A 55,273-nucleotide genomic window follows, 5' to 3' on the forward strand; every position below is an offset into this window, starting at 1 on the left:
GATCGCTTGCGCGTGTTCGTAAAAGGTTTTGCCGGCGTCGGTGGCGATCACGCCTTGTGCCGAACGATGCAGCAGCTGCGCTTCCAGCTCTTCTTCCAGCTGGCGGATCTGCTGTGTCAGCGCCGGCTGGGCGATGTGCAGCACGCGCGCTGCGCGCGAGAGCGATCCGTGATCGACGATGGCGACGAAATATCTGAGTTGGCGCAATTCCATGCAGCTTGTTTCGCAGTCTTAAGTTGTTATTTACATTTACAGAAAATCGTTTTACAAACCGGGCCGGCTGTTGAACATCCGGCTGCGCGCATTTTCGATATGCCCGCGCATGGCGCGCCGCGCGCCCTCGGCGTCTTGCCGCTTGATCAGTTCGAAGATGTTGCGATGCTCGTCCATGGCGTCCTGGGTGCGCTTCCAGGGCTGGATGTGCATCAGGTGGCGCAGCATGTTGACGGCGTGGCTGACGTCGTATTCCAGCGTCTTGAGCACCTGCACGAAGCGCAGGTTGGCAGTGGCCGTGGCGATCGCTTCGTGGAAGGCGAAATCGAAATGGTGGGCGATGCCGCCGACGGCATTCGCTTCTTCAAAGCCGGTCAGCAGCTCGTCCATGCGCGCCAGGTCGGCCGTACTGCGGCGCAGGGCCGCCATGTAGGCGCACTCCGGCTCGATCACCATGCGCAGCTCAAGCCCGTTCATGATGTGGCCGATGCGCTCGGACGGCTCCGCATTGGCGGGCTTGCCGGCCAGCTCGGGCTTGTCCATGACGTAGGTGCCGGAACCGCGCCGCGACTCTACCAGTTGATCTTCGCGCAGACGATCCAGCGCCTGGCGCACGATGGGGCGCGACACGTCGAACAGGGTCGCCAGGTCGTTCTCGGAAGGCAGGCGGCTGCCGACAGTGATCTTGCCTTCGACGATGGCGTGAAAGAGATTTTCGTAGACCCGTTCGGCGAAACGCTCCTGACGCACCGGTCCCAATCCGGCGGCGGCCAGCGCCAGCGCATCGGTGGACAGTTGGGCGGCCCGCGTCAACGGCAACGCGGAAGCCCGGATGCTGACAATTTTTGCGTCCGGATTGCGGTCTTGCTGGTCGCCTGGCGATTTCGGCATGGCGCGTCTCCTGTCGGATTTTATGATTACTGCGCATGGTAGCCGATTTCCAGCCGGTCCATAAGTAGGCCTTATGCCCCGGCAAAGCCGACTACGCACCGGCCAAGTAGTAATATAAGTTGACATCTTTTGATCTGCAACATACATTGAAAGCCAAGCGAGACGGTGGCGGGCTTTCCGACCATCGTCCATAAAACAAAAACGACAGGAGACAAACGGTCCGGCCCGATGGCTGCGACGGTGATATCTTCTGCCGTCCATTGTTTATCGAAGCCAACCATGAATCAGCCGCACAATCTGCACAATCTGAATCAGCAGTCCTATCTGCAGCAGTTTTCTCTGAACGGAAAGATTGCCCTCGTCACCGGCGCCGCACGCGATATCGGGCTGGAAATTGCACGCGCACTGGCAGGCAGCGGCGCGCACGTGATCCTCAACGGCCGCAATGCCGAGACGCTGGCCGGCGCGGTGCAAAGCCTGACTGCGCAAGGACTGTCCGCCGCCGCCCTCGCCTTCGACGTGACCGACAAAACCGCCGTCAAGGCGGCCTTTGCGCAGATCGCTGCCCAACACGGCCGCCTCGACATCCTCGTCAACAATGCCGGCGTGCGCAATCGCAAGCCCCTGCTGGAATTCAGCGACGACGAGATCCACGCCATGCTGGAAACCAACCTGGTCGCCGGCTACACGCTGTCGCGCGAGGCGGCGCGCCTGATGGTGCCCAACAAGAGCGGCCGCCTGATCACCGTCACCTCGATTGCGGGCCAGATCGCGCGCTCGGGCGACGCCGTCTACACCGGCGCCAAGGCGGGACTGACCGGCATGATGCGCGCCCTCGCCGCCGAATACGGCCCGCTGGGCATCACCAGCAACGCGATTGCGCCCGGCGGCGTGGCGACCGAAGCCAACGCCGCCTCGATCGCCGATCCCAAGATCAACGCCCACTTCGCCACGCGCACGCCGCTGGGCCGCTGGGCGCAGCCGGCTGAAATTGCCGGCGCCGCTGTGTTTCTCGCTTCCAACGCCGCCTCCTACGTCAACGGCCATGTTCTGTACGTAGACGGCGGCATGTCGATCGCCATGTAGTTATGTCTTCAGTTATGCCTTCACAGAGAGGATCTTCCGAATCATGAAACAGCACTTCATCAACAACCGCTGGACCGCGCCGTCTTCCGGCGAAAGCATTCCCGTCACCGATCCGTCCGACGGCCAGGTGTTCGAATCGCTGGCGCGCGGCAACGCCGCCGACATCGACGCCGCCGTGCAAGCCGCGCGCAAGGCCTACGACAACGTCTGGAGTCGCACCAGCGCCGCCGACCGCAGCCGCCTGATGATGAAGTTGTCGCAAAAACTGGCTGAGCATCAGGAAGAACTGGCGCAACTTGAAGCCCGCGACTGCGGCAAACCCTTCAAGCAGGCGCGCGCCGACGCAGCGGCCATCGTGCGTTATTTCGAGTTCTATGCCGGCGCGGCCGACAAGCTGCACGGCGAGACCATCCCGTATCAGACCGGCTATACCGTCCTCACCCTGCGCGAACCGCATGGCGTCACCGCCCACATCGTGCCGTGGAATTATCCGATGCAGATCTTCGGCCGCTGCGTCGGCGGCGCGCTGGCAGCGGGCAACACCTGCGTGGTCAAGCCGGCGGAAGACGCCTGCCTGTCGCTGCTGCGCGTGGCCGAGCTGGCCGCCGAAGTCGGTTTCCCCGAAGGCGTGCTCAACATCGTCACAGGCTACGGCCATGAAGCGGGCGACCTGCTGGTCAAGCATCGCGACGTCGACCACGTGTCCTTCACCGGTTCGCCCAATGTCGGCAAGATCGTGGTGCGCGCCGCCGCCGAACATCACACACCGGTCACGCTGGAACTGGGCGGCAAGTCGCCGCAGGTGGTGTTCGCCGACGCCGATTTCGACGCCATGCTGCCGGTGATCGTCAACGCCATCGTGCAGAATTCCGGGCAGACCTGCTCAGCCGGCAGCCGCCTGCTGGTGCAGCGCAGCGCTTATGAACAAGTGCTGGAACGCGTCGGCGCCGCCTTCGGCAAATTGCGTGTCGGTTCGGCCGCCATGGACCTCGACTGCGGTCCGCTGATTCGCAAGACGCAGCAGGAACGCGTGGCCGGTTTCCTGCGCGAAGCGGCCGACAGCAAGATCCCGGTCGTGGCCCAAGGACGCATCGCCGACGGCGCGCCGGCAGGTGGTTTTTATCAGGCGCCGACCCTGTTGCGCGACGTGCCGTTTCAGCATCGCCTGGCGCAGGAAGAAGTGTTCGGCCCGGTGCTGGCGGCCATGCCGTTTGAAGACGAAGCCGACGCCATCCGCCTTGCCAACGGTACCGATTTCGGCCTGGTCGCCAGCGTCTGGACGCGCGACGGCGGACGCCAGATGCGCCTGGCGCGGGCGATCCGCAGCGGACAGGTTTTCATCAACAACTATGGCGCAGGCGGCGGCGTGGAGTTGCCCTTCGGCGGCGTCAAGGCCAGCGGTCACGGCCGTGAAAAAGGTTTCGAGGCGCTGTATGGCTTCACCGTCCTGAAGACCATCGCCATCAAGCACGATTGAAATAAAACTGAGCATCACCTACAACACAACAAGGAGAAGACATGCGATTGAAAGACAAAGTAGCCATCGTGACCGGCGCAGGTTCGGGATTCGGTGAAGGCATCGCCAAGAGCTATGCGCGCGAAGGCGCGCGCGTACTGGTGGCGGACATCAATGAAGCCGCCGGCAAGCGGGTCACGGACGAGATCGTTGCCGCAGGCGGCCAGGCGCGCTTCATCAAGTCGGACGTCTCCAAAAGCGCCGACATGGCGGCCATGCTGGCAGCCGCGCTGGATGCTTTCGGCGGCTTGCATATCGTCGTCAATAACGCCGGCACCACGCACCGCAACCGCCCTATGCTGGAAGTGGAAGAAGACGAGTTCGAGCGCATTTATGCCATCAACGTCAAGAGCATCTTCCTCAGCGCCAAGACCTTCGTGCCCTACTTCCGCAAGGTCGGCGGCGGCGCCTTCATCAACATCGCCTCGACCGCCGGCATCCGTCCGCGTCCGGGCCTGACCTGGTACAACGGCAGCAAGGGCGCGGTCATCACCACCAGCAAGTCGATGGCGGCCGAACTCGGCCCGGACAACATCCGCGTCAACTGCGTCAATCCGGTGATTTCTGCGACCGGCTTGCTGACGGAATTCATGGGCGTGCCCGACACCCCGGAAAACCGCAAGAAATTTACCGCCACGATTCCGCTGGGCCGTTTCTCGACGCCGGACGACATCGCCAACGCCTGCCTGTATCTGGGTTCGGACGAGGCATCGTTCATTACCGGCACTTGCCTGGAAGTGGATGGCGGTCGCTGCGTGTAAGCTGACGATACGCCGGCGAGCGGGAAATAATCGCGCTGACAGGACGCCTGTAAGGGTTTTGTCAGCGTTGGGCCGCTTTACGTTAAATCGGCAAAAATTGTGTCTATAATCACGCTGCAATAAAAAAACAAGAACCACAGTAATCAGTACTTAACGAAAGCACGGCCCGAAGAGACTGGCTTTTTATAACAACAAGACTGATCCATTTTTAATACGTATGGAGTGAGACATGTCGTATACCCCAGCACAAGGCATTGCCGCGTCGCCCGGCAACAATGTATCGTTTGAAGAAGCGACCTTTTCCAAGGTCACGTGGCGTCTGCTTCCCCTGCTGTTCCTCTGCTATGTCGCGTCCTACCTGGACCGCGTCAACGTCGGGTTCGCCAAGCTGCAAATGCTGCAGGACCTGAAATTCAGCGAAACCATCTACGGTCTCGGCGCCGGTATTTTCTTCATCGGCTATTTCATTTTCGAAGTCCCCAGCAACATCATCCTGCACAAGGTCGGCGCGCGGCTCTGGATCGCCCGCATCATGATCACCTGGGGCATCATTTCCGGCGCGATGATTTTCGTGACGACGCCTGAAATGTTCTATGTCATGCGTTTCTTGCTGGGTGTGGCCGAAGCCGGCTTCTTCCCCGGCGTGATCTTGTATCTGACTTACTGGTATCCGTCGCATCGCCGCGGCAAGATCACCGCGCTGTTCATGACCGGTATCGCGATTTCGGGCGTGATCGGCGGTCCGCTGTCGGGCTGGATCATGCATGCCTTCCCGGGCGTGCACGGACTGACCGGCTGGCAATGGATGTTCATCCTGGAAGCGATTCCTTCGCTGGTGCTGGGCGTGGTCGTGATCTTCTACCTGAAGGACCGCATCCGCGACGCCAACTGGCTGAGCGAAGAAGAAAAGCGCCTGCTGGAATCGCAAATCGCACAGGAACAAGCCGACAAGACCGAAGTGTCGCTGGGCCAGATGTTCGCCGACGGCAAGGTCTGGCTGAGCGCAATCATCTATTTCTGCTTCGTGATGGGCTTGTACGGCGTGAGCTTCTGGCTGCCGACCATCATCAAGACCACCGGCGTCTCGGATCCGCTCAACATCGGCTTGCTGACGGCGATTCCTTATGCCATCGCCGCCATTGCGATGATCATGATCGGCCGCAGCGCCGACCAGCAGCGCGAGCGTCGCTGGCACGTTGCGATCCCGGCCTTCCTGGGTTGCGTCGGCCTGCTGTTCAGCACGGTGTATGACCACAACACGCTGCTGGCGATGGCTTCGCTGACGCTGGCTGCGGTCGGCATCCTGACCACGCTGCCGCTGTTCTGGAGCCTGCCTACGGCGTTCCTGAGCGGCACTGCGGCGGCTGCCGGCATCGCGCTGATCAACTCGCTGGGCAATCTGGCCGGTTTCGTCAGCCCGTATCTGGTCGGCTGGCTGAAAGACGCCACCCAAAGCACCAACATGGGCATGTATGTGCTGGCAGGATCGCTGCTGCTTGGGGGACTGCTGACGCTGGCGGTGCCGGCCAAGCTGGTGAACAAGTAGTACGCGAAAGTAATACGCGAAACAGCACCAAAAGCAATACAGCAAAAAACGGCGGACTCCTTATCGGATCCGCCGTTTTTTCATCCTTGCAAGCGCGCTACCGCAGCGCCGGAATCGCCCCCAGCCAGAAGCGCAACTGCGCCGAACGGATTTCTCCCTGATCGCCGAAGTATTTACCCTGCCATTCATCGGGCTTGACGCTCAGCATGGTGTCGGCTGCCTTCTGCCCTTTTTCCTGCACCATCCAGCGCCATGAAAAGTGATCGTAGATATCGAGCACGTGGGTCGCGTAAGCCTGCGCCAGCGCTTGCTGCCCTTTGAAGATGGCGAGATTGTCGTCGTTGTCGTAAGACGCCTTGTAGCCGAGGTTATGGCTGCCGGTGACGACGACGCAGTTGTCGGAAAACGGATCGATGACCACGATCTTGTCGTGCGTGACGGCAAAGCCGGCGGAGAGGATTTCCTTCTGCCAGCCGGCGGGCACGACCGACGTCAGCGCCTTGGCCGAGATCACGCGCGGATCCTGTTTGCCCGGCGCATCACCCTTCTTGCGCTTGGGTGGCTCCACGCCTTGCAACTCATAGAGGAAGCCGGCCGCTGATGACGGATTGGTGACACAGCCGCGCACGAAGAGATCCTTGTTGGCCTTCTGCGCTTGCGCCACCCAATTGACGATGCTGGGCGTGCCCGGATAGAACGCCAGGAACAGCACGGCATGCTGCGCACCGGCGATCAATGCGGCGACTTCGTCAATGTCGGACGGACGCGCTTCGTTGCTCCGCGAGCGTCCGCGCGCTTTGGGCGTATTGGGAGAGAACCAGCTGGTCACGGTTGAGCTATCGGCTTGTTTGATCACTTTCGACCTGGCGTCCCAGGCGCGCAGCTTTGCGCCCTGCAAGGCCTTGGCGTCGTCGCCGGCGGCTTCAGTATCGGCTGCGAGCTGGTTCCAGTAGTCGAGATAGCGTTTTGCCAGCGCCGCATCGTCGGAGACGATGGTGTTGTTGGTTTGCGTGCACAGGCCGGTCGAGGTCCAGTTGGTCGAGCCGAACAATACCGCCTGCGGCTTGCCCTTGGCATCCACGTAGACCAGGAACTTGTTATGCGCAATGTGATTGGACGCCACCATGCGATCGATGAGAACGCCGGCCGTCTTGCGCAGGCGCTTGCGCGAGGCGTCGTTGCCGTCGGTGATGCCGCTGGCGCTTTGCTGGTCGCCTGCTTTGGGATTGGAAAGGATAAGGTGCAGCTTCTTGCCGGCTTTTTCCAGCGCGCCGATCAACTCGTCGTCGCCCAGTTCGTACAAGGCGGCATAGAGCGTGCCGCCCTTGCCTGCTCGCGCCACGAAATCCAGCAAGGCCGCGATCATGTCGCCGGCCAGGCTCTTGCGCATGGCGTTGCCGGGTTGCGCCACCATGTTCAGCAGGCTTTCCTTGTCGGGATGGCCATCCATGGCGCGCGAGACGCGTTGCGTCGAGATCAGGCCGCGATTGAAGTAGGCCTGCAAATCCGGCGCGATCTGCGGGCCCAGCGTGACTTCATTGGAAACGGCAAAGCCGACCCGCATCGGCGTGAGGTTTCCCGGCGTGCCTTCCAGCGGCACGATCTTGTAGCGGAAGCTGCGATTTCCTTTGCCGGCGATCAGACGGGCATAGGGATCTTTCCAGTAGAACTTCTGTATCGGAAATTGGGCGGTGGTCTGTGCAGGCACACGTTTGGTACCGGGAAACACGGCCATCGAAGGCAGCGCCGTTTCCTTGCCTTTGGCATCGATCCGGTACACCGCAAAACCCATGCATCCGGGCAGCTTGCGGCCATAACTCCATGCAATCACGACAACGTCGTTGTCGGCAAACGCTACAGCATTTTGCATACACACCTCCTATCCGAATGCCATCCGATCATCAGAAACCTGCGACGCACTGCCCTGCACTCATTCCTGCATAGCAAAGTAGCGCCGCCATATGACCGGACAATGACGGGAAAAGATTGGCCTGCTCAGGGCCGGATGTGTATTAAACGAAAAACCCGGGAGGATTTCGACTTGCAGCAAAACAAATAACGATGGATCGCATGCCCCGATCAGCGCGCCAGACGCCGCCAGACCTGTTCAAGCGCAGCCTCCAGGTTGGCGCCGTCGCCCTGCACCAGCCCGACGCCGTATTCCTTTCTGGTGACTGCTCCATCGAACAAGTCCACGCCCCAGACGACATCGTTTGCCGACGTCGACGGCAGCTTGTCCGGAAAACGCCAGACCGCATTGGCCAACCCGATGAGCTCGGCGACGTCGTCATCGCTCAAGGGCACGGTGCGGCTTTGCACTACCGCGAGCTTGTGCGTCTCGGTATTGAGCTGGGTGATGAAGCGCGTCATCTTGCGCTGGTCGATATCGACCGCTTCCCAATAACCGGCCGGCGTCGAAAAACTGCCGTTGGACAGGACCACGCCCCGGCGCGGAATCATCTCGGGCGGTATGCTGATCTTGCAATCGGTGCAGATTTTTTCCTTGACCGGCGCGTAGGCGGGCAAAGCGGATGTTGCTGCCTGCTGCGTGTTCTCAGTTGCGCGAGTGTTCGTCGCCATGCAAATCGCCGCCAATGCGATCGCCATGCTTGCCATGGCTGCGCGACGCAGTTGCTTGTTCGCTTTCATGTATTCCTTGTCGTGATTTGATCCTCTCAAGCAGAAAGGATGACGCTGTCAAAGACCGATGTACGTCGGATTGCGTCGCCGGAGGAAAACGCTGATGTTTTCGCGATGTTTTTATGACGTCGCAGCGGGAATCGACGATCGTGAATTCTCGTCCTCGCCTCAATGAAAAGAAACGCTGCGTGTCATCAGTTTACAGAATATTAATCCATTCGGGGTCGGCGTTGAGGCCCGCACCGGCGTCATAGCGGACTTGATACTTCCAGTAAGGACGAGTGTCATTATTCAGCGTTCTTGCCGGTAAACGACTATCTTTCCAAGGCAGATTATCCGCGGTTGCACCACCGGCAGGTATCTGTGCAGGATCCGGCGTGAAGAACGATGCCTTCATCTGCAAACCCGTAGCATACTGTGCCGCCAATCCATTGGCCATTGTACGCAGCATACCGCCTGCACCCGTGATGCCAGCTGGCAAAGCTTCTCCAGTTTGAACTGCGCCGGGCCTGTGATTAGCGTAGTGGTCGTTCAGTGTTGCCACCATGTTCGTGTAGAGGTTAGCACCCGTCATCCCAAATAAAGGAATAACTTCGTACCAAAGCGCGACATGTGCATCCAAGGTATCTTCGTCGGTACTTATCGCCTGAGCGTGAGCCGGCACGCCATTATTGTTAGCTAACGTAACACCGGTCAGCAATGACGCTGGAAACGTTGGAGGGTTGCCAACGACATAAGGCGTTCCCGCATTCGCGTGTCCGGCCCCGGCAATACCGATATTGTCTCCCCCTATGAGTAACGCGTCGAGGCTTCCCCCTGCCGATGTAAAGAAATTCGTGTGTAAACTATCTCCCAGAAAATTTTCCATATGTGATGCATGCCTGTTATTGAACCCGGGTGGGCCGAGCACTATGTTATTGGCATTGTTATTGGCATCTGAGGCAAGTGCGTGATGAATCAAATGCATGCGGGTGTAATTGTGCCCATTCTCGCCAATTCTCGGGTGAACATCTATTCTTGTGTTGACCCCGCCCCCAACACCACCTACAAGCGTGTAATTGTTCGGATCCAGAGTCGCCCATCCAAGCGTATCTGCGGGGTCTGAATCGGCATCATAACTACACTCCGTTGCTATCTCGGCTTGATTGGGATGGAAAGCCGTGACGCCCGTATTGGTCAGACTTCCCGCCACATACCGCGCAAAGTTGCCATTTGGCGCCACCTTTGCAAGTTGTACGATACGATTGCCAGCCGAATAAGCGGAGGCTGTTTGGGTGTTATCCGCCTTCCTTTGTAAGGCACCTTCCGCGACGCCCGCTTTGGCCCCCATGATATCGGCCTCAGACTCCAGTCCGACATCATCATTCACGGACATCCCATCCCTCATCTGCATGGTCGGCTGCACTCGCCCCTGCGCCTGCTGCACCACATGCCATGCCTCATGCGGTAAATGCCGCTCCTGCCCCGGTGCGACATGGATGTCGCTGCCCTGCGCATAGGCATGTGCATTCAGTTGCGCCGGTTGCGGCGAGTTGTAATGCACTTTTACACCGTCCAGCGATATGCCGGACAGCGATTCGATGCCGGATTTGAGATTGTCGGGCAAACCCGTCTGATTGGGCCGGGTTTCGGGCTGTGTTTCCAGTTGCACCGGCATCGCCGAGGAAGATTTTCCTTGCAACGTTTTTTCTTCGTCCTCTTCGAGACGCTGCACCACCTCGAATTTTCCTTGCAGCGGCGGCTCTTCGTCCTTCGTTTTCTGCTGAACGGCAGCGTTCGAGAACCCACCCCTGATGCTGTCCATCTCCGCTTTTTGCTGTATCGCCTGAGGGCCGTCATTAGCCAATTCGATCAATTTTTCCTGCTCCCCCGCTATCGGACGATTATCGGAAAAATCCGGTTGCGCCTTCGCTTGCCGGACGGGTGACGGCGGGATTCGATCACCGGCGGCAAACACTGATGTTCTCATGATGGTTTCACCTCGTCTGGGTTAACAATTGATCAACAAAAATATTGCAAAACGCCGGCACCGACAAATATAGCACCAACCCGGCACAGCGCTTACGGCTGCTCATCCCGTTGTTATCGGAATCATGTGACCGCACGCCAGCCAGCGCAGAAATGAATCGCAACAACACCATCCAAGAAGAATCCACACAGCCGCGATAATCAATGCCGTCCTGCCGTTGCTGCCAATTATCGTTGTCGAAACAGCGCGATCCCGTAGGATCGTCGCTTCTCTGTCAAAATGGCGCTTTCAGCCGTCATGCACACCGCCCCTTCATGAATTCTCCAGCCTCCCCACCCGTCGTCGACACCAGCGCCAACGAGACAGCAGCACTGCTGCCGTTCGGCAATGCCTTTGCAGAGCTGCCGCCGGCGTTCTATACGCACTTGCAGCCGACGCCTTTGCGCGCGCCGTATCTGGTCGGCGTCAGTACCGAGGCGGCAGCCTTGATCGGCCTCGACCCGGCGATGGCGAACAGCAGCAGCTTTGTCGACGTCTTCACCGGCAACGCCATTGCGCGCGACTCCAAACCGCTGGCGGCAGTGTATTCCGGTCACCAGTTCGGCGTCTGGGCCGGCCAGCTCGGCGACGGTCGTGCGATTCTGCTCGGCGATCTGCCGGCGCGTGACGGCGGCCGGATGGAATTGCAACTCAAAGGCGCCGGCCAGACGCCTTATTCGCGCATGGGCGACGGCCGCGCCGTGCTGCGTTCGTCGATCCGCGAATTCCTGTGTTCCGAGGCGATGGCCGGCCTGGGCATTCCGACCACGCGCGCGCTGTGCGTGACCGGCTCGGACCAGCAAGTCCGGCGCGAGACCATGGAAACTACTGCGGTGGTCACGCGCATGTCGCCCAGTTTCATCCGTTTCGGTTCGTTTGAGCATTGGTATTACAACAAGCGCCACGACGAACTGAAACTGCTGGCGGACAACGTCATCGCCCATTTCTATCCGGAATTTCTCGGCGCCGACAATCCCTATCGCGAACTGCTGGCCGAAGTGACGCGCCGCACCGCACACCTGATGGCGCACTGGCAGGCGGTCGGCTTCATGCACGGCGTGATGAACACCGACAACATGTCCATCCTCGGCCTGACGCTGGATTACGGCCCCTTCGGCTTCATGGAAGCCTTCGACGCCCGCCACATCTGCAATCACACCGACCAGCAAGGCCGCTATTCATATCAGATGCAGCCGCGCATCGGCCAGTGGAACTGCTTTGCGCTGGGACAGGCGCTGCTGCCGCTGATCGGCAGCGTGGAAGACACCGAAGCCGCCTTGTCGCAATACGAAGCGCAATTCGCTGCGAAAAACGACGCCCTGCTGCACGCCAAGCTGGGACTGGCGACGCATCAGCCGGACGACGACAAACTGTTCGAGGCAATGTTTGCCATCCTGCAAGCCGGCCATGTCGATTTCACGCTGTTCTTCCGCCGCCTGAGCGACCTGCAAGCGGCCGGCAGCGCCGGTGACGAAGCCTTGCGCGACTTGTTTATCGAAAGACCCGCTTTCGATGCCTGGGCCGGGCAATACCGCGCCCGCCTGCAGCAGGAAAACAGCCAGGATGCGCCAAGGAAACTTGCAATGGACGCAAGCAACCCCAAATACGTGCTACGGAATTACCTGGCGCAAGTCGCCATCGACAAAGCGCAGAACAAGGACTTCTCCGAAATCGCCAAACTGCAGCAGATCCTGCGCCGGCCTTTCGACGAGCAGCCTGAGCATGACAAGTACGCCGACCTGCCGCCGGACTGGGCCAGCCATCTGGAAGTGAGCTGCTCTTCGTAACCGTAAGCAAGGTCGGCAACGACGGCATCGTCAGCGTAAGATCCGGCGGCGCGGCGCGACTAATCGCCATGACGGATCTGCGCTGCCGGTCTGTATCCGACAATTTTTTACATTCTTCTTTCCACTCTTACCACGGAGCATCAGCATGACTGCCAAAGTCCGAAAAACCGACGCCGAATGGCGCGCCCAACTGGATGCGATGGAATATCAGGTGACCCGCCATGCGGCGACCGAGCGCGCCTTCACGGGTAAATTCTGGGATCATCACGAAGCCGGCATCTATACCTGCGTCTGCTGCAACACCCCGCTGTTTGCATCGGACACGAAATTTGACTCCGGCTGCGGCTGGCCCAGCTATTTCAAAGCGCTGGATCCGGCCAATGTCCGCGAGATCGTGGACAAAAGTTATGGCATGATTCGTACCGAAATCGTCTGCAACGTCTGCGATGCGCACCTGGGTCACGTATTTCCCGACGGTCCGCCGCCGACAGGCCTGCGATACTGCATCAATTCCGCGTCGTTGCGGTTTGATCCGGCGACCCGATAACCTGATTGCTTCAGCTCATCCGTGCAATCTTTTAAGAAGACTTAACTCATGAAGTTTTTGTTCGACCTCTTTCCCGTCATCCTCTTTTTCGGCGTTTTCAAGTGGGGTGAAGGTCATGCCGACGCCGCCCAGGGCCTGGTGTCGCAATATCTGTCGGGCTTCATGTCCGGCGGCGCCGTGACGGCCGCCCTGGCGCCGATCCTGCTGGCGACGGCGGTCGCCATCGTCGCTTCGCTGGCGCAGATCGGCTATCTGCTGGCGCGCCGCAAGAAGGTCGACGGCATGCTGTGGGTGTCGCTGGCCATCATCGTGGTGTTCGGCGGCGCGACCATCTATTTCCGCGACGACACCTTCATCAAGTGGAAACCGACCATCCTCTACTGGTGCTTCGCTGCCGCCCTGATCATCAGCCAGGTTTTCGTCAAGAAGAACCTGATCCGCGTGATGATGGAAAAACAAGTTTCCCTGCCTGAACCGGTGTGGGGCAAGCTCAATGTGGCGTGGTCGATTTTCTTCGTGGTGATGGGCTTGCTCAATCTCTATGTGGCCTTCAACTACGCCATCGACACTTGGGTCAACTTCAAGATGTTCGGCACCATGGGGCTGATGTTCGCCTTCATCATTGCGCAGAGCCTGTTCCTGTCGAAATACATGAAAGACGCGGAATGAACCAGCGCCACGACCTCATCCGCGAGCGCCTGCTTGCAACTTTCTCACCGAGCGAGTGTCAGGTCGAAGACGAGTCCGCCCTGCACGCCGGCCATGCAGGCGCAGCGTCGGGCGGAGGCCACTATCGCGTCCGCCTGATTTCAAGCGCTTTTGAGGGTAAAAATCGTTTAATTCGCCATCGGCTGGTGTATGATTGCCTGGCTGATATGATGCACAAGGATATACACGCACTGGCGATCACCGCCATCGCACCATCTGAAATAGCGAACTAACAAGACTATCCCCCCTCTATATCTCTCATTACCTCGATTTATTACCTCCATTTTTTAGGATTCAATAATGACATTCAAACCTGCTCGTTTGCTGGTACTGCTGTTTGCAACCGCCGCTTTGCCAGTCATGGCGCAAAATCTGGCCGTCGTTAACGGCAAGGCAATTCCATCCTCGCGCGCCGATGCAATGGTCAAGCAAATGACAGCACAAGGTCAGCCTGACAGCCCGCAACTGCGCGGCGCCGTGAAGGAAGAGCTGATCAATCGCGAAATCCTGATGCAAGAGGCCGACAAGCAAGGTCTGAGCAACAACCCTGACGTCAAGAACCAGCTGGAACTGGCCCGCCAGGGCATCGTTATCCGCGCGCTGATCGGCGACTACCTGAAGAAGCATCCGATTGCAGACGCCGACATCAAGGCTGAGTACGACAAGTTCAAGGCGCAAGCCGGCGACAAGGAATACCACGCTCGCCACATCCTGGTCGACAAGGAAGAAGACGCGAAGGCGATCATCGCCAAGCTGAAGGCCGGCACCAAGTTTGAAGATCTGGCCAAGCAATCGAAGGACACCGGTTCCGCAGCCAACGGCGGCGATCTGGATTGGGCTACGCCTGCTTCGTTCGTGAAGCCGTTCTCCGACGCCATGGTTGCACTGAAGAAGGGTGAAATCACTGAAACACCGGTGAAGACCCAATTCGGTTACCACGTGATCAAGCTGGAAGATACCCGTCCGGCCAAGGTCCCGACTCTGGACGAAGTGAAGCCGCAAATCGCGGAAGCGCTGCAACAGAAGAAGCTGCAAGCCTATCAGGAAGAACTGCGCAAGAAGGCCAAGGTTCAGTAAGCTGGAAGTACAAGCCGAACTACCCGGCGGAATGTAATTTAAGCATCCCGCCAGCTGAAAAAACGCCCATCACCGACATCGGTTTTGGGCGTTTTTTTAATTTAAACGATCGTTTTTTTGTTTTGTACAAAAACACCTCATCGATGCGTAAAAATATAAAAAATTAACGCCTGCCTGCGCGAAATATACATCCCGGTCAATATTAATGACCAAATAATTTACGCATTTACCGAAAAACTACAAATAGCACGTTCGTCAGTTAATTCCTTTTTCACTCGAAAAATCTCCTGATATTCTCTCGCCTAACCCGAAACGGGTGACGCCGCATCCAAGCGAAAAATACAAAAGCACATGCGGCGATGAAGGTGCGGAAACAGACGCTACACAATAGCAATCACGTCTTCGCACGGACCATAAAAAACAGCAAGTTCAGGAGAAATGCATGAAAAAAACTTCTTTGGCACTCGTCATCGCCAGCCTCGCCAGCAGCAGCGCCTTCGCTCAGTCCAACGTCACCATCTACGGTATCGTCGACACCAGCATCCACTATCTCAGCAACGCCAATGCCCAAGGCAACAGCAACGTCCGCGTGGATAACGGCGCCATTGCCAACAGCCGTATCGGCTTCAAGGGTACCGAAGATCTGGGCGGCGGTCTGAAAGCCATGTTCCAACTGGAAAACGGCTTCAGCAGCGATAACGGCGCAATGTTGCAAGGCGGCGCACTGTTCGGTCGCCAATCGTGGGTTGGCCTGCAAGGCGGTTTCGGCAAGATCCGTGTGGGTAAACAAAACACGCCGCTGTTCGACCTGCTGGCCGACCACTTCGACCCACTGACCGTCGGCAACTACGCGAGCAACTCCTGGCTGCCGGCCGCCGCTACCTTGATTCGTACTCCTAACATGGTTCGCTATGACAACGACTTCGGTCCTGTGTCGGCAGCGGTCAGCTGGGCCTTTGGTGAGCAGGCCGGTTCGGTGCGCACGGGTAGCCAGTTCAGCAGCTCCCTGCGCTATACCGCAGGCGCCTTCGCGATCGGCGGCGGCTACCAGCAAACTGTGAGCGCCACCAACTCCAGCTACAAGGACACCGTCTGGAATCTGTCAGCTTCCTATGACTTCGGCCCGGCCAAAGTATTCGGCGGCTGGTTCAACATCAAGGACAGAACCGGCACAACCGGCGCCTATATGGCCGCCGACAGCGATACCACTGGCTGGACCACTGCAAGCACCGTCACAGCAACTGCTGGCAACCAGCGTAAGGACAACGGCTTCTTCCTAGGCTCCAGCTACAAGGCCACCAACGCCCTGACCCTGACCGGCGCGTTCTACTACGACAAGAGCAAGAACGTGTCTTACACCACGTTGGGCAATGTCGGCGACGGCAAGCGTTACGCCGTGGTCGGCTGGGCGGACTATGCACTGTCCAAGCGTACCCAGTTGTACACTACGATCGACTACAACAAGGCCAGAGACGCAGCCGTGTATGAGCTGACTAACTCTGCATCGGGCAAAAACAGCCAGACCACCCTTGGTGTCGGCATTCGCCACATTTTCTAAGCCTCGCTTTCTGGCTGAGAAAAACCGGCTGCAGGTTTCATCCACTGCAACCGGCGAATTGAAAAACGCAGATGCCTGAACGGATCTGCGTTTTTTCTTTTGGCAACGAGATGAAAAATACGGTGTAAATACACAATTTTGCATCCGTCTCTCGATTTTCCTTCTGCTTTCCTACCGTTTGTAACACGCGCGAAACCAGCTGCATTTCACTGAGTCACAGCCTCTCTTCATGACTTCGAAAATGCATCAATGAATCCCAACAACTGGTCTCCGATAGAATTGTTCGCCGTCGGTACATGCCTGTGCCTGCTGCTCTTTTCTGTCGCCTTCTCTACCTGGCAAGCTTTTCGCAGCAAGACCAAAAGCTGGCTCTGGCGGTTCTACTCGACCCTGATGTGGGTCGGCATGCTCATCGCGCTGTACAGCGATAAACTTACGTCCTCGCGTGCGCCCGGGATGCCTCCGGAATTTGCCCTCGGCGCCTGGATCCTGATCGCAGGAATCTTTGCCGCGATTGCGCATAGCGCGCTTATCCTGGTGCGCCGCGTGCGCCAGCGCCAGACCTTGCAAATCGGCTAAGCCGGAAAGCGCCGGTTCACTACACGCAATAAAAAAGGCACTCCGCAGAGTGCCTTTTCATTCTTGCCGGCGACAACATGTTGCGCGATGTTTTATCCGATTATCCGACCCATTTGCGCGCGTTGCGGAACATGCGCATCCACGGCGAATCCTCACCCCACGCATCCGGATGCCACGACTGCGTCACCGTGCGGAACACGCGCTCGGCATGCGGCATCAGGACGTTGAAGCGGCCGTCCGGCGTCGTCACCGAAGTGATGCCTTGCGGCGAGCCGTTTGGATTGTACGGATAGGATTCCGTCACTGCGCCCTTATTGTCGACGAAGCGCATCGCCACCAGCGCCTGGTTGACGTCGCCGGTCAGTGAGAAGTCGGCGAAGCCTTCACCGTGCGCGACGGCGATCGGCGTCTGCGTGCCGGCCATGCCTTGCAGGAAGATCGATGGCGAATCCTGCACTTCGACCATGGCGAAACGCGCTTCGAATTGCTCCGACTTGTTGCGCGTGAACTTCGGCCAGGCTTCAGCGCCCGGAATGATGGACTTCAGGTTGCTCATCATCTGGCAACCGTTGCAGATACCCAGCGAGAAGGTGTCCTGACGCTGGAAGAACTGCGAGAACTGCTCTGCCAGCTGGGCGTTGAACAGAATCGTCTTGGCCCAGCCCTCGCCTGCACCCAGCACGTCGCCGTAGGAGAAGCCGCCGACCGCGATCAGCCCGGTAAAGTCGCTCAACTTGGCGCGACCGGCGATCAGGTCGCTCATGTGCACGTCGACCGACTCAAAACCGGACTTGTGCATGACATAGGCGGTTTCGATATGCGAATTGACGCCCTGCTCGCGCAGAATTGCCACGCGCGGACGCGCGCCGGTGTTGATGAATGGCGCGGCGATGTCTTCTTGCGGATCGAAAGTCAGCTTCGGCGTCATGCCGGGATCGGCGACGTCCAGCAGACGCTCGTATTCGGCATCGGCACAGCCCGGATTGTCGCGCAGGCGCGCGATGCGCCAGCTGGTTTCGCTCCACAGGCGGTGCAGCGCGCTGCGCGGCTGGCTGTAGATGTTCTTGGCGTCGCGCATGAACTCGATCACATCGCGGTTGTTCGGCTTGCCGATGATGTGGCTGCAGGCGCCCAGGTTGTAGCTGCGCAGCACGTTCATGACTTCCGACTTCTGATCGGCACGCACCTGGATGACCGCACCCAGCTCTTCGTTGAACAAGGCGCGCAAGGTCATTTCATTGCGGCGCTCGCCGACTTGCGACGCCCAGTTCTTGGAATCGCCCCAGTCGGACGCGTGTTCGCCTTCCATGGTCAGGATGTCGAGATTGATCGACAAACCGCTGCGGCCGGCAAACGCCATTTCCGCCAGCGTGGCGAACAGGCCGCCGTCCGAACGGTCATGGTAAGCCAGCAGTTGGCCTTCCTTGTTCAGTTGCTGGATCGCTGCGAAGAAGCCCTTGAGGTCTTCCGCACTGTCGACGTCCGGCGTTTCATTGCCGATCTGCTGCATGACCTGGGTCAGCGCGGATGCGCCCATGCGGTTCTTGCCGCGGCCGAGGTCGATGGCGATCAATACGGTGTCGCCCAGGTCGGTACGAATCTGCGGCGTCAGCGTGCGGCGCACGTCCTGCACCGGCGCAAACGACGACACGATCAGCGACACCGGCGACATCACCGACTTGGCGGCGCCGTCGTCTTTCCAGGTTGTCCGCATCGACAGCGAATCCTTGCCGACCGGGATGGAAACGCCCAGCGCCGGGCACAACTCCATGCCGATCGCCTTGACGGTGTCGAACAGCGCGGCATCCTGGCCAGGCTGGCCGCAGGCCGCCATCCAGTTGGCCGACAGCTTGATGTCGGAAATCTTTTCAATCGCCGCGGCGGCGATGTTGGTGATCGCTTCGCCGACGGCCATACGGCCTGAAGCAGCGGCATCGATCACCGCCAGCGGCGTACGCTCGCCCATGGCCATCGCTTCGCCCAGATAGCCTTCCAGGCTCATGGCGGTGACCGCGCAGTCGGCAACCGGCACCTGCCACGGACCGACCATCTGGTCGCGCACGGTCATCGCGCCGACGCTGCGGTCGCCGATGGTGATCAGGAAGGATTTGTCGGCCACGGTCGGCAGACGCAGCACGCGATGCGACACCTCCACCAGATCCATGCCGGTCAGGTCCACCGGCGGCAATTCGACCGCAAGATGCTTGACGTCGCGATGCATCTTCGGCGGCTTGCCCAGCAAGACGTCCATCGGCATGTCGACCGGATTGTTGTTTTGCTCGGGATCGACCAGCTTCAGCTGGCGCTCTTCGGTTGCGGTGCCGACCACGGCGAACAGGCAGCGCTCGCGTTCGCACAGGTAGCGGAACAGCGGCAGCTGCTCCGGCGCAATCGCCAGCACGTAGCGCTCCTGCGATTCATTGCTCCAGATTTCCTTCGGCGCCAGGCCGCTCTCTTCCAGCGGGATCTTGCGCAGGTCGAAAATCGCACCGCGCTTGGCGTCGTTGGTGATTTCCGGGAAGGCGTTCGAGAGGCCGCCGGCGCCGACGTCGTGAATCGACAAAATCGGATTGTCGTCGCCCATGGTCCAGCAGGCGTTGATGACTTCCTGTGCGCGACGTTCCATTTCCGGATTGCCGCGTTGCACGGAGTCGAAATCCAGGTCGGCGGTATTGGCGCCGGTCGCCATCGACGACGCGGCGCTGCCGCCCATGCCGATGCGCATGCCCGGGCCGCCCAGCTGGATCAGCAAGCTGCCGACCGGCAGGTCGTTTTTCTTGGTGTGCTTGGCGTTGATGTTGCCGATGCCGCCGGCGATCATGATGGGCTTGTGGTAGCCCTGCACGTTGCCGCCGACGTTTTGTTCGTAGGTGCGGAAATAGCCGCCCAGATTCGGACGCCCGAATTCGTTGTTGAACGCCGCGCCGCCGAGCGGGCCGTCGATCATGATCTGCAAGGGCGAAGCGATGCGGTCAGGCTTGCCGTAGATGCCGGCTTGCGCCAGCGCATCGCGCTGCGCCGGCGCTTGCGCGACGTCGCGCGCGTTTTCCCACGGCTGCACGGCGTGCGTGACCATCAGGTTGGAGACCGTGAAGCCGGTCAGGCCTGCCTTCGGCTTGGCGCCGCGGCCGGTCGCGCCTTCATCGCGGATTTCGCCGCCGGCGCCGGTGGACGCACCCGGGAATGGCGAGATCGCGGTCGGATGATTGTGCGTCTCCACCTTCATCAGGATGTGGGTCAGTTCGTCCGATGCTTCATAGACGTTGCCCTTGGCGGCGCCGCGCTGGTAGAAGCGCGAAATGTTGGCGCCTTCGATCACCGAAGAGTTGTCGCTGTACGCGACCACGGTGCCTTCAGGATGCAGCTCGTGGGTGTTGCGGATCATGCCGAACAGCGACTTGGTTTGCTTCTCGCCGTCGATGGTCCAGTCGGCGTTGAAAATCTTGTGGCGGCAGTGTTCGCTGTTGGCCTGCGCGAACATCATCAGTTCGACGTCGGTCGGATTGCGCTGGGCGCGGGTAAAGGCGTCGACCAGATAATCGATCTCATCATCGGACAGGGCCAGGCCGAGTTCCGTGTTGGCGTTTTCCAGCGCAGCCTTGCCGCCGGTCAGCAGGTCGACGAATTCCAGCGGCTTGGCTTGCAATTCGCTGAACAGTCCGGCCGCTTCCTGCGGCGTGCGCAGGACCATGTCGGTCATGCGGTCGTGCAGCAGCGCGGCGACCGCCATCAGGCTGGCTTCGTTGAGTTTCTTGGCGCCGCCCAGCAAGCCGGTCTTGACCTGAACGTGATACGCGATGCCGCGCTCGATGCGATGGATATTCGCCATGCCGCAGTTATGGGCGATGTCGGTGGCCTTGCTGGCCCATGGCGAGATCGTGCCGAAACGCGGGATCACGACGAATTCATCGCCCTCGGCCGTGCCGGAGAACGGCTCGCCGTAAGTCAGCAGGCCGTCGAGGCGCGCCTTGTCTTCTTCAGAAACTTCGCCGACGGCGTCGATGAAATGAATGAATCGTCCGGTCACGCCGGTAATCGCGGCATCGACGGATTGCAGTTGAGACAAGAGACGTTGAGTGCGGAAGGCGGAAAGGGCATTGGAGCCCGGCAGAATCAGCATGGCAGAAAGTCAGGATTTGGCTGTGGAATCGGGTTCGTATTTGAATGTATGAACATCCCGCCACGCAGCGTTTGCGACGGGAAATACGAAAAGCAGCATTATACCTTGCCCACCCTGATCCAGCCCATGAAAACCGCCATTCCGGCAGGAAAGCACCCCGGAATGGCAGCCTCATGCGATCAACAGCTTAAAAGTCCTTTAACACGATCTTGCCGATGACCCGTCCGCCTTCCAGATCGGCATGCGCCTGGCGCAGGTTGGCGGCATTGATCGGCGACAACACCTTGCTGACCGTGGTCTTGATGACGCCCTGGTCGATCAGGTGGGCGATTTCATTGAGCAGCTTGCCCTGCTCCGCCATGTCCGGAGTCTGGAACATCGAGCGGGTGAACATGAATTCCCAGACGAAGCCGGCGCTCTTGGCTTTCAGCAGGGAAACATCGAGCGGACCGCTGTTTTCGACAATGGTGGCGATCGTGCCTTGCGGCGCGACAATCTGCGCCGCCGCCGGGAAATGCTTGTCGGTGTCGTTGAGGATCAGGACGTGCTCCACATGCTCCACGCCCAGAGCCTTCAATTGCGCCGGCATGTCGCCGAAGTGATTGATGACCTGCTGCGCGCCCAGCTCGCGCACCCATTTTTCCGACTCCGGACGCGAAGCCGTGGCGATCACGTTCAGGCCGACCACCTTGGCCGCCAGCTGGATCGCGATCGAGCCGACGCCGCCGGCGCCGCCGATGATCAGGATGCTCGAAGCCTTGCCGGCAGCAGCTTTGCGCGGTACGCGCAGACGTTCGAACAAGGCTTCCCAGGCGGTAATCGCCGTCAGCGGCAAGGCCGCAGCCTCTTCCATCGCCAGCGATGCCGGCGCATGGCCGACGATGCGTTCGTCGATCAGCTGGAATTCGCTGTTGCTGCCGGGACGGGTGATGTCGCCGGCATAGAACACCTTGTCGCCGACCTTGAAACCGGTCACCTCCGAACCGACCGCTTCCACGACGCCGGCGGCGTCCCAGCCGAGCACGCGCGGCGTGTCTTCGACCTTGTCCTTGGGTGCGCGCACCTTGGTGTCGACCGGATTCACGGCGATCGCCTTGACAGCCACCAGCAGGTCGCGGCCTTGCGGCGTCGGACGCGGCAATTCCACGTCCAGCAGGGATTCGGGGTTATCGATGGGCAGGTAACGCTTTACGGCAACGGCTTTCATCATGCTTTCCTTTATCAAGCACCCGGCAACACCCGGGAGATGAGGCATTATCACCGCATCACAAAAACAGATAAATAGACTTAAAATTGAATTACTTACAAACCATATTTGAAAATAGCCGCTGAAATGTACGCCACCACCGACTTGCAACTGCTGATCCACACCGCCGATACCGGCAGCCTGTCGCAGGCCGCGCGCATCCTCGGCATCCTGCCCGCCACCGCCAGCGCCAGCCTGAAACGCGTCGAGCAGCGGCTCAACACCCGGCTGTTCGCGCGCTCCACGCGCAGCATGCGGCTGACGCCCGAGGGCGAGATCTTTCTGGAATATTGCCGCGACGCGCTGGCCTTGCTGCAGGAAGGAGAATCCCTGCTCAGCAGCAGCAAGGACGCGATACAGGGACATATCCGCCTGTCCATGCCGTCGGACATCGGGCGCAACGTGCTGCTCCCGTGGCTCAACGAATTTCAGACGCGGCATCCCGACGTCAAGTTCACGATGCAGTTTTCGGACCGGATGGCGGATCTGTTTCGCGACGCCGTCGATGTGGCGATCCGCTCGGGCAAGCTCAGCGATTCAACGCTGGTGTCGCAACAACTGGCTCTCGGCCGGCGCGTGCTGGTGGCCTCGCCGGCCTATCTGGAGCGGCACGGCACGCCGGCGACGCCGGACGATTTGCTCGCTCACAACTGCCTGCTGTTTTATCTGAAACAAGGCTTGTTCAATCAATGGCGTTTTCAGAACGGCAAACAGCACGTCGACGTCAAGGTGCAAGGCGATCGCATGACCGACGATGCCTCCATCGCCCGCCAGTGGGCGGTAGCCGGCGCCGGGATTGCCTACAAGTCATGGATAGATGTGCGCGAGGACGTGCGCGCGGGACGGCTGGCGACCGTGCTGGACGACTATTGCCGGGAAGAGATTCCGCTCAATGCGGTCTATCCGCATCGCAACAGCGCGTCGCCGACGGTGCGCGCCTTGCTGGGTTTTCTGCGCCTCCGCTTCGATGCGCTGGAAAGCGAAAGCGCAGGTGAAAACCTGAAGCGGAAATAAAACCGGCCCGGATCAAGGCATGCTCAATCCGGGCCGACGGTACTGCGCTGTGCAATGCGATGCTATTGCTTCACAACAAGACTGTTCTTGACGCCTTTGACGCCTTCCACCTTGCGCGTCACTTCCGCCGCCTTCAGCGACACCGCGCTGGAATTGACGAAACCGCTCAGTTGCACGATGCCCTTGTAGGTTTCCACACTGATCTGCATCGACTTCAGGTTCGGCTCTTCAAAGATCGCCGCCTTCACCTTGGTCGTAATCACGGAGTCGTCAATGATCTGTCCGGTGCTGGCTTGCTGAGGCGTCGACGAGCAAGCGGCCAGCGCCAGCATGAACAGCGCGAAGAAAAATGCAGCAAAACGTTTGGACATTGTCATAAGTTCACCTTTATAAGAATTGATGTGGAACGCCGGTTTCGCCGGGTTCGAACGGGAACAGAAAGATCGGATATGGAACGGATATGAATCGGATATTCCGGCACACCGCACTGTAGCCAATTCCCCCGAGGAATAACAGGCCTTCGTGAGAGGAATTTGCGATTTTCAAGTTCCTGCCCCGGCCGGAATTTCCCGCTTTAAATTGACAAGAAGCCTGTTCCTCTTCTGCAAGCCTGGTCCGCCTGCCGCGCATCGCCGTGCGCCGATCACAAAAAAACCGCCTGTACGCGCTGCGAGCATGCCGATTTGGTATCATTCAGGCCGCATTACCGAGGCAAACCGCCAGACAGCGCGCTGGCAGACATCCACAGTGCCCGCCAATACAGGTCTGCATGGGGAGCGACCTTTCCGGTTTCATAGAATTAGTGACGATATAGTGACGCATAACAAAACATTGAAACAGATTGCCATTGTCGGCGGCGGCTTGTCCGGGGTAAGCACCGCTTATTTCCTGGCGTGCGCCGGCTTCGAAGTTGCCGTGCTGGAGCGCCGCGCCAATGTCGCCGAGGAAGCGACCTTCGGCAATTCCGGCCTGCTGGCGCCGTGCGTGGTGCAACCGCTGGTATTGCCGGGTATCACCAGGACCGCCTTCTCCAACTTGTTCAAGAACGATCCGCCCATCCTTGTCAAATCCGGTTTCAATCCTGCGCGCTGGCGCTGGGTGCGCAAATCGCGCCGCGAGTACCAGGACTATTTTTCGCTCAACAAGCAGCGCCTGACGCGCCTGTCGGCGTACGGCCAGATGCTGACGCAGCATCTTCAGGATCAATACGCGCTGGATCAGGAAAACAGCCAGGGGCTGCTGCACCTGTTCCGCCAGCAAGCCGATGCGGATCGTTGCGCCGGCATCGAAGACAGCCTCAGGCAATTCGAACTGCCGCGCCACAGCATCAAGGGCCAGGACGCCATCAGCCAGGTGGAGCCGGCCTTTCAGTCGGCGACGCCGATCGCCGGCGCGATGTATTACCCCAAAGACGGTGCCGGCAACTGCGTCCTGTTCGTCAAGCAATTGCGCGCCATCGCCCAATCCATGGGCGTGCAGTTTCATTTTTCGCAATCCGTCAAAGCGATCCGCCCCGAATTCGGCGGCCGCGTCTCGATTGACGTCGCCGGCGACGACGTGGCCGACAGCACGCTGACGGTCGACGGCGTCGTGCTGGCGGCCGGCATGCAGAACATGCACCTGCTCAAACCGCTGGGCATGTCGCTGCCGCTGTGTCCGATTCAAAGCTACAACGCCATGGCGGCGGTCAAGAATCTCGACGAAGCACCCAACACGGCGTTGTTCGACGAAACCTACAAGGTCGCCATTGCGCGCGTGGGCAACCGCATCCGCGTATCGGGCCTGCTGGGCTTCCTGCCGAAGACCGACCAGCCGCACGCCAAGGCCATCAGCAGCCTGCTCAAGGTAGCCAACGATTACTACCCGAATGCGGCCAACTTCAATACCGCCAATTTCTGGAGCAACACCTTTGCCCTGCAACCCAACGGCATGCCGCTGACGGGCGCCACCACGCACGGCAACATCTTCGTCAATACCGGACACGGCGCCCACGGGTGGGCCGCGGCGGTCGGCTCGGCCAAACTGCTGGCCGACGCCATGGCGGGACGCGAGACCGAGATCGACAGCGACGGTCTGCTGCTGTCGGCGGTGTCTTCTTAAGCAATGCGAGAGCGGTCCGGCGCATGCAGCGCCGCCGCTCTCAAGCGCACCACGCTCGTCCTCCCTGTCCTTCCCCGCCGCTCTCTGCCGCGCTTCCCGACACGGCTCTTTTCATGTCTGCGGATTTTTTTCAATTGACTTAGAATGGATGCGCCTGCACCATTCTTTCATTCCCTCCGTTCCATCCTTTTGACCTTACCGGGCCGCATCGACCATGAGTGCGCTTTATTCGATTGCTGAAATTCGCCAGATCGAAAATGCCGCCAAGGCAGAACTGCCCTCCTACACCCTGATGCAACGCGCCGGCGAAGCCTGCGCCCGGCGTGCGCTGAGCCTGGTGGCGGGCGAAGACGAAGTGCACGTCCTGATCCTGGCCGGTCCCGGCAACAACGGCGGCGATGCATTGGAAGCCGCACATTACCTCGCACAATTCGATCTGCACGTTGCCGTCGCCCTGCATGCCGACGAAGCAAAGCAGCCCGAAGACGCACGCCGCGCGCTGGAACGGGCGCGCGAATCCGAAGTGGAATTCCTCGACGTCGCCGATCCCGGCCACCTGTCCTCTCAGCGCTGGGCGCTGGTGGTCGACGGCCTGTTCGGCATCGGCCAGACGCGACCCATCGTCGGCAAATTGCGCGCCTGCGTCGACTACGTCAATACGCTGCGCTGCCCGGTGTTGTCCATCGATATCGCCAGCGGCCTGCACGCCGACACCGGCAGCGTGATCGGCGGCCCCGGCTGCGTCGCCGTGCGCGCCACCCATACGCTGAGCTTCATCGGCAACAAGCCCGGCATGCACACTTGCGACGGCGAGGACTTCAGCGGCGACATCCTGCTCGAATCGCTGGACATCGAAGAAAGCTGTTTTGTCACGCCGCATGCCCGCCTCAACGAATTGTCGCTGTTCAGCTCCGCACTGAAGCCGCGGGCCGGCAACACCCACAAAGGCAGCTATGGCGACGTCATCGTCGTCGGCGGCGCCCACGGCATGGGCGGTGCGCCGGTACTGGCGGCGCGCATGGCGGCGCATGCCGGCAGCGGCCGCGTGTTCATCGCGTTCGTCGACGATGCTCCGGCCTACGACAGCGTGCATCCCGAACTCATGATGCGCCAGGCCGACCGCGTCGAGTTCAGCACCGCCACGGTGGTGGTCGGCCCCGGTCTCGGCACCTCGCGTCACGCGCACGACGTGCTGTCGCGTGCCCTCGATGCGCAAGGCCGCATCGTGGTCGATGCCGACGCCCTCAACCTGATCGCCGCCGAACCCGGCTTGCAGCACAAGCTGCAGGACCGCGCCCAGCACACCAGCATCATCACGCCCCATCCATTGGAAGCCGCCCGCCTGCTCGACGCCACCACCGCCGAAATCCAGCATGACCGGCCGCAGGCGGCGCGCTTGCTGGCGCGGCATTTCAAAAGCATCGCCATCCTCAAGGGCGCCGGCACCGTCATCGCTTTTCCGGACGGCGAGATCGTCATCAACACCACCGGCAATCCGGCGCTCTCCACGGCCGGCACCGGCGACGTCCTGTCCGGCCTGTGCGGCGCCTTGCTGGCGCAAGGCTGGCCCGCCACGCAAGCGGCGCTGGCGGCGGTCTGGATGCACGGCAAGGCAGCCGATCAACTGGTCGACCTCGGCGTCGGCCCGGTCGGCCTGACTGCCAGCGAGGTCGTTCCGGCCGTTCGCGCCCTGTTAAACCAAATCATCCGAGACCATGCCCGCTAACATCGCCGTACATCCGCAACTCTGGCTGGGCATTTTCTTTCTGATTTCCGGTTTGTGGACACTGTCCTTGCTGGACACGGCAGGCAAACTGCTCGGCATGGCCGGCTACCATGTGGTGATGATTGCCTGGATGCGCTACACCATCAATACCATCTTCATGGCGGCGACGCTCATGCCTCTCTATAAACGGCGCCACGGCCGCAGCATCCTGCATTCGAACAATCCACGCCTGCAATTCCTCCGCGCCGTGGCGCTGCTGCTGTCGACGCTGATGTTTTTTTCGGTGTTGAAGATCGTACCTCTGGCCGAGGGCACGGCGATGAATTTCTGCGCGCCGCTGATCGTGCTGGCCGTGTCGCCCTGGCTGCTGGGGGAAACCACCTACATCTCGCGCTGGATCGCCGTGGCGGTGGGTTTTGCCGGCATGCTGATCGTGATCCGCCCGGGCGGCGACATCCCGGCGCACGGCGTGGTGCTGGGCTTGCTGTCGGCGGCGACGTATGCGGCCGTGTCCATCCTCAACCGCAAGGCCAACCGCGCGGATGATCCGATGGTGACCTTGTTCTATGGCGGATTGATCGGCATGGTGCTGAGCACCCTGATGGTGCCCTTCTTCTGGTCGCCGCATACGCCGGACACGACCGAATGGCTGATTCTTGCGTCCACCGGCATCACCAGCACCATCGGCCATTTATGCATGAACACCGCCTACAAGCATGCCGAAGCTTCCGTGCTGACGCCGTTTGCCTACACGCAGATCATCTCGGCGACCACCATGGGCTGGCTGGTGTTCGGCCAGTTTCCGGATGCGATCACCATTCTCGGTGTGGCCATCATCTGCGCCAGCGGCATGGGCATCGCCTGGGTCGAACATCGTCGCGCGCATCCGCTGCGCAAAACGGTGCAGAAGCCTGCCTGAACTTCTCGGACAAACTTAAACGAGGCGCCCCGCCGCAATCGTGATGGTGCGGGCGCAACGCGCCGCAATGGAAGCGTCGTGCGTGACCAGCACCAATGTGGAGCCGTGTTCCTGATTCAATTCAAACATCAGCTGGATCACTGCCTCGCCGGTGGTTGCATCCAGACTGCCGGTGGGTTCGTCGGCCAGTAGCAAGGGCGGCTGGGTGACGAAGGCGCGCGCCAACGCCACGCGTTGCTGTTCGCCGCCGGACAGATATTTCGGATAGTGTTTGAGACGGCTGCCCAGGCCGACGCGCACCAACATGCTTTCAGCCTTGGCGCGGGCCTGCGCATCGCCGCGCAACTCCAGCGGCAACATGACGTTTTCCACCGCATTCAGATGGCCGAGCAATTGGAAGGACTGGAAAACGAAGCCCAGCTTGTGCTTGCGCAGCGCCGCGCGGCCGTCTTCGTCGAGCGCGAAGATGTCGACGCCGTCGACCTTGACGGTGCCGTCCGAGGGCGTATCCAGGCCGGCCAGCAAACCGAGCAAGGTCGACTTGCCGGAACCCGAAGCGCCGACAATCGCCAGCGTGGTTCCCGCCTGCACGTTAAAATTGACGTCACGCAAAATCGCCAGCTCGCCGGCCTTGCTGACGGCAGTGGCCGGAGCGGCTGCGTCGGCGACGCGTTTGGACAGTTGGACAACTTCGATGGCGGCGATGACGCCGTTGGTAGCAGAAAATTCAGAGGAATCAGGCATGCAATACGATGGCGTCAGGTGGATGGGTCAGTGGCTGAGGAAGAACATCGGCAACCGCAATACTGCGATGCAAAGCAAGTCATGGCGTCGCGTGCTCGTCGCATTGCTGGCGATGCCCTTGCTGATGCTGGCGGCGAGCGCCTATTCTGCACCAAAAACCCTGCTTGTGCTCGGCGACAGCCTGTCGGCCGAATACGGCCTCACACGCGGCAGCGGCTGGGTGGCCTTGCTCGATAAACGCCTGCAGCAAGAAAAGATCGGCGCCGCCATCGTCAACGCCAGCATCAGCGGCGAAACCACCATCGGCGGTAAAACCCGCCTGCCTGCCCTGCTGAGCAAACACACGCCGGACATCGTGATCATCGAACTCGGCGCCAACGACGCCCTGCGCGGCTTGCAACTGAGCGCCACGCAAGGCAACCTGCAAGCGCTGATCGACATGTCGCGCCAGGCCAAGGCCAAGGTGCTGCTGGTCGGCATGCAGATCCCGCCGAACTACGGCGCCGACTATGCCGGCAAGTTCGCGCAGTTGTTCCCGGCCGCGGCCAAACAGAACAAGACTGCGCTGGTGCCGTTTTTCATGAAGGATATCGTCGACAAGCCGGCGCTGTTCCAGGCCGACCGCATGCATCCGAACGAACAGGCGCAAGCCAATCTGCTGGACAACGTCTGGCCTTATCTCAAACCGCTGCTGAAATAGAAATAGCGATCTCAGGCGTGCAGGAATAAAAAGCGGCGCAGGATCGCCGCCGATTGCGGCGTGTCGCTGACCTGCCCGGCCATGACGTCGGTGTCGATGCCGCACTTGCTGTAGATCTCGCGATACCAGGCCAGATGCGCCTTGACGAAATCGCTGCTGAATTCGGGATGGAACTGTGCCGAGAAAATATTCGGCGCCAGACGCAGCATGTGATGCGGATCCATCGGCGAGCTGGCAAGAATCGTCGCGCCTGCAGGCGGCTCCAGCACCACCTGGGAATGCAGCATGTGTGCAGGAAAACTGTCCGGCGCTTCATGCAGCAAATGCTCGTCGGCTGCGACCGGATGTTTTTTCACCGTCATGGTCCCGGCCACACGCCCGGCCGGGTTGTAGCCCACCTTGCCGCCAAAGGCATGCGACAGCAACTGATGCCCGTAGCACACGCCGAACATCGGCAACTGCCGTTGCGCGGCACGACGCAGCCACTCCGCAGTGCGCTCGCTCCACTCCACCAGATCAGTCACCATGGTCGGCGAACCGGTAATCAGCACCGCGCGATATTGATCCGGCTCGCGTAGATACTGCCCCTGGAATACCGACACAATCTCGGTTTCATGATCCGCCAGGCCTGCCGCCTGCTGCAATTGCGCGGCATAGCTGCCGTAGGAATGCTTGAGATCGTCGTTGGGGTCACCCGTATGGATGATCAGGACCGGGGCGGAATGGGATGGCGATGCAGGACTTGAGGCGGTAGCTGAGGCAGACATTGGCGCAGGCTTCAAAAACGAGGATGAGAATCCATTGTACTTTCCGCAGCGTGCCGCAGTGCATAAAAAAAGGCCGCATAAGCGGCCTTTTTTATCTCATGCACATTCGAGGTGTGCTTGCTGCACATGCGACGCTTGTCAATTTGTCCATTTTCCAAAAACCGACAAATGATTTACATCAATTGCCTTACCTGGCCGCATCGGCGGGCTTGCCGGTCGATGCGCCTGAAGTAATCGCCTCGCCGCCCTTCAGGATCTTGGTCTTTACCTTTTCCTTGACGAAATTGATATAAGACAGCATCTCCTGCTCGGCCAGCACATTGGCGATCTGCTCCTGCTCGGTCTTGCGACGGGCGGCGTCAGGCGTTGCCGGCTGCGCTACCTTGGTCACGCGGAACACGCTGTAACCCTGGCCAGGCAGCTCTACACCGGTGTAAGCAGGCAACTTGGCGGTGTCGGCCTTCATGACGGCCAGGAACGCATCCTGGTTCCAGCCCTGGGTTTTTACGCGCGAGGCCACCTTGACGTCGCCGAAACCTGCAGCGTCGTCCTTGGCCTTCAGTTCAGCCAGTTTGGCTTCGCCGGCTTTCTTCGCCAGCGCCATGGCTTCGTCTTGCGTCACCAGTTCGCGCACCATGCTCTTGACTTCGTCAAACGGACGCTTGGTGACCGGCTTGTATTCCACGATGTGACCGGCCATCAGCGTGGTCGGAGCGATTTGCACCGCTTCCGTGTTGTGCTTGCCCTTGATGGTGTCGTCCGTAAACAGCGCCTTCAGGAACTTCGGATTGTTGTACGGCGTATTCGGCGCCAGCGCAGGGTTCGGCAGACGGGTGACGCCGGCGACCGTTTCGATCTTCAGCTTGAGCTTGTCGGCCACCGGCTTCAGGCTGTCGCCTTGTTCGTAGACGGTATTGTTGAAAATGTCGGCCAGTTCCGCATACTTCTTGGCGGCCAGCTGCTTCTTGATGTCGCCGGCGATTTCGCCTTTGACTTCATCCAGCGGCTTGACGCTGCCGGCCTTGATGCCGGTCAGCTGAATGATGTGATAGCCGAAGTCGGACTCCACCGGGTCGCTGATCTCGCCCTGCTTGAGCTTGTAAGCCGCATCTTCAAACGACTTGAGCATGGCGCCCTTGCCGAAGAAACCGAGGTCGCCGCCCTGATCCTTGGAGCCCGGATCCTGCGAGTTGGCCTTGGCCAGCTTGGCGAAATCGCCCGGATTCTTGCGCAGTTGCGCGACCAGTTCGTCGGCCTTTGCCTTGATGGCAGCCTTGTCGGCCGCAGATGCGCCCTTCTTGACTTCCAGCAGGATGTGGCTGGCGCGGCGTTGCTCGTCGGTCGAGTATTGCTTGATGTTCTGATCGTAGTACGACTTGATGTCGGCATCGGACACGCTGACTTGCGCGGCCACTGCGGCGCTGTCGAGCACCACATATTCGATCCTGGCTTGCTCAGGCACTTCGAACTTGCTGCCGTTCTTGTCGTAGTAGGCCTTGACCATCTCGTCGGTGACCTTGACCTGGCCGATGTAGGAAGCCGCCTTGAAGCTCAGTTCCTGCACCGAACGCTCCTGGTCGTTCAGGTCCGACAGGCGGGCCGACACGCTCTTCGGCGCGAAGGCCGTGCCTTGCACGGCGAAATTGAGCTGCTGCAGCGCCAATGCGCGGCGCTGGCTGGCTTCATAGCTCTTCGGCGTCAGGCCCTGGGCCGCCAGCAGCATGTTGTACTGTTCATTGTCGAACTTGCCGTCCGGCTTGATCAGGCCGGGGATCTGCATGATGTTCTGCTGCAGCGCCTGGTCGGTCACGGTCAGCTTGTCGTTGGCGACTTCCGCTGCCAGCGCGCGCTGGGCGATCAGGCTTTCCAGCACGTCGCGGCGTGCTTCCGGGGTATCGAACACCTTGGTGTCGATCTGGCCGCCGGCCATCTGGCGCAGGCGCTCCAGTTGCTGACGCTGCGCGGCGTCCCATTCTTCCTTGGTGATAGTCTGCCCGGCCACCTTGGCCACGGCATTGTCGCCATCGCCGAAGCCGCTATAGCCTTGCACGCCGAAGAATGCGAAAGACGGGACGATAAGCAGCAGCAGCAAGAACTGCATCAAGCGCTGATGGTTACGGATAAATTCAAACATTGGTCAGCCGATCACGAAATCACAAACAAATGACATCAAATAAGAAAAAAGGCGAACTCACGTTCGCCTTATAGCAATGCTACCGCTGGCGGAGCAGACTGCGGCCTGCCCTTGAGGATGCCGCCTTGGCAACACCCGCGCGTCATTATACACAGCCGGCGGGGTCAAGTCACCGATACTGCCGCCGGGAAATACCTCGGGATTCCCGCTTTTGCGTCCGGGCTTACGTTATCATCCAGCCCAAAACACGCCCCGGCACAAAAGGAACGAACATGGCAAAACTGGAAGATATCGTCAAACGGCAGAAACACGGCGCGCAATTCGTGCTGTCGGCGCAGATGCTGGGCATGGACGTGGCCACCTTCGACACGGTTGCCCAAACCTGGATAGAACGCGGCGGCCCCGGATTCGCGGCGACCGGCGTACCGTTTCGCAAGGTGATCGACGGCGAATTCCTGATTGCCCGTCTTACCGTGACCAAGACCGATCCGGACTAAGGGCCGCTAACCGTATCGGCCTCACTCGTACTTGCGCGCGTCCTCAATGACCTTGCCGTCGTTGGGCAAACTCCCCGGCGCCGCAAACAGCACTTCTCCGCGCAATTTGGTGATGTCGCGCACGCTGTCGGCAACCGCCGCCGCCTGCGCCACCGCGCTGTCCATGTCCATGGTTTCGCAATGCAGCGTCATGCTGTCGTTGGCCATTTCACCGCTGACCACCAGGCGCGCCTTCAGGATCAGCGCGTGCCGGCGCGTGATCTCGGCCACCTGCGACGGATGCACGAACATGCCGCGCACCTTGGTGGTCTGGTCCGCCCGCCCCATCCAGCCCTTGATGCGCGTATTGGTGCGTCCACACGGAGAAACGCCGTCCAGCACTGCCGACAGATCGCCGGTGCCAAAACGGATCAGCGGATAGTCGGGATTGAAGGACGTCACCACCACTTCGCCGACCTCGCCCGGTTGCACCGGATCGCCGGTGCCGGGGCGCACGATTTCCAGGATCAGTTCTTCATCGAGGATCATGCCCGGATTGACCTTGCCGTCGCTGATCGACTCGTAGGCGATATTGCCGATATCGGCCGACGCATACAGTTGCAGCACGTTGGGGACGCCGTGCTCGTGAAACCAGTGGCGCAGCGATGGCGGCAAGGCTTCGGCGCTGACCAGCGCGCGTTGCAGGCTGTCGAGGGCGACGCCCATTTCCTGCGCTTTTTCGATGATGATCTTGAGGAAGGACGGCGTGCCGACATAGGCATCCGGCCTGAGCGCCGCCATGGTCTGCACCTGCAACTCGGTCTGGCCGATGCCCGACGGAATCACCGCGCAGCCGATCTTGGCCGCCGCGCCCTCGGCCATGAAAGCCGCCGGCGTGAAATGATAAGAAAAACAGTTCTGGATGATGTGACCGGCGCGCAGCCCCAGCGCGCGCATCGGCCGCTCGAAACGCCACCAGTCGCGCTGATGCCCTTCCGGATCGAAGATCGGTCCCGGCGAGACGAACAGGCGGCGCAACTGGCGATGCGGCGTGGTGTTGAGTCCGCCGAACGGCGGCGCGGCGCTCTGCAAATCCTTCAGGTCCGACTTGCGCGTGACCGGCAATTGCGCCAGTGCAGCGCGGTCGCGGATGTCGCCGGCGTTGACGCCTTTGAGGATGCGACTCCAGCCTTCCGCACCTTGTGCGCGCGCCATCAGATCCGGCAAAGCCTGCATGAGCGCTTTCTCGCGCTGTTGCGGATCGCGTTGTTCCAGAGAATCAAGAGTGTCAGACATGAAAGTACCGTGTGCGTAGGCTGAAGAAAAAAATGCGGCGAGGATGCCAATGACGCCGGTCGTACATCGATCTGCCGGTGTCAGGCCAGCCAGCGTTTGCGGCGCCGGTAAAATTTCATGTCGCGGAAGTTCTTGCGTCCCGCCGCCGACACGCCGAGATAAAACTCCTTGACGTCTTCGTTGCTGGCCAGATCGTTGGCCGCGCCCTCCATCACCACGCGGCCGTTTTCCAGGATGTAACCGAAGTCGGCGTAACGCAGCGCCACCATGGTGTTCTGTTCCGCCAGCAGGAAGGACACGTTTTCCTTGGTGTTAAGGTCTTTGACGATCTCGAAAATCTCTTCCACGATCTGCGGCGCCAGTCCCATCGACGGCTCGTCGAGCAGGATCATCGACGGCTTGGCCATCATGGCGCGGCCGATCGCCGTCATCTGTTGTTCGCCGCCGGAGGTATAGCCGGACTGCGACTTGCGGCGCACCTTCAGGCGCGGGAAGTAATCGTAGATTTTTTCCAGCTCCTGCTTCACTTCGCTGTTGCTGATGTTGCGCGTATAGGCGCCGGTCAGCAGGTTCTCTTCCACGGTCAGGTGGCCGAAACAATGCCGGCCTTCCATCACCTGGATCACGCCGCGCTTGACCAGGTCGTTCGGCGTCAATTGATCGACGCGCTCGCCCCTGAACTCGATGCTGCCCTTGGTGACGTCGCCGCGCTCAGCCGTCAGCAAGTTGGAAATCGCCTTGAGCGTAGTGCTCTTGCCAGCGCCGTTGGCGCCCAGCAGCGCCACGATCTTGCCTTCCGGCACCGCCAGCGACACGCCCTTGAGGACCAGGATCACGTGGTCGTAGATGACTTCGATGTTGTTGATATTCAGTGCTGTACCCATGCTCGCTCCAGCTTGTCCTGCTTTGTTTGAACCTGCTTGCTCAATGCCGCTCAATCCTGCTCAAAAAAGCGTCGGCGCGCCCGACACACTTCAACACGCCGACGCCAAGGCCTGAACTTATTTCATGCAGGCTGGGGTAATACCTTTTTCTTTTGCATACTTGGCGGCCGACGCCTTGAACAGCGGGTGGATCAGGTTCTTGTTGCCTTCGATCCAGTCCGACACCAGTACCCATTTGCTGCCGTCCCATTGCTGGATCTTGACCTTGCCCGAACCCTCGTGGTTGTCGCAGGAAGTCTTGATCTCAGGCAGCAGGCCGGTGGCGCCCAGTTGTTGCAGACGGGCGTTGGTGATGTTCAGGTTTTCCAGGCCCCAGCGCACGTCTTCGCCGCTCATGACCTTCTTGCCGAACTTGCCTTGCGCAGTACGCACGGCTTCCACCGTCGCCAATGCGGCAGAGACGCCGCGGTTGTACAGCACCGAACCGATCTTGTTCTTGTCCTGCAGGTTGCCCTTGCCGGCGCCGTAGACCACCTTCTCGATGTCGGCGATCAGCGGCACGCCCTTGCCGGCCACGTTCCAGGTCGCGCTCAGATAGCCCTTGGCGGCGTCGCCCGCAGGAATGGTGTCTTCCTCAGAGCCGGCCCACCACGAACCGATGATCTTGTCGCGCGCATAACCGACCTTTTGCGCCGCCTTCAGTGCGGTCTGGTTCATCACGCCCCAGCCCCAGAAAATCACGTAGTCCGGATTCTCCTGACGGATCTTCAGCCACTGCGCGCCCTGCTCGTTGCCGGGATGCGCCACAGGGATTTCGACCAGCTTGAACTTGCCGATGCTGGCTTCCGCTTCCAGCGCGACGATAGGCTCCTTGCCGTAGGCCGAATCGTGATACAGGAACACGATCTTCTTGCCGCTCAGTGAACCGCCGTTCTTGGTCGTGAGGTATTTGACGATGGCCGACACCTGCATCTGATAAGTCGTCACCAGCGGGAAGGCGTAAGGGAACACCGAGCCGTCCACCGCATCGGTGCGGCCATAGCCGATCATCAGCAGCGGCACCTTGTCCTCGGCGCTCTTGTCGATCAGCGCGTAGGAAATACCGGTCGCCATCGGATTGATGGCGGTGCCCTTGGTGACCGTGTTCTTGTTCTTCATGCGCTCGTAGCACTCCACGCCCTTGGCGTTGTTGTACTCGGTTTCGCACTCTTCCCACGACAGCTTGACGCCGTTGACGCCGCCGTCCTTGAGATTGACGTAATTGAGATAGTCGACATAGCCGCCGTAATACGACTGGCCGTTGGTGCCGTAAGGGCCGACCCGATAGCTCGGAATCGCGATGAACTGATCGTTGGCCTGCGCCATCGCCGGCAGCGCGGGAGCCAACAAGCTTGCAGCGACGGTCGCGGCAAGTACCAGCTGTTTGATATTTTTCATACGTGTCTCCTTGTGTAGTTTTACCCATGTGCGCGCCTCATTTTTATTTCTGTGCGCGCATCGTTTTACTTCTGCAGAACATGTAATGCATTAGTGCGGGAACGGCCACAGGCGCAACTTCTCCTTGGTGATCTGCCACAGGCGCGCCAGTCCGTGCGGCTCAACAATCAGGAAGAAAATGATCAGGCCGCCGAACAGCATGAGCTGGATGTGCGACACCGTTGCATTGGTGAACGGCAGGTGCAGGAAAGACGCCAGCGGCGGCAGCACGTTGTCGAGGAAGATCGGCAGCAGCAGGATGAAGGCCGAGCCGAGGAAAGCGCCGAGTATGCTGCCCACGCCGCCGATGATGATCATGAACAGGATGCGGAACGACAGATCCAGCGAAAAGCCGTCCGGCTCCACCGAGCCGAGATAGCAGAACGCATACAGCGCGCCCGCCACGCCGCAGAAAAACGAACTCACCGCAAACGCCAGCAGCTTGGTGCGCATCAGCTGGATGCCGATCACTTCCGCCGCCACGTCCATGTCGCGCACCGCCATCCAGGCGCGGCCGGTCGAGGAGCGCACCAGGTTTTTGGCCAGCATCGCCATCACGCAGACGATGCCGAGCACGAACAGGTATTTCTTCACCGGCGAGTTGATATCGATGCCGAAGAAATCGATCTTCTGCGTGCTGATCACGCCGGAAGAACTGTTATTGGAAAACCAGGAAAACTTGGTCAGCGCCCACACCACGAAGAACTGCGCCGCCAGCGTCGCCACCGCCAGATAGAAGCCCTTGATCCGCAGCGAAGGCAGTCCAAACACGATCCCCACCAGCGCGGCGCAACCGCCTGCCAGGATGAAGGACAGCACAATGGGAATGCCTTCAATGCGCAGCTGGAAGTTGTAGGCGGCATAAGCCCCCACCGCCATGAACGCCGCCGAGCCGAGCGACAATTGACCTGCGTAGCCGGTCAGGATATTCAGCCCCAGCGCCGCCAGCGCAAACACCAGAAAAGGAATCAGGATCGCCGAGAACCAGTACTCGCTGCCGATCAACGGAATGCCGACGAAAGCAATCGCCAACAGTATCGCCATGCCGATGCGATCCTGCCGGATCGGGAAAATCTGACTGTCGGCGATATACGACGTCTTGAACTGCCCGGCCTCACGATAAAGCATAGTGTTTCTCCTGTGTCTCCATGCGGCGAAGCCTCAATGTGCTTCGTCCTTTATTTTCTGCTGCAGCCCTTGCGGTCACGCCCGCTCAGACCCGGTCGATATGCCGTTCGCCAAACAATCCCTCCGGACGCACCAGCAGGAACAGCAAGGCAAATACATAAGGAAACCATCCCTCGATGCCGCCGAAGTTGCCGCCGAACAGATCCTGCAACACCGGTGGGATATAGATCTCGGCCAGCTTCTCTGACGCGCCGATGATCAGGCCGCCGACAATCGCGCCGGGGATCGATGTGAAGCCGCCCAGAATCAGCACCGGCAACGCTTTCAGCGCCGTCATGGTCAGCGCGAACTGCACGCCATTGCGCGAACCCCACAGCAAGCCCGCCACCAGCGCAACAAAGCCGGCCACGCCCCACACCACCGCCCAGATATGTTGCAGCGGAATGCCCAGCGACAGCGCCGCCTGATGATCGTCGGCGACGGCGCGCAGCGCGCGGCCGACCTTGGTGCGCTGGAAGAACAAGGCCAGCAGCGACACCAGCGCAATCACCATGCCCGACGCAAACAAGTCGAACTTGGAGATGCCGATACCGATACTGTCCATGATGGACATGATGGGTTCGTCGACGATGCCCAGATCGATGGCGCGCACTTCGCTGCCGAACAGCAAAGGTCCCAGTCCCTCCAGGAAAAACGCCAGTCCGATGGTCGCCATGAACAGCGTGATCGGCGGCTGATTGACCAGCTTGCGCAAGACGAAGCGCTCGGTCGCCAGCCCCACCAGAATCATCACCACGAACGAACCGATGATGGCGGCCCACATCGGCATGCCCTTGTCCATCAGGCCGACCACGGCCAGTGCAGCGAAATACACCATCGCGCCCTGGGCAAAATTGAATACGCCCGAGGCCTTGTAAATCAGTACGAAGCCCAGCGCCACCAGCGAATACATCAGGCCGGACAGCAAACCGCTGAGCGTCACTTCAAAGAAAAATTGCATCTGCGTTCTCCGCTTGTTCTGTTCGCTGGATTAATGTGATGTGCCGAGATAGGCCTTGATCACTTCCGGATTGGCCATCACTTCGTCCGGCGTGCCATCGCCGATCTTCTTGCCGTAGTCGAGCACGACCACGCGGTCCGAGATATCCATCACGACGCCCATGTCGTGCTCGATCAGCACGATGGTGGTGCCGAACTGTTCGTTGACGTCGAGGATGAAGCGGCACATGTCCTGCTTCTCTTCCACGTTCATGCCGGCCATCGGCTCGTCCAGCAGCAGCATGCTCGGCTCGGCCGCCAGTGCGCGCGCCAGTTCGACGCGCTTTTGCAGGCCGTAAGGCAGGCGTCCCACCGGCGTCTTGCGGATGTGCTGGATTTCGAGGAAGTCGATCACCTCTTCGACTTTGTGGCGATGCAGGATTTCTTCGTTGCGCGCCTTGCCCCACCAGATCGCATTGGCAAGAAAGCTGGAATGCATCTTGGTGTTGCGTCCGGTCATGATGTTGTCAAGCACGGTCATGCCCTTGAACAGCGCAATGTTCTGGAAGGTGCGCGCAATGCCCTGGCGCGCCACCTTGCTGGGATGCATGCTGTGGCGCTGCTCGCCGCGGAACATGATGCTGCCTTTTTGCGGATGGTAGACGCCGTTGATGACGTTGATCATCGAGCTCTTGCCGGCGCCGTTGGGGCCGATGATGGCGCGGATCTCATGTTCGCGCACATTGAACGAGATGTCGGTCAGCGCCTTGACGCCGCCGAAGGACAGCGAAATATTCTGCAGGTCCAGCACGACCTCGCCGATCTTGCGACCGCCTTCATCCGCCGCCGGTGCATCCTGTCGCGCGGGTTCCGCCTGCTGCATGGGTTGCACTTCTTCCGTGATATGTCTTTTCATGGTGGTCATGCAGGCCTATGCCGCTTGATTGAGGTTGGCGAACGTCTTGACGTCGGCGATCTTCAGATCGGCCGCGATCATGCCCTGGCGGCCGTCTTCGAATTTGACCTGGGTCTCGATGTATTGCGATTGCTTGCCCGCATAGAGCGCTTCGATCAGCACGCCGTATTTCTCGGCGATGAAACCGCGTCGCACTTTGCGTGTGCGTGTCAGTTCATCGTCGTCCGGATCGAGCTCCTTGTGCAGGATCAGGAAACGGTGAATCTGCGAGTCGGCCAGCAATGGATCCTGCACCAGATCGGCATTCACCTTTTCGACGCATTCGGCGATCAGTTGATACACGCTGGCATGCGCCGCCAGATCGGTGTAGCCGCTATAGGCCAGGTTGCGGCGCTCGGCCCAGTTGCCGACGGCGTCCATGTCGATATTGATGAACGCAGTGCACTGCTCGCGCTGGTTGCCGAAGACGACCGCTTCCTTGATGAAGGGGAAGAATTTCAGCTTGTTCTCGATGTACTTGGGCGCGAACATGGTGCCGCAGGCCATCTTGCCGACGTCCTTGGCGCGATCGATGATTTTCAGATGGCCATCGGCGTCGAAGAAGCCGGCGTCGCCGGTATGGAAGTAACCGTTTTCGTCGATCGCTTCAGCCGTCGCATCGGGACGCTTGAAGTAAGACTTCATCAGCCCCGGCGAGCGCACCAGCACTTCGCCGTTGGCGTCGATGTGCACTTCCACGCCCTTCATCGGACGTCCCACGGTATCGAGCTTGACGTCGCCGGACGGCTGCATGCAGACCGTCACGCAGGTTTCCGTCATGCCGTACAACTGCTTGAGGTTGATGCCGAGCGAACGATAGAAGTCGAACAGATCGGGGCCGATCGCTTCGCCGCCGGTATAAGCCACACGAATGCGCGACATGCCCAGCACGTTCTTCAGCGGACCATAAATCACCAGGTGGCCGATCGCATACAGCAGCCGGTCGCTCAGCGAGACATCCGGCTTCTTGTCGAGAATGCGCATGCCGACGCGGCGCGCGATCTTCATGAAACCGTGGAACAGCTTGCGCTTGATCCAGCCGGCGTCTTCGATGCGGATCATCACTTGCGTGAGAATGTTTTCATAGATGCGCGGCGGCGCGAAATAATAGGTCGGGCCGATCTCGCGCAAGTCCGTCATGACGGTGCTGGGCGACTCCGGGCAATTGAGGCAGAAGCCGGCGACGTGGGTCTGCGCGAACGAGTATAAAAAGTCGCCCACCCAGGCCAGCGGCAGATAACAGAGCACATCGTCGCGATCGTTCAACTGATCGAACTCCACCAGCGTGGTCGCGGTGGCGATCATCGCAGCGTGCGAGTGGCATACGCCTTTAGGTTTGCCAGTGGTCCCCGAGGTGTACAGGATGATGGCGATGTCGTCGGTCGTCAGCGCATTGACCTGATCCATGAAGAACGATGGATTGGCCTTGTCGTAGGCGCGGCCCAGTTCCTGCACGCTGGCAAACGACGACAGCTCAGGCTGGCGATAATTGCGCATGCCGCGCTCGTCGTCATAGATGATATGCGTCGGACGTTCGCTGCCTTCGGAGAAATTCAGTTTGATGTCGAAGACCTTGTCGACCTGCTCCTGGTCTTCGGCGACGACGAAATCGATCTCGGCATCATTGAGCACATAGGACATGTCGGCCGCCGGCGCATCCTGGTACAAGGGCACCGGCATGCCGCCCAGGCATTGCGTGGCCGACATCGCCCAATACAGGCGCGGACAATTGTTGCCGATGATCGCCAGGCTCATGCCGCGTTTGAAGCCGAGTGCGGCCAGGCCGCAGGCAAACGCCCTCACCTCGTCGGCCACCTGCGCCCACGTCGTGGTTTGCCAGATGCCGAGATCCTTTTCCCGGAATGCCGGGCGATCCGGGCGTGCTTGGGCATGCATCAGGAGCAGTTGCGGAAATGTCTGCGCTCCTGGACGTTGTGTTGTCTCCACCATCGTCCCACCTTTATTTATAAACGCCCTGCCGCCGGATTTCGGTCTATGCGGAACGTTCTGGGTCTCTGTCAGTGTCAAGTCAGTCTGAACCGGGATGCTTACGTCGCACTTACTGGGGCGCGCTCTCTTTTTCTGCCTGTTTGCCCTCGTAAGCAAGCCGGTATTGCGCTGCTTTTGTGCGATGATAGTAGTGTGAGTTGAGTGGCAGGGTTGTCATCTCACAGACAATTGCAGAACAATTGCCAAACTTTTGATATTGCGGCGCATCATAGAACTCATTCTAATGACAAGAGAGACATCGATTAAGGACATGCTGGACAAGACCATCTGGGCACGGTCGCTGACCGCCGAGCAATTGGCGCGCGTTCAGTCAGAAGTATTCAGCCGCAAGTTTTCCGCCGGCGCATTCGTGTGCCACAAGGGCGATCCGGTCACGCATTGGATAGGCGTGCATGAAGGCTTGCTGAAGATGAGCAGCGTTTCGCCGGAGGGCAAGACCGTTTCTTTCGCGGGCATGGCAAACGGCGGCTGGCTGGGAGAAGGTTCGCTGCTCAAGGACGAGCCGCGTAAATATGACGTGGTGGCGCTGCGCGACAGCGAACTGATCTACATGCCGAAGGCAACTTATCTCTGGTTGCTCGACAACAGCATCCCCTTCAATCGCTTCCTCGTGACGCAACTCAACGAGCGGCTGGCCTTGTTCATTTCGCTGGTGGAATACGATCGCATGCTCGAACCCGATGCACGCGTGGCGCGCTGCCTGGCGGCACTGTTCAATCCCTATCTGAATCCCGGCATCGGTCTGGAGCTGCAGATTTCCCAGGAAGAAGTCGGCAACCTTTCCGGCGCATCGCGCCAGCGCGCCAACCAGGCCTTGCAGGTGCTGGAAAAAGCCGGCCTGCTGAAAGTCGACTATGGCAGCATCACCATCCTCGATCTGGACGGCTTGCGTCAGTTTCCCTCCTGAAGCCAGGCGGCACACCAATAAAAAATGCAGGCCTGGGCCTGCGTTTTTTATTGCGCCGTCATTGCCATCCCGCGTTCAGCGTACCGGCTTGTTGCGTGTGACCCAGTACACGCCGGCATCGGCGACCGTACCGATGAACTCGCGCGGATCGGCGGACTTCATCAGATAACCGTTGGCGCCGAGCTGGTAGCTTTGCACGATGTCGCGCTGATCGTCGGAGGAAGAGAACATCACCACTGGAATGTGCGCGGTGGCAACATTCGATTTGAGCATCTTGAGAAACTCGTGCCCGCTCATCAGCGGCAGATGCAAGTCCAGAAGTATCAGACGCGGATGCAAATCCTTGCGATCGGCGTAACCGTTATCGGCGAACATAAAATCGGCAGCTTCTTCAGCATCGCTGAACCACGTCATCTTGTCGGAGAGTTTTTTTGTCTCCAGAGCAATACGCGTCAGCTCGGCGACTTCCGGGCTGTCGTCCACCAGCATGATATCCATTTGCTCCATATGCAGATCACTTTCTTGCGGGTACTAACATCATCAGTTCCTGCACCACGATGCAGCATCGCGGACATGTAACACCCGCGTGCACACTCGTGGCCAGGCTTGATCGACGTTGAATTTATCTGCATTTACTACATCCGCAGTATCAGGTCGGCGAATTAATTATGGCATAAGGAACAACAAAAACTATCAGGATTTTCCCGACATAAACGGTTTATTTATCGGACGTCGTCAGCCCCGTGCGAATGGCGTAACGGACCAGCCCGGGGACGTCCCGGATCTCCAGACGCTCCATCAATTGGGCCCGGTGCGTCTCGATGGTTTTGGCGCTGACGTTGAGGCGGTAGGCGATTTCCTTGGTATTGTTGCCTTCCGCAATCAATTGCAGGATTTCACGCTGGCGCGGCGTCAACACTTCCACCGGCGTGCCGTCCTGCGCGACTTTCTTCATGTACAGATCAAGCGCCTCCTTGGAAATATGCGAATCGAGATATTGCCGGCCGTGGATGACTTCGATGAGCGCCTTCTCCAGCTCGTAGGCCGCCGAGTCCTTGAACAGATAGCCGTTGGCGCCGGCGTTGAGCGCCTGCATCACATATTCTTCGCTGCCATACATCGACAGCATCAGGAACTTGATGGTCGGATGATCGGCACGCAGGCGCCGTACCGCTTCCAGGCCGTTCATGCCTTTCATCGCGATGTCCATCACGACGACGTCGGGCTTGTGCTTTTCGGTCAGTTCGATGGCGGCATTGCCGTCGTCGGCCTCGCCCACCACCTCAATCCCGGGCATCGCCGTCAGCAGCGAGCGAATGCCGCTGCGCACCAGTGCGTGATCGTCGGCCAGCAAAATTCGTGTCAACATGTTCAACCCCTTCGCATGACTGGTGTAACGGGTAACTGCAAAACGATCTCCACGCCCTCTCCGGGCGCAGAGGCGATGTCCATCGCGCCGCCCACCAGCACGGCGCGTTCTTCCATATTCAGCAAGCCGAAACTGGTGCCCGAGATGGCGTTGCTGCGCGCCTTCTCGATGTCGAAACCTTTGCCGTCGTCGCGGATGCTGACGTTCAGCTGGTCCTGGCGCTGGCTGACCTTGACCCAGATGTTCTCGGCCTTGGCGTGGCGCAGTATGTTGGTGACCGCTTCCTGCACGATGCGAAAGCAGGTGTTCTCGATATCGTGGTGCAGTTCGACCGACAGCGGCGAGCTTTCGAACCAGCCTTTCACGTTGGCCAGGTTTGCCTTGTTTTCAACATAGGATCGCAGCGTGGCGATCAGCCCCAGATTGTCGAGCTGCGGCGGCCGCAGATCCAGCGACAGGCTGCGCACCTGCGACAGCACGGAAGCGACGATATCGATGCCGTTCTGCAGCGACGGGCCTTCCAGCGAACCGGTCTTCTTGATGGTTTCCAGATTGATCTTCAGCGCCGTGAGCGACTGGCCGACATCGTCGTGCAAGCCGCGCGCCAGATGCTGGCGTTCGCGCTCCTGCACTTCGATCACGCGGCTGGCCAGCATCTTCTGGCGCTCCATGGCCTGCTCCAGCTCCTTCTGCGAATTGACGCGGTCGGTGACGTCCATCGCCAGTCCGGCGGCCAGGCTTTTGCCGTCGCTGCCGATCGGGAAGCGCACCATGTCCATGATCTTCGGATTGTGGTTGGCGTCGAAGACGGTTTCCTGCGTATGCATTTCGCGCTTGGTTTCCAGCACAGTGTGATCGTGCTCCTGAGCGTTTTGCGCCGCGCCGCTGGACATCAGGTCGAAGTCGCTCAGGCCGATCATGTCGCTGGGCGTCATGCCGAAAAACGCCGACTGCGCCGGATTGACATACAGATAGCGCAGCTCGGCGTCCTTGATCCAGGCCGGCATCGGCGCGGCGTTCATGAAGGCGTAGAAGCGCGCCTGCATCTCGCGCAACGCGGCAGAACTGGCGCGCTGCTTGCGCCGCACCAGGGCATCGCGCAGTTCGCGCTCGACGGCGATCGGCAGACGCGCAATGCTGCTCTTGAGGAAGTAATCCTGCGCGCCCGCCTTCATCACCTCCACCGCGGTTTGCTCGCCGATGGCGCCGGAGACGATGATGAAGGGAATCTGGTCGTTCTGCCGCTTGACGAGGCTCAAGGCATCCATCGCGCTGAACATCGGCATCGAATAGTCGGAGATGACGATATCCCATTTGTCGCGCATGGCCGCTTCCATGTCGGGCTCGGTATCGACCCGTTTCCAGGTTGGCTCGAAACCGCCGCGCTTGAGCTCGCGAACCATCAGGATCGCGTCTTCTTCCATGTCTTCGACAAACAGAACCCGGAGTGGGATGCTCATAAAATCGGCTTTCCTAAAAAGTCTTCACGGACGCGGCGCCATCGCTGATCGCGGCGTTCCTGATCGATTCATGCAAAGTCTGGCTGTGTTCTCGGCAGGGAAAAATAGAAACTGGCGCCCTCGCCCGGCGTGCTGTCTGCCCAGACGCGGCCGTTGTGCCGGACCACGATGCGCTGCACCAGCGCCAGGCCGATGCCGCTGCCGGGAAAATCTTCCTGCTTGTGCAGACGCTGAAACGTGCCGAAAAGTTTATGGACATAGCGCATGTCAAACCCCACGCCGTTGTCGCTCACCTGGAACACCACCTCATCCTGAGAACCCCGGGCGCTGACCCTGACGACCGGCTGCTCCTGTTTGCTGCTGAACTTGGCGGCGTTGCCGAGAAGGTTTTCCCACACCTGAACAAGCATGCCGCGATTGGCGATCACGCCATCCAGCGGCCCGACGATGAATTCGACGTTGCCGTACTCGCGCCGCAGTCCTTTGATGCATTGTTCGACGATCTCTTCCGTGGACACCGTTCCCAAGCTCAGCTCGCCCATGCTCGACCTCGACAGCCGCAGCAAGTCGTTGATCAGCGCATCCATCTTCTTGACGTTCCTGCCGATGACTTGCAACAGCTCCCGGCCTTTTTCATCCAGCGCGTCTGCATAGTCTTCTTCGACCATCATGGCGTAGCCCGAGATGGCCCTCAGCGGTGCGCGCAAGTCATGCGAGACCGAGTAGGAAAAACTCTCCAGTTCTTTATTGATATTGCTCAGATGCTGCGCATGCCGCTTGAGATTGGCGTTAAGCGCTTCAATCTCGCGCTCGGTTTGCTTGCGTTCGGAAATGTCGTAAATCACGCTGCGGCTGATCATGTGGCCGGTTTCCGGATGCTGCGCCATGCGGGCGCTCATCAATGCAGAGAAATGCGTGCCGTCGGCGCGCTGGTAATCGAGGTCGATATTGCTGACGGATTTGTCGCGCAGAAAGCGCGGCCAGATCTCCGAGCGGTAGCGTTCGGCGCTGTCAGGCGTCAGGAGATCGGCCTGCCTGAGCTTGCCGATCACTTGCTCGCGGGCATAGCCAAGCCACGCCAGTTCGGTATCGTTCATCTGCACGATCAAGCCGTTCTCCCCTTCGATGGAGTGATAGCCGCAAGGCGCGTGGTTATAGAGATCGGCAAGCTCCGTGGCATAGATATGTTCCTTCATCTGCGCCGCCTGCCGGATCTGCATCTCGCGTCTCAATCGCACATAGACGGCCAGCAGGATCACCAGACTGACGATGCTGCCGCTGACAATGGCAAAGACGGTCCAGCCTATGCTCTTCTTCGTCTCGACGGAACGCTGCGCCAGCACGGTCTTCTCCACTTCCTTGAGCTGCACGAACTGCTTGCGGATGTCTTCGCTCAGATCGTGTCCATGGGCATGGATGTTATCGATCTGCGCATTCTTGTCGACTTCCAGCAAGGTGCGCGCCAGCTCGACCCGCTTGGCGATGTCTGCGCTCAAGCGCGCCAGTCTGTCGAGCTGTGCCTGATTGTCGATTTGCAGGACCCGCAAGCCGTCAAGCAATTCAAACAAGGCCGTGCGGTCCGCTTCGAAACTGAGCAGGTAGTCATGATGCCCCGAGAGCGCGTAGCCGCGCGCATTGGCAACCAGATCGCGCAGCGTCGAATGCGTCTCTTCCAGACGCTGCAAAACCGTATGCGTATGTTCGACCCATACCGTCCTTGCTTCGAAAATGCGCACGCTGCGATAGGCGACGACGGTCACCCCGATCGACAACAGCATGGCGAAAAAGAAGAAGACGCCGGTATTCGCGATGAATGATTTTCTCTTGTTTAATATCGGCATCGTAACGATGAATTTCGATGAGGCTTAAACAGTTTGTCGGGGACGCAAATTTTTGCGCCCGCTGAAAATCCATGTACAAAAACTGATTGTTCTATTCGTTATGTTCGTTCTGCGCTGCCGGTCGCTGCAACCGTTTTTCTTGTTGTTCGACACGGGTATCGACACTTCCATCGCTTGCCCCGCTCTGCGCAGCTTGTTTTGCCTGATGCATGAAATCGGTGGCGCCTGCAGCATTTCTCATGGATGAATATCGGCACCCTGTCTTCCTGCACCATTCGACTTCGTATCACTCTTCACTGCCGGATGAGGAAGATGCCGAATCTGCTTGTTTTTCTGGCATTTCTTCATGAAGGAAAATTTCCCCCACAGCATTAAATGTTTTCAAATCAACACTAAATGTGGCCTTCTGCGGACATTTTTTCTTCCAAATGGCCAATCCAGATGTCAAGTCAGGGTTTTCCTTAGAATTTATTTTATAATAGCCTCAAACAACTGGCGTTACCAAACGGCATTTTATTCAAATGAAAACAAGGCAAAAAATCGCGTTTGCACTGGGGGCAGGAGTACTGTGCATGAGCGGCCTGGGTCAGGCTGCTACATCGACAGGAAACCTGGCAGTGTCCGCTATCGTCACCTCGACGTGTAGCGTGCAAAGCGCCGCCTTGCCATTTGGCGCCTACAATTCTTCTGCCGTACAACAATCGGCGCAAGTCGGCGTGGCCTGTTCCAGCGGCACCAGCTATACCGTCAGCCTGGATGCCGGCACCGCTCCCGGCGCCACCGCTGCCGACCGCAAACTGGTCGGCGATTCCAACGCAACGCTGAGCTACGCCCTGTATCAGGATCCTGCTCGCAGCAAGAACTGGGGCAACGCCTCCGGTTCCGACACAGTCACCAACATCGGTAACGGCACCCAACAAAATCTGCCTGTCTACGGGTATATCCCAAGCGGCCAAAATGTTAAAGCGGGTAGCTACAACGATGTTGTAGGGATCACACTCTCGTATTAATACGTTCTACTTTTGGTGCATTTCTGATACGCTCATAACCAAAAGTAACATTTCAGCTTAATTAATAGTGACTAACAGTCACGCAAATTCTTCCAGCAACTTGCCGTAGTTGAATGAGCATTCTTTCGTTTTTTCACGGGGGAAAATTATTTTTTGCTACCTTGCACGTCTCTCTTTCTTCCTGAGTTTAGCTTGCGGGCTACTCTGCCAAACAGCATTTGCCTCAAACTTCGAAATATCCCCGGTAGTATTGGAATTGTCGTCAGCAAGAACGGCCGGCGTGGTCAAGATCGTCAACAACGATACGCATGACGTCTCGCTGCAGATCCGCGCTTACGACTGGACGCAAAAAGACAGCCAGGACGTTCTCGAACCGACCCAGACCCTGATCATCAGTCCGCCGGTTTTCACTGTGGCGCCTGGCGCATCGCAAACCATCCGCATCGTTTCCAGACGTCCCGCCGAAATCAACGAGGTTGCTTATCGCTTGCTGGTCGACGAGATCCCGACTGCCGCCGCGGGCCCGGCGATCAATTTCAAATTCCGCATTTCCATGCCGATTTTCATCGCGCCGAATGCAACGGCAAACCTGAAGATGGGCTGGACGCTGAGCGCGGGAAAGACAGCCAAGCTGACCGTCGCCAACACCGGCAACCGGCGCGGACGCCTGCTCAACCTGGTGCTGACGCTGCCCAACGGCAAAAAGATCACGCCGCCGGCAGGCGCCAATCCTTACACGCTCGCCGGCATGACCAGACAATATGCGTTTGATGTAGATCCGCCCCTGCCCGCTGGTTCGCTGGTGAAGATGTCTGCGAACTCGGATTCCGGCCCGATTGACACCGAGCTCACCGTGACGCCTTGAGAAGACCCTTAACATGGATCGGTTTGCTACTTTTCACCGTCAGCGTTTATGCGTATGGCGCCGGCGAGAATTCCACTGAAACCTTGTTGCTGGAAGTCTCCATCAACGGCCGTCCGACGGACCTGGTCGGGCAATTCTTCAAACGTCAGGACGGTTTGTTCGCCAGCGCGGGAGAATTGCGCAGCCTGGGCATCAAGGTGCCCGGCAAAGACGACGAGCTGGTGCCGATCTCGGGCGTAACCAGCAAGATCGATCTGAATCAGACGGCGTTGAAAATTGACATGGAAGTGCCCATGACTTTTCTGAACACCACCGATATCGCTACATCCGGCAAGTCGGCCGACAACGTGCCGCTGACGGAAAACTCGCGCGGCGTCCTGTTGAACTACGATTTGCTGGCCACCACCAGCGAAGGCGTGCACAGCCTCGGCGGTTATTTTGACGGCCGTTATTTTTCCGGCAGCAGCGTCTTCAGTTCGACCGGACTGGCCTACTTCGACAGCAGCCCGGCCAAATCGGCCCGGCTGGACACTACCTACACCTACTCCAACCCGCGCGAACTGATCCGCTATCGGGTGGGCGATTTCATCACCAGCGGTTTGTCCTGGACACGGCCGGTGCGTTTTGGCGGTGCGCAGTTCGGCACTGATTTTTCGCTGCGCCCCGATCTGATCAAGTATCCGACCCCGAGCCTGGGCGGCGAAGCGGTGGTGCCCTCCACGGTCGATCTGTTCGTCAACGGCGTGCGCCAGTTGTCGCAACCGGTGCCGCCGGGCCCGTTCGAAATCCGCCAGGCGCCGATCGCCACCGGCGCCGGCCAGATTGCGGTGGCGGTCACCGATGAGCTGGGACGCCAGACTTTCCGCACCATACCGTTTTACGCGACAGACAAGTTGCTGGCGGAAAACCTCTCCTCTTTCACCGTCGAAAGCGGCTTCGTGCGCCGCAACTATGGTTTGCGCAGCAATAGCTACGGCGAATTCGCGATCGCCGGCACCGCGCGCTACGGCGTTTCCAAATTGCTGACGCTGGAAACGCATGCCGAAGCGATGAAAGGCATGACGCTGGCCGGCGGCGGCCTGGTCTACAACGTCAAGAACTGGGGCGTGCTGACGGGCGCGGTGTCGGGCAGCACGTCGGATGCAGGCACCGACCAGCAATTTTCGCTGGGTTTCGAACGCAGCACCAGCCTGTTCAGCATGTCGCTGATGCGCACGCAATCCGGCCCCAATTACCGCGACATCGGCGCCATCGAAGGTTCGCCGACGTCGCGCGCTTCCACCATCGGAACCCTCGGTCTTAATCTGGGTGTGCTGGGCTCTGTCAGCCTGGCCTATACCATGGTAAAAAGCCCGGTCATCATTTCCGGCGCGGGCAATATCGGCATCAGCAACAGCGAAAGCGTGACCCTCTCGTATTTCAAATCGGTGTCGCGCGGCGCCAATATGTATGTGACCGGCTTCCGCGATTTTCGCAACGGCGGCTACGGCGCATCGATCGGCCTGATCATGCCGTTTGGCGACAACAGCGCCGGCGGTGTGAGCGTGAACAACAACAATGGCATGAAGACGACTTCCGTGCAGGCCAGCCGCCCGACGATCTCTCCCGGCGACATCGGCTGGCAACTGCAGACTGCCGAGGGCTCTTATCAGCAGCGTTACGGCGAAGTCGACTACAAGGGCACCAAGGGCCGCGCCAGCTATACCGTGGCGCAAAGCAACAACGTCACCAGCCAGCGCGCAGGCGTGCGCGGCGCGGTGGCGTGGATGGACAACTCCCTGTTCATGTCGAACTGGGTGGACGACAGCTTTGCGGTCGTCAATACCGAAGGCGCCAAGAATGTCGGCATCTATACGGAAAATCGCTATGCCGGCAAAACCGACAGCAGCGGCCGGCTGCTGCTGACAGACTTGCGCGCCTATGACATCAACAAGGTATCGGTCGACGTACTGGACCTCCCGCTGACGCTGCAGATGGACCAGAACGAGCAATACGTCAAACCGCGCGATCGTTCCGGCGTCGTCATCAACTTCAAGACCAAGCGGACTTCCGACGTCAACCTGATCCTCAAGACGGCCGGCGGCGACTATGTGCCGGTCGGCTCCTCCGTCAAGATCCGGGAAAACGGCCAGCAGGCGCCGGTCGGCTATGACGGTGCGGCGTATCTGTCCGAGCTTGGCCCCGTCAACACGCTCGACATCGTCATGCCTTCCGGCGCGACCTGCCAGGCAGTGCTGATCCCTGACCGCACGCTGGACGGCGGCATGAGCAGCAACACATTGGAATGTCACTGATGAAAAACTTAAGCGTCCTGCTTCGGGCCTCGGTCCTGCTCCTTGCCTGCTTCTGCAGTATCGGCAATGCGCAGGCGCAGGCCTGCACCGCCTCGTCGGTGCCCGTTGCGTTCGGCATCTATGACCCTAAAAGCGCGCTCCCAAGCGAAATCACCGGCACCGTCACGGTCGTCTGCCAGGCGGCTGTCTCCTTGCTGGTTGCCTTCACGGTCAAACTCAACGGCGGCTCCAGCGGCAACATCAGCGCCCGCAAGATGATTACTTCCGGCTCGCAACTGAACTATCAAATCTACATGGATCCCACGCGCACCACCGTATGGGGTGACGGCACCGGCGGCAGCAGCTTCAACATCGGCGGCTATCTGCTTGCGGTGCTGGTGCCCGTGACGACCAATTTCACGGCTTACGGACGCATCACGGCGCTGCAGAATGTCTACGCCGGCGCTTATACGGATACGCTGACGATACTCGTAACGTACTAGGAAAGCTGCTTTGCGCAGTCTTCGGCAATCACCCACGCAACAGAAATTACGTATTTTTGTAACATTTAGGGAATTTCCTGATGCAATAAGACCCTGTGTCAGGATTCCCCTGATTCAGCAAAAGGTGCTGAAAACATAAAGTTCACCTGTACCCGGCGAATTCGAAATTCTTGTAATGGGACAAGAACCCGAACCGCCGAATCCAGGAGAGATTGCCATGTTCACCATCAAGAAAAATCGTGTTATCTGCGCCACCCTCGCTGCCGCCATGCTGGTTTCCGGCGCACCGGTTTTCGCAGCGACAGCGACCGGCTCGCTGGTCGTCACCGCGACTGTGCTGGCCTCCTGCACTGTAGTCGGCTCGACCATCGCCTTCGGCAACTACACCAGCTCGCAAGTCGATCAAACAGGCAACCTCGCCGTGCTCTGCACCAACGGCACTTCCTACACCATCGGCCTGGATGCAGGCGCCGGCACCGGCGCCACCACCAGCGTGCGCAAGCTGACCGGCTCGCTGGGCGGCACACTGAACTACGCGCTGTATCGCGATTCCGGCCGCACCAATAACTGGGGTTCGACCATCGGCACCGACACACAAGCCGGCACCGGCACCGGCCTGCTGCAAAACCTGACCGTCTACGGCCGTATCGCCGCTAGCCAGACTCCGCTGGCCGGCGTCTATACGGACACAGTGACCGTTACCCTGACTTACTAAAATTTCCCCCGGTATCGACAAACGCCTACGCGTAGGCGGCGGCTGGACGATGCCGGTTTTTGCGGACCGAGAAACCATGGCGACATGCCCTCAGGATTCTTTTTCCCGCTGCTTGAGTAGTTGTTGAGTATCGCCTCAGGTTCACCAGAAGTTCGCTTGTGTCCGCCACTGCATGCATGCTGTTCATAACACCAAATCGCAGCGACGGACTAAGGAGAGAACGATGTCAGCCGTACAGAAACACCGCACCTGTTGCGTCGCCGCGGCCATTGCCATTGCCGTGGCGGGAACGCCCGTGGCCGCGCAAGCCAACGGTACCGCCGGCGTGAACACATCGGCCGCCGTACTGGCAACGTGCACGATTGTCGGCTCGGCGATTGCCTTCGGCAACTATACGTCCGCACAAGTAGACCAGACCGGCTCGATCGCGGTGGTTTGCACCAATGGCATTTCGTACTCCATCGGGCTGGATGCAGGCGCCGGCAGCGGCGCCACGACCGCCTTGCGCAAGCTGACCGGCTCCCTGGGCGGCACGCTGAACTACTCCCTGTATAAAGACTCCGCACGCACCAGCAACTGGGGGTCAACTATCGGCACCGACACCCAATCCGGCAACGGCAACGGCGTCGTGCAAAACCTGACGGTCTACGGACGAATCCTGAGCGGGCAAACACCGCAAACGGGCGTCTATACCGACACGGTCACCATTACGCTGACTTATTGATCAACATAGTGGCACGCTGGCAGGCCATCACGCGCCATCTGCAGCCGGGTCCGACTTCCGGCCTTCTTCATGCCTTCTTCCGCTGCCTCGCAACCCTTGGTCGGCGGCGGGGATGTCTCATTCTTTTCTCCCCTAGGGAAATTCCTTAAGCAAATATCATCACGTTCAGGAATCTCCTGATTTTGGCGCGTGCTTCAAAAATATAAAGTTCACCTGTGCCCACCGAATTCGAAATCCTCGTAATGGGACGAGGAAAGAAACGGTAACCAAGGAGAAATCGCCATGTTCGCATCCAAGAAAAATCGTGTTGTCAGTGCCGCCACCGCCGCTATCCTGCTGGTTTCCAGCGCTCCGGTTTTTGCCTCCTCCACAGCAACAGGTTCGCTGATCAATACCGCTACCGTCCTGGCCTCCTGCACCGTGGTCGGCTCGACCATCGCCTTCGGCAACTACACCAGCTCGCAAGTCGATCAAACCGGCAACATCGCCGTGGTCTGCACCAACGGCACGTCTTACACTATCGGCCTCGATGCCGGCGCCGGCACCGGCGCCACCACCAGCGTGCGCAAGCTGACCGGCTCACTGGGCGGCACACTGAACTACGCCCTGTATCGCGATTCCGGCCACACCAACAACTGGGGTTCGACCATCGGTACGGACACACAAGCTGGCACAGGCAACGGCCTGGTGCAAAACCTGACCGTCTACGGCCGCATCGCCAGTGCGCAGACTCCATTGGCCGGCGTCTATACCGACACAGTGACCGTTACCCTGACTTATTGATTTTTCGCCTGCCTGCACGCCTCAGGCATGCAGGCAAAACAAGAAGCCTGCTTGCGAGCCTGAGTACATCGCAGCAGGCTTTCTTCATTCATTGCGAGGCGTTGATCTCACGCGGCGAAGCGACTGCGGCACCTGTCGAGCAGCGCCGACGCAGCTCTTGGTGCGATCTCCGACATGCACACAGCGAAAGCGTTTTGCAACATCTCCACGACGCCTTTTCGCAACTAGGGAATTTCCTCACGCTTCATGCTGCATATTCAGGAATCTCCCGATACTTGCGAGTATGTTGAAAATATAAAGTGCAGTTGTGCCCGGCGAATTCTAAATTCTCGCAATGGTGTGAGAAGCCAGGCTGACTAAAGGGGAAACTGCCATGTTTGCATCCAATAAAAATCGTGTCATCTGCGCTACCCTCGCTGCCGCCATGCTGGCTTCCAGCGCCCCGGTACTTGCTTCGACGGCAACCGGCTCGCTGGTCGTCACAGCCACCGTCCTGGCTTCCTGCACCGTGGTCGGTTCGACCATCGCCTTCGGCAACTACACCAGCTCGCAGGTCGACCAGACCGGCAACGTCGCGGTACTCTGCACCAACGGCACTTCCTACACCATCGGCCTCGATGCAGGCGCCGGCACCGGCGCCACCACCAGCGTGCGCAAACTGAGCGGATCCCTAGGCGGCAACCTGAACTACGCGCTGTATCGCGATTCCGGCCGCACCAACAACTGGGGTTCGACCATCGGCACCGATACGCAAGCTGGCACCGGCAACGGCCTGGTGCAAAACCTGACGGTCTATGGCCGCATCGCCAGCGGTCAGACGCCATTGGCCGGCGTCTATACGGACACAGTGACGGTCACCCTGACTTACTGAGTTCTGCCAAGTGAAGCGCAACGGGATTTATCCTTGCCTCCTGTCTTGGCAGCACACTCCGCTCCGGCATTCGCCATCTGTCGGTACACAAAAAAGCCTGCCATGCAGTAATGCCGTTCTGTTCAGCTTAAAAATTGCAATTCACCATGACTGTCGTCCTGACGAAAGTCAGGACCCAACGGCGTATTGACCGTCTTCACGACACTGGGTCCCAGCGTTCGCTGGGACGACTGCTTCAGAGAAGCAGGCTTAACTGAACGGCATTACTGCCATGCAGGATTTTGTTTCGTTTCGTTTTACTTCGATTGGAATTGGAGAGGCATGCCCGATGGGCATGAAATGGAATACAAATAAAAAAACCT

Annotated in this window: 49 protein-coding genes (1 of these 49 cut by a window edge); 26 read left to right on the plus strand and 23 right to left on the minus strand. The window is 59.5% G+C overall.

What is annotated here, in order from left to right:
• On the minus strand, positions 1-213 hold the beginning of the coding sequence (locus AKL25_RS16565) for a LysR substrate-binding domain-containing protein (protein WP_050478797.1). The gene continues 741 nt to the left of window position 1, outside the view; only the first 213 of its 954 coding nucleotides appear in the window; the start codon lies at positions 211-213; the stop codon falls past the left edge of the window.
• A gap of 51 nt (positions 214-264) precedes the next feature.
• Positions 265-1,104 (minus strand): FadR/GntR family transcriptional regulator, encoded by an 840-nt coding sequence (locus AKL25_RS16570; RefSeq protein ID WP_240475770.1) that lies wholly within the window; start codon positions 1,102-1,104, stop codon positions 265-267.
• Positions 1,105-1,383: 279 nt separating this feature from the next.
• On the opposite strand from AKL25_RS16570, the gene AKL25_RS16580 reads away from it, so the two are divergent.
• The 4 genes from AKL25_RS16580 to AKL25_RS16595 all read left to right on the plus strand — a co-directional run bounded on the left by AKL25_RS16580 (position 1,384) and on the right by AKL25_RS16595 (position 6,013).
• Entirely contained in the window at positions 1,384-2,190 is an 807-nt protein-coding gene (locus AKL25_RS16580; protein ID WP_050478799.1) for an SDR family oxidoreductase, read from the plus strand.
• 43 nt (positions 2,191-2,233) lie between these two features.
• Complete coding sequence (locus AKL25_RS16585) at positions 2,234-3,667, plus strand: aldehyde dehydrogenase family protein (protein ID WP_050478800.1); 1,434 nt, start codon at positions 2,234-2,236, stop codon at positions 3,665-3,667.
• A gap of 41 nt (positions 3,668-3,708) precedes the next feature.
• Positions 3,709-4,467, plus strand: a complete 759-nt coding sequence (locus AKL25_RS16590; RefSeq protein ID WP_050478801.1) for an SDR family oxidoreductase — start codon at positions 3,709-3,711, stop codon at positions 4,465-4,467.
• Between the two features lie 229 nt (positions 4,468-4,696).
• Positions 4,697-6,013, plus strand: a complete 1,317-nt coding sequence (locus AKL25_RS16595; protein ID WP_050478802.1) for an MFS transporter — start codon at positions 4,697-4,699, stop codon at positions 6,011-6,013.
• A 97-nt stretch (positions 6,014-6,110) separates the two neighbouring features.
• On the opposite strand, the gene AKL25_RS16600 is transcribed toward AKL25_RS16595, so the two are convergent.
• From AKL25_RS16600 to AKL25_RS16610, 3 genes are all read right to left on the minus strand, one after another.
• Positions 6,111-7,883: a phospholipase D-like domain-containing protein gene (locus AKL25_RS16600; protein WP_050478803.1), complete on the minus strand. Its 1,773-nt coding sequence runs from the start codon at positions 7,881-7,883 to the stop codon at positions 6,111-6,113.
• Between the two features lie 209 nt (positions 7,884-8,092).
• Positions 8,093-8,662, minus strand: coding sequence for a hypothetical protein (locus AKL25_RS16605; protein ID WP_050478804.1), 570 nt, complete (start codon positions 8,660-8,662; stop codon positions 8,093-8,095).
• A gap of 190 nt (positions 8,663-8,852) precedes the next feature.
• Positions 8,853-10,622, minus strand: coding sequence for an eCIS core domain-containing protein (locus tag AKL25_RS16610; protein WP_240475771.1), 1,770 nt, complete (start codon positions 10,620-10,622; stop codon positions 8,853-8,855).
• A gap of 314 nt (positions 10,623-10,936) precedes the next feature.
• Between AKL25_RS16610 and AKL25_RS16615 the strand changes: the two genes are divergently transcribed.
• From AKL25_RS16615 to AKL25_RS16645, 7 genes are all read left to right on the plus strand, one after another.
• Positions 10,937-12,448, plus strand: a complete 1,512-nt coding sequence (locus tag AKL25_RS16615; protein WP_050478806.1) for a protein adenylyltransferase SelO — start codon at positions 10,937-10,939, stop codon at positions 12,446-12,448.
• Positions 12,449-12,593: 145 nt separating this feature from the next.
• The gene (msrB, locus tag AKL25_RS16620; RefSeq protein WP_050478807.1) at positions 12,594-12,995 is read left to right on the plus strand and encodes a peptide-methionine (R)-S-oxide reductase MsrB; all 402 of its coding nucleotides are present in this window, start codon (positions 12,594-12,596) and stop codon (positions 12,993-12,995) included.
• 48 nt (positions 12,996-13,043) lie between these two features.
• Complete coding sequence (locus tag AKL25_RS16625) at positions 13,044-13,664, plus strand: septation protein A (protein ID WP_050478808.1); 621 nt, start codon at positions 13,044-13,046, stop codon at positions 13,662-13,664.
• On the plus strand, positions 13,661-13,936 hold the full coding sequence (locus AKL25_RS16630; protein ID WP_050478809.1) for a BolA family protein: 276 nt from the start codon (positions 13,661-13,663) through the stop codon (positions 13,934-13,936). Before AKL25_RS16625 ends, AKL25_RS16630 begins: the two co-directional genes overlap by 4 nt.
• A 67-nt stretch (positions 13,937-14,003) precedes the next feature.
• Positions 14,004-14,780, plus strand: coding sequence for a peptidylprolyl isomerase (locus AKL25_RS16635; RefSeq protein WP_050478810.1), 777 nt, complete (start codon positions 14,004-14,006; stop codon positions 14,778-14,780).
• A gap of 442 nt (positions 14,781-15,222) precedes the next feature.
• Complete coding sequence (locus AKL25_RS16640) at positions 15,223-16,338, plus strand: porin (protein WP_050478811.1); 1,116 nt, start codon at positions 15,223-15,225, stop codon at positions 16,336-16,338.
• A gap of 249 nt (positions 16,339-16,587) precedes the next feature.
• Complete coding sequence (locus AKL25_RS16645) at positions 16,588-16,917, plus strand: hypothetical protein (RefSeq protein WP_157050671.1); 330 nt, start codon at positions 16,588-16,590, stop codon at positions 16,915-16,917.
• Between the two features lie 100 nt (positions 16,918-17,017).
• Here AKL25_RS16645 and purL read toward each other — a convergent pair whose 3' ends face one another.
• Both purL and AKL25_RS16655 read right to left on the minus strand, forming a co-directional pair.
• On the minus strand, positions 17,018-21,037 hold the full coding sequence (purL, locus tag AKL25_RS16650; protein ID WP_050478813.1) for a phosphoribosylformylglycinamidine synthase: 4,020 nt from the start codon (positions 21,035-21,037) through the stop codon (positions 17,018-17,020).
• Between the two features lie 187 nt (positions 21,038-21,224).
• A complete protein-coding gene (locus AKL25_RS16655; RefSeq protein ID WP_050478814.1) occupies positions 21,225-22,244 on the minus strand; it encodes a zinc-binding alcohol dehydrogenase family protein in 1,020 nt (339 codons plus the stop codon).
• Between the two features lie 126 nt (positions 22,245-22,370).
• On the opposite strand from AKL25_RS16655, the gene AKL25_RS16660 reads away from it, so the two are divergent.
• A complete protein-coding gene (locus tag AKL25_RS16660) occupies positions 22,371-23,297 on the plus strand; it encodes a LysR family transcriptional regulator (protein WP_050478815.1) in 927 nt (308 codons plus the stop codon).
• Between the two features lie 62 nt (positions 23,298-23,359).
• On the opposite strand, the gene AKL25_RS16665 is transcribed toward AKL25_RS16660, so the two are convergent.
• Positions 23,360-23,674: a BON domain-containing protein gene (locus AKL25_RS16665; protein WP_050478816.1), complete on the minus strand. Its 315-nt coding sequence runs from the start codon at positions 23,672-23,674 to the stop codon at positions 23,360-23,362.
• A gap of 454 nt (positions 23,675-24,128) precedes the next feature.
• On the opposite strand from AKL25_RS16665, the gene AKL25_RS16670 reads away from it, so the two are divergent.
• The 3 genes from AKL25_RS16670 (at position 24,129) to AKL25_RS16680 (ending at position 28,042) form a co-directional block, all read left to right on the plus strand.
• Positions 24,129-25,397, plus strand: a complete 1,269-nt coding sequence (locus tag AKL25_RS16670) for an FAD-dependent oxidoreductase (RefSeq protein WP_240475772.1) — start codon at positions 24,129-24,131, stop codon at positions 25,395-25,397.
• Positions 25,398-25,611: 214 nt separating this feature from the next.
• Complete coding sequence (locus tag AKL25_RS16675; RefSeq protein WP_050478817.1) at positions 25,612-27,123, plus strand: bifunctional ADP-dependent NAD(P)H-hydrate dehydratase/NAD(P)H-hydrate epimerase; 1,512 nt, start codon at positions 25,612-25,614, stop codon at positions 27,121-27,123.
• On the plus strand, positions 27,113-28,042 hold the full coding sequence (locus AKL25_RS16680) for a DMT family transporter (RefSeq protein WP_050478818.1): 930 nt from the start codon (positions 27,113-27,115) through the stop codon (positions 28,040-28,042). Before AKL25_RS16675 ends, AKL25_RS16680 begins: the two co-directional genes overlap by 11 nt.
• A gap of 15 nt (positions 28,043-28,057) precedes the next feature.
• On the opposite strand, the gene AKL25_RS16685 is transcribed toward AKL25_RS16680, so the two are convergent.
• The gene (locus AKL25_RS16685) at positions 28,058-28,786 is read right to left on the minus strand and encodes an ABC transporter ATP-binding protein (RefSeq protein WP_050478819.1); all 729 of its coding nucleotides are present in this window, start codon (positions 28,784-28,786) and stop codon (positions 28,058-28,060) included.
• Positions 28,787-28,853: 67 nt separating this feature from the next.
• On the opposite strand from AKL25_RS16685, the gene AKL25_RS16690 reads away from it, so the two are divergent.
• Positions 28,854-29,486 (plus strand): arylesterase, encoded by a 633-nt coding sequence (locus AKL25_RS16690; RefSeq protein WP_050478859.1) that lies wholly within the window; start codon positions 28,854-28,856, stop codon positions 29,484-29,486.
• 11 nt (positions 29,487-29,497) lie between these two features.
• On the opposite strand, the gene AKL25_RS16695 is transcribed toward AKL25_RS16690, so the two are convergent.
• Positions 29,498-30,253, minus strand: coding sequence for a glutamine amidotransferase (locus AKL25_RS16695; protein ID WP_050478820.1), 756 nt, complete (start codon positions 30,251-30,253; stop codon positions 29,498-29,500).
• Positions 30,254-30,440: 187 nt separating this feature from the next.
• Positions 30,441-32,387, minus strand: a complete 1,947-nt coding sequence (locus AKL25_RS16700; protein WP_050478821.1) for a SurA N-terminal domain-containing protein — start codon at positions 32,385-32,387, stop codon at positions 30,441-30,443.
• 272 nt (positions 32,388-32,659) lie between these two features.
• Here AKL25_RS16700 and AKL25_RS16705 point away from each other — a divergent pair, with 272 nt between their 5' ends.
• A complete protein-coding gene (locus AKL25_RS16705) occupies positions 32,660-32,884 on the plus strand; it encodes a hypothetical protein (RefSeq protein ID WP_050478822.1) in 225 nt (74 codons plus the stop codon).
• A 21-nt stretch (positions 32,885-32,905) separates the two neighbouring features.
• Here the strand turns inward: AKL25_RS16705 and AKL25_RS16710 are convergent, their stop codons facing one another.
• The 7 genes from AKL25_RS16710 to AKL25_RS16740 form a co-directional block, all read right to left on the minus strand.
• Positions 32,906-34,159 (minus strand): phenylacetate--CoA ligase family protein, encoded by a 1,254-nt coding sequence (locus AKL25_RS16710; RefSeq protein ID WP_050478823.1) that lies wholly within the window; start codon positions 34,157-34,159, stop codon positions 32,906-32,908.
• Positions 34,160-34,239: 80 nt separating this feature from the next.
• Positions 34,240-35,043, minus strand: a complete 804-nt coding sequence (locus tag AKL25_RS16715; RefSeq protein ID WP_050478824.1) for an ABC transporter ATP-binding protein — start codon at positions 35,041-35,043, stop codon at positions 34,240-34,242.
• Positions 35,044-35,160: 117 nt separating this feature from the next.
• Positions 35,161-36,480, minus strand: a complete 1,320-nt coding sequence (locus tag AKL25_RS16720) for an ABC transporter substrate-binding protein (RefSeq protein WP_050478825.1) — start codon at positions 36,478-36,480, stop codon at positions 35,161-35,163.
• A gap of 90 nt (positions 36,481-36,570) precedes the next feature.
• Positions 36,571-37,647 carry a branched-chain amino acid ABC transporter permease gene (locus tag AKL25_RS16725; protein ID WP_050478826.1) on the minus strand — a complete coding sequence of 359 codons (1,077 nt, stop codon included), beginning with the start codon at positions 37,645-37,647 and terminating at the stop codon, positions 36,571-36,573.
• An 85-nt stretch (positions 37,648-37,732) separates the two neighbouring features.
• The gene (locus tag AKL25_RS16730; protein ID WP_050478827.1) at positions 37,733-38,647 is read right to left on the minus strand and encodes a branched-chain amino acid ABC transporter permease; all 915 of its coding nucleotides are present in this window, start codon (positions 38,645-38,647) and stop codon (positions 37,733-37,735) included.
• A gap of 30 nt (positions 38,648-38,677) precedes the next feature.
• Complete coding sequence (locus tag AKL25_RS16735; protein ID WP_050478860.1) at positions 38,678-39,541, minus strand: ABC transporter ATP-binding protein; 864 nt, start codon at positions 39,539-39,541, stop codon at positions 38,678-38,680.
• Positions 39,542-39,556: 15 nt separating this feature from the next.
• The gene (locus tag AKL25_RS16740) at positions 39,557-41,530 is read right to left on the minus strand and encodes an AMP-dependent synthetase/ligase (RefSeq protein WP_050478828.1); all 1,974 of its coding nucleotides are present in this window, start codon (positions 41,528-41,530) and stop codon (positions 39,557-39,559) included.
• Positions 41,531-41,840: 310 nt separating this feature from the next.
• On the opposite strand from AKL25_RS16740, the gene AKL25_RS16745 reads away from it, so the two are divergent.
• On the plus strand, positions 41,841-42,497 hold the full coding sequence (locus tag AKL25_RS16745; RefSeq protein ID WP_205627265.1) for a Crp/Fnr family transcriptional regulator: 657 nt from the start codon (positions 41,841-41,843) through the stop codon (positions 42,495-42,497).
• A gap of 75 nt (positions 42,498-42,572) precedes the next feature.
• Here AKL25_RS16745 and AKL25_RS16750 read toward each other — a convergent pair whose 3' ends face one another.
• The 5 genes from AKL25_RS16750 to AKL25_RS24285 form a co-directional block, all read right to left on the minus strand.
• On the minus strand, positions 42,573-43,004 hold the full coding sequence (locus tag AKL25_RS16750; RefSeq protein WP_205627266.1) for a response regulator: 432 nt from the start codon (positions 43,002-43,004) through the stop codon (positions 42,573-42,575).
• Between the two features lie 211 nt (positions 43,005-43,215).
• A complete protein-coding gene (locus AKL25_RS16755) occupies positions 43,216-43,866 on the minus strand; it encodes a response regulator (protein WP_050478831.1) in 651 nt (216 codons plus the stop codon).
• Between the two features lie 2 nt (positions 43,867-43,868).
• Entirely contained in the window at positions 43,869-45,326 is a 1,458-nt protein-coding gene (locus AKL25_RS16760; protein ID WP_050478832.1) for a hybrid sensor histidine kinase/response regulator, read from the minus strand.
• 68 nt (positions 45,327-45,394) lie between these two features.
• Positions 45,395-47,167 carry a sensor histidine kinase gene (locus tag AKL25_RS16765; RefSeq protein WP_050478833.1) on the minus strand — a complete coding sequence of 591 codons (1,773 nt, stop codon included), beginning with the start codon at positions 47,165-47,167 and terminating at the stop codon, positions 45,395-45,397.
• 286 nt (positions 47,168-47,453) lie between these two features.
• Positions 47,454-47,615 carry a hypothetical protein gene (locus AKL25_RS24285; RefSeq protein WP_157050672.1) on the minus strand — a complete coding sequence of 54 codons (162 nt, stop codon included), beginning with the start codon at positions 47,613-47,615 and terminating at the stop codon, positions 47,454-47,456.
• Positions 47,616-47,739: 124 nt separating this feature from the next.
• On the opposite strand from AKL25_RS24285, the gene AKL25_RS16770 reads away from it, so the two are divergent.
• The 8 genes from AKL25_RS16770 to AKL25_RS16805 all read left to right on the plus strand — a co-directional run bounded on the left by AKL25_RS16770 (position 47,740) and on the right by AKL25_RS16805 (position 54,911).
• Positions 47,740-48,177, plus strand: a complete 438-nt coding sequence (locus AKL25_RS16770) for a Csu type fimbrial protein (RefSeq protein ID WP_050478834.1) — start codon at positions 47,740-47,742, stop codon at positions 48,175-48,177.
• 235 nt (positions 48,178-48,412) lie between these two features.
• Positions 48,413-49,042 (plus strand): fimbrial biogenesis chaperone, encoded by a 630-nt coding sequence (locus tag AKL25_RS16775; RefSeq protein ID WP_276203016.1) that lies wholly within the window; start codon positions 48,413-48,415, stop codon positions 49,040-49,042.
• A gap of 23 nt (positions 49,043-49,065) precedes the next feature.
• On the plus strand, positions 49,066-51,336 hold the full coding sequence (locus AKL25_RS16780) for a fimbria/pilus outer membrane usher protein (protein WP_240475774.1): 2,271 nt from the start codon (positions 49,066-49,068) through the stop codon (positions 51,334-51,336).
• The gene (locus AKL25_RS16785) at positions 51,336-51,818 is read left to right on the plus strand and encodes a Csu type fimbrial protein (RefSeq protein ID WP_050478836.1); all 483 of its coding nucleotides are present in this window, start codon (positions 51,336-51,338) and stop codon (positions 51,816-51,818) included. Before AKL25_RS16780 ends, AKL25_RS16785 begins: the two co-directional genes overlap by 1 nt.
• A 217-nt stretch (positions 51,819-52,035) precedes the next feature.
• Positions 52,036-52,533: a Csu type fimbrial protein gene (locus AKL25_RS16790; protein WP_050478837.1), complete on the plus strand. Its 498-nt coding sequence runs from the start codon at positions 52,036-52,038 to the stop codon at positions 52,531-52,533.
• 223 nt (positions 52,534-52,756) lie between these two features.
• On the plus strand, positions 52,757-53,257 hold the full coding sequence (locus AKL25_RS16795) for a Csu type fimbrial protein (RefSeq protein ID WP_050478838.1): 501 nt from the start codon (positions 52,757-52,759) through the stop codon (positions 53,255-53,257).
• Between the two features lie 282 nt (positions 53,258-53,539).
• Entirely contained in the window at positions 53,540-54,040 is a 501-nt protein-coding gene (locus AKL25_RS16800; RefSeq protein ID WP_050478839.1) for a Csu type fimbrial protein, read from the plus strand.
• 373 nt (positions 54,041-54,413) lie between these two features.
• Positions 54,414-54,911 (plus strand): Csu type fimbrial protein, encoded by a 498-nt coding sequence (locus AKL25_RS16805; protein ID WP_050478840.1) that lies wholly within the window; start codon positions 54,414-54,416, stop codon positions 54,909-54,911.
• The last annotated feature ends 362 nt before the right edge of the window (positions 54,912-55,273 follow it).

This window comes from Herbaspirillum rhizosphaerae (assembly GCF_001189965.1).
Lineage (GTDB): Bacteria > Pseudomonadota > Gammaproteobacteria > Burkholderiales > Burkholderiaceae_D > Herbaspirillum > Herbaspirillum rhizosphaerae.

Excerpts from the sequence above, each read along its gene's own strand:
- AKL25_RS16615 (WP_050478806.1), top strand. The coding sequence starts at position 10,937 with ATGAATTCTCCAGCCTCCCCACCCGTCGTCGACACCAGCGCCAACGAG.
- AKL25_RS16605 (WP_050478804.1), bottom strand. The coding sequence starts at position 8,662 with ATGAAAGCGAACAAGCAACTGCGTCGCGCAGCCATGGCAAGCATGGCG.
- AKL25_RS16745 (WP_205627265.1), top strand. The coding sequence starts at position 41,841 with ATGCTGGACAAGACCATCTGGGCACGGTCGCTGACCGCCGAGCAATTG.
- AKL25_RS16595 (WP_050478802.1), top strand. The coding sequence starts at position 4,697 with ATGTCGTATACCCCAGCACAAGGCATTGCCGCGTCGCCCGGCAACAAT.
- AKL25_RS16720 (WP_050478825.1), bottom strand. The coding sequence starts at position 36,480 with ATGAAAAATATCAAACAGCTGGTACTTGCCGCGACCGTCGCTGCAAGC.
- AKL25_RS16600 (WP_050478803.1), bottom strand. The coding sequence starts at position 7,883 with ATGCAAAATGCTGTAGCGTTTGCCGACAACGACGTTGTCGTGATTGCA.
- AKL25_RS16570 (WP_240475770.1), bottom strand. The coding sequence starts at position 1,104 with ATGCCGAAATCGCCAGGCGACCAGCAAGACCGCAATCCGGACGCAAAA.
- AKL25_RS16690 (WP_050478859.1), top strand. The coding sequence starts at position 28,854 with ATGCAAAGCAAGTCATGGCGTCGCGTGCTCGTCGCATTGCTGGCGATG.
- AKL25_RS16665 (WP_050478816.1), bottom strand. The coding sequence starts at position 23,674 with ATGACAATGTCCAAACGTTTTGCTGCATTTTTCTTCGCGCTGTTCATG.
- AKL25_RS16675 (WP_050478817.1), top strand. The coding sequence starts at position 25,612 with ATGAGTGCGCTTTATTCGATTGCTGAAATTCGCCAGATCGAAAATGCC.
- AKL25_RS16590 (WP_050478801.1), top strand. The coding sequence starts at position 3,709 with ATGCGATTGAAAGACAAAGTAGCCATCGTGACCGGCGCAGGTTCGGGA.
- AKL25_RS16715 (WP_050478824.1), bottom strand. The coding sequence starts at position 35,043 with ATGGGTACAGCACTGAATATCAACAACATCGAAGTCATCTACGACCAC.
- purL (WP_050478813.1), bottom strand. The coding sequence starts at position 21,037 with ATGCTGATTCTGCCGGGCTCCAATGCCCTTTCCGCCTTCCGCACTCAA.
- AKL25_RS16610 (WP_240475771.1), bottom strand. The coding sequence starts at position 10,622 with ATGAGAACATCAGTGTTTGCCGCCGGTGATCGAATCCCGCCGTCACCC.
- AKL25_RS16585 (WP_050478800.1), top strand. The coding sequence starts at position 2,234 with ATGAAACAGCACTTCATCAACAACCGCTGGACCGCGCCGTCTTCCGGC.
- AKL25_RS16800 (WP_050478839.1), top strand. The coding sequence starts at position 53,540 with ATGTTCGCATCCAAGAAAAATCGTGTTGTCAGTGCCGCCACCGCCGCT.
- AKL25_RS16755 (WP_050478831.1), bottom strand. The coding sequence starts at position 43,866 with ATGTTGACACGAATTTTGCTGGCCGACGATCACGCACTGGTGCGCAGC.
- AKL25_RS16750 (WP_205627266.1), bottom strand. The coding sequence starts at position 43,004 with ATGGAGCAAATGGATATCATGCTGGTGGACGACAGCCCGGAAGTCGCC.
- AKL25_RS16685 (WP_050478819.1), bottom strand. The coding sequence starts at position 28,786 with ATGCCTGATTCCTCTGAATTTTCTGCTACCAACGGCGTCATCGCCGCC.
- AKL25_RS16625 (WP_050478808.1), top strand. The coding sequence starts at position 13,044 with ATGAAGTTTTTGTTCGACCTCTTTCCCGTCATCCTCTTTTTCGGCGTT.
- AKL25_RS16790 (WP_050478837.1), top strand. The coding sequence starts at position 52,036 with ATGTTCACCATCAAGAAAAATCGTGTTATCTGCGCCACCCTCGCTGCC.
- msrB (WP_050478807.1), top strand. The coding sequence starts at position 12,594 with ATGACTGCCAAAGTCCGAAAAACCGACGCCGAATGGCGCGCCCAACTG.
- AKL25_RS16710 (WP_050478823.1), bottom strand. The coding sequence starts at position 34,159 with ATGTCTGACACTCTTGATTCTCTGGAACAACGCGATCCGCAACAGCGC.
- AKL25_RS16805 (WP_050478840.1), top strand. The coding sequence starts at position 54,414 with ATGTTTGCATCCAATAAAAATCGTGTCATCTGCGCTACCCTCGCTGCC.
- AKL25_RS16635 (WP_050478810.1), top strand. The coding sequence starts at position 14,004 with ATGACATTCAAACCTGCTCGTTTGCTGGTACTGCTGTTTGCAACCGCC.
- AKL25_RS16760 (WP_050478832.1), bottom strand. The coding sequence starts at position 45,326 with ATGAGCATCCCACTCCGGGTTCTGTTTGTCGAAGACATGGAAGAAGAC.
- AKL25_RS16735 (WP_050478860.1), bottom strand. The coding sequence starts at position 39,541 with ATGAAAAGACATATCACGGAAGAAGTGCAACCCATGCAGCAGGCGGAA.
- AKL25_RS16730 (WP_050478827.1), bottom strand. The coding sequence starts at position 38,647 with ATGCAATTTTTCTTTGAAGTGACGCTCAGCGGTTTGCTGTCCGGCCTG.
- AKL25_RS16680 (WP_050478818.1), top strand. The coding sequence starts at position 27,113 with ATGCCCGCTAACATCGCCGTACATCCGCAACTCTGGCTGGGCATTTTC.
- AKL25_RS16725 (WP_050478826.1), bottom strand. The coding sequence starts at position 37,647 with ATGCTTTATCGTGAGGCCGGGCAGTTCAAGACGTCGTATATCGCCGAC.
- AKL25_RS16660 (WP_050478815.1), top strand. The coding sequence starts at position 22,371 with ATGTACGCCACCACCGACTTGCAACTGCTGATCCACACCGCCGATACC.
- AKL25_RS16580 (WP_050478799.1), top strand. The coding sequence starts at position 1,384 with ATGAATCAGCCGCACAATCTGCACAATCTGAATCAGCAGTCCTATCTG.
- AKL25_RS16785 (WP_050478836.1), top strand. The coding sequence starts at position 51,336 with ATGAAAAACTTAAGCGTCCTGCTTCGGGCCTCGGTCCTGCTCCTTGCC.
- AKL25_RS16765 (WP_050478833.1), bottom strand. The coding sequence starts at position 47,167 with ATGCCGATATTAAACAAGAGAAAATCATTCATCGCGAATACCGGCGTC.
- AKL25_RS16705 (WP_050478822.1), top strand. The coding sequence starts at position 32,660 with ATGGCAAAACTGGAAGATATCGTCAAACGGCAGAAACACGGCGCGCAA.
- AKL25_RS16795 (WP_050478838.1), top strand. The coding sequence starts at position 52,757 with ATGTCAGCCGTACAGAAACACCGCACCTGTTGCGTCGCCGCGGCCATT.
- AKL25_RS16640 (WP_050478811.1), top strand. The coding sequence starts at position 15,223 with ATGAAAAAAACTTCTTTGGCACTCGTCATCGCCAGCCTCGCCAGCAGC.
- AKL25_RS16700 (WP_050478821.1), bottom strand. The coding sequence starts at position 32,387 with ATGTTTGAATTTATCCGTAACCATCAGCGCTTGATGCAGTTCTTGCTG.
- AKL25_RS16655 (WP_050478814.1), bottom strand. The coding sequence starts at position 22,244 with ATGAAAGCCGTTGCCGTAAAGCGTTACCTGCCCATCGATAACCCCGAA.
- AKL25_RS16695 (WP_050478820.1), bottom strand. The coding sequence starts at position 30,253 with ATGTCTGCCTCAGCTACCGCCTCAAGTCCTGCATCGCCATCCCATTCC.
- AKL25_RS16630 (WP_050478809.1), top strand. The coding sequence starts at position 13,661 with ATGAACCAGCGCCACGACCTCATCCGCGAGCGCCTGCTTGCAACTTTC.
- AKL25_RS16645 (WP_157050671.1), top strand. The coding sequence starts at position 16,588 with ATGAATCCCAACAACTGGTCTCCGATAGAATTGTTCGCCGTCGGTACA.
- AKL25_RS16770 (WP_050478834.1), top strand. The coding sequence starts at position 47,740 with ATGAGCGGCCTGGGTCAGGCTGCTACATCGACAGGAAACCTGGCAGTG.
- AKL25_RS16740 (WP_050478828.1), bottom strand. The coding sequence starts at position 41,530 with ATGGTGGAGACAACACAACGTCCAGGAGCGCAGACATTTCCGCAACTG.